Annotated in this window: 49 protein-coding genes and 3 pseudogenes (1 of these 52 running past the window's edge); 20 read left to right on the top strand and 32 right to left on the bottom strand. The window is 73.7% G+C overall.

Annotated elements, in window-relative coordinates:
- Positions 1-131: 131 nt before the first annotated feature.
- Both mptB and ACLZOT_RS16070 read left to right on the top strand, forming a co-directional pair.
- Entirely contained in the window at positions 132-1,550 is a 1,419-nt protein-coding gene (gene mptB / locus ACLZOT_RS16075; protein WP_416969575.1) for a polyprenol phosphomannose-dependent alpha 1,6 mannosyltransferase MptB, read from the top strand.
- Positions 1,551-1,579: 29 nt separating this feature from the next.
- Positions 1,580-2,917, top strand: coding sequence for a glycosyltransferase 87 family protein (locus ACLZOT_RS16070; RefSeq protein WP_416969574.1), 1,338 nt, complete (start codon positions 1,580-1,582; stop codon positions 2,915-2,917).
- Positions 2,918-3,000: 83 nt separating this feature from the next.
- Here the strand turns inward: ACLZOT_RS16070 and ACLZOT_RS16065 are convergent.
- The 3 genes and pseudogenes from ACLZOT_RS16065 to ACLZOT_RS16055 form a co-directional block, all read right to left on the bottom strand.
- Positions 3,001-3,855: pseudogene (locus ACLZOT_RS16065) on the bottom strand (D-alanyl-D-alanine carboxypeptidase); the annotation flags it as partial.
- 110 nt (positions 3,856-3,965) lie between these two features.
- The gene (rho, locus tag ACLZOT_RS16060; RefSeq protein ID WP_416969573.1) at positions 3,966-5,105 is read right to left on the bottom strand and encodes a transcription termination factor Rho; all 1,140 of its coding nucleotides are present in this window, start codon (positions 5,103-5,105) and stop codon (positions 3,966-3,968) included.
- A 282-nt stretch (positions 5,106-5,387) separates the two neighbouring features.
- Entirely contained in the window at positions 5,388-5,771 is a 384-nt protein-coding gene (locus ACLZOT_RS16055) for a nuclear transport factor 2 family protein (protein WP_416969572.1), read from the bottom strand.
- Positions 5,772-5,824: 53 nt separating this feature from the next.
- Between ACLZOT_RS16055 and ACLZOT_RS16050 the strand changes: the two genes are divergently transcribed.
- Positions 5,825-6,553 carry a class I SAM-dependent DNA methyltransferase gene (locus tag ACLZOT_RS16050; protein WP_416969571.1) on the top strand — a complete coding sequence of 243 codons (729 nt, stop codon included), beginning with the start codon at positions 5,825-5,827 and terminating at the stop codon, positions 6,551-6,553.
- On the opposite strand, the gene ACLZOT_RS16045 is transcribed toward ACLZOT_RS16050, so the two are convergent.
- A complete protein-coding gene (locus tag ACLZOT_RS16045) occupies positions 6,538-7,677 on the bottom strand; it encodes a serine hydrolase domain-containing protein (protein ID WP_416969570.1) in 1,140 nt (379 codons plus the stop codon). The genes ACLZOT_RS16050 and ACLZOT_RS16045 overlap by 16 nt on opposite strands.
- Positions 7,678-7,894: 217 nt before the next feature.
- On the opposite strand from ACLZOT_RS16045, the gene ACLZOT_RS16040 reads away from it, so the two are divergent.
- From ACLZOT_RS16040 to ACLZOT_RS16030, 3 genes are all read left to right on the top strand, one after another.
- A complete protein-coding gene (locus ACLZOT_RS16040; protein WP_416969569.1) occupies positions 7,895-11,461 on the top strand; it encodes a hypothetical protein in 3,567 nt (1,188 codons plus the stop codon).
- A 155-nt stretch (positions 11,462-11,616) separates the two neighbouring features.
- Positions 11,617-12,285 carry a hypothetical protein gene (locus ACLZOT_RS16035; RefSeq protein WP_416969568.1) on the top strand — a complete coding sequence of 223 codons (669 nt, stop codon included), beginning with the start codon at positions 11,617-11,619 and terminating at the stop codon, positions 12,283-12,285.
- A gap of 68 nt (positions 12,286-12,353) precedes the next feature.
- Positions 12,354-12,944, top strand: coding sequence for a hypothetical protein (locus tag ACLZOT_RS16030; RefSeq protein ID WP_416969567.1), 591 nt, complete (start codon positions 12,354-12,356; stop codon positions 12,942-12,944).
- Here ACLZOT_RS16030 and ACLZOT_RS16025 read toward each other — a convergent pair.
- The 3 genes from ACLZOT_RS16025 to ACLZOT_RS16015 all read right to left on the bottom strand — a co-directional run bounded on the left by ACLZOT_RS16025 (position 12,931) and on the right by ACLZOT_RS16015 (position 15,335).
- Entirely contained in the window at positions 12,931-13,905 is a 975-nt protein-coding gene (locus ACLZOT_RS16025; protein WP_416969566.1) for an acetylxylan esterase, read from the bottom strand. The two genes, ACLZOT_RS16030 and ACLZOT_RS16025, sit on opposite strands and share 14 nt — an antisense overlap.
- A 105-nt stretch (positions 13,906-14,010) precedes the next feature.
- Complete coding sequence (locus ACLZOT_RS16020) at positions 14,011-14,604, bottom strand: hypothetical protein (RefSeq protein ID WP_416969565.1); 594 nt, start codon at positions 14,602-14,604, stop codon at positions 14,011-14,013.
- A 59-nt stretch (positions 14,605-14,663) separates the two neighbouring features.
- Positions 14,664-15,335 (bottom strand): NUDIX domain-containing protein, encoded by a 672-nt coding sequence (locus ACLZOT_RS16015; RefSeq protein ID WP_416969564.1) that lies wholly within the window; start codon positions 15,333-15,335, stop codon positions 14,664-14,666.
- A gap of 49 nt (positions 15,336-15,384) precedes the next feature.
- Here ACLZOT_RS16015 and ACLZOT_RS16010 point away from each other — a divergent pair, with 49 nt between their 5' ends.
- Entirely contained in the window at positions 15,385-16,140 is a 756-nt protein-coding gene (locus ACLZOT_RS16010; RefSeq protein ID WP_416969563.1) for a DeoR/GlpR family DNA-binding transcription regulator, read from the top strand.
- A 3-nt stretch (positions 16,141-16,143) separates the two neighbouring features.
- Here ACLZOT_RS16010 and ACLZOT_RS16005 read toward each other — a convergent pair whose 3' ends face one another.
- Together ACLZOT_RS16005 and ACLZOT_RS16000 are read right to left on the bottom strand one after the other, a co-directional pair.
- The gene (locus ACLZOT_RS16005) at positions 16,144-17,040 is read right to left on the bottom strand and encodes a phytoene/squalene synthase family protein (RefSeq protein ID WP_416969562.1); all 897 of its coding nucleotides are present in this window, start codon (positions 17,038-17,040) and stop codon (positions 16,144-16,146) included.
- A 34-nt stretch (positions 17,041-17,074) separates the two neighbouring features.
- Positions 17,075-17,755: an SDR family NAD(P)-dependent oxidoreductase gene (locus ACLZOT_RS16000; RefSeq protein ID WP_416969561.1), complete on the bottom strand. Its 681-nt coding sequence runs from the start codon at positions 17,753-17,755 to the stop codon at positions 17,075-17,077.
- A gap of 108 nt (positions 17,756-17,863) precedes the next feature.
- Here ACLZOT_RS16000 and ACLZOT_RS15995 point away from each other — a divergent pair, with 108 nt between their 5' ends.
- Positions 17,864-18,544, top strand: coding sequence for a TetR/AcrR family transcriptional regulator (locus ACLZOT_RS15995; protein WP_416969560.1), 681 nt, complete (start codon positions 17,864-17,866; stop codon positions 18,542-18,544).
- A gap of 114 nt (positions 18,545-18,658) precedes the next feature.
- Here the strand turns inward: ACLZOT_RS15995 and ACLZOT_RS15990 are convergent, their stop codons facing one another.
- The 5 genes from ACLZOT_RS15990 to ACLZOT_RS15970 form a co-directional block, all read right to left on the bottom strand.
- A complete protein-coding gene (locus ACLZOT_RS15990; RefSeq protein WP_416969559.1) occupies positions 18,659-19,984 on the bottom strand; it encodes a Gfo/Idh/MocA family protein in 1,326 nt (441 codons plus the stop codon).
- A gap of 80 nt (positions 19,985-20,064) precedes the next feature.
- The gene (locus ACLZOT_RS15985) at positions 20,065-20,736 is read right to left on the bottom strand and encodes a response regulator transcription factor (RefSeq protein ID WP_416969558.1); all 672 of its coding nucleotides are present in this window, start codon (positions 20,734-20,736) and stop codon (positions 20,065-20,067) included.
- Between the two features lie 29 nt (positions 20,737-20,765).
- On the bottom strand, positions 20,766-21,158 hold the full coding sequence (locus tag ACLZOT_RS15980; RefSeq protein WP_416969557.1) for a barstar family protein: 393 nt from the start codon (positions 21,156-21,158) through the stop codon (positions 20,766-20,768).
- A 148-nt stretch (positions 21,159-21,306) separates the two neighbouring features.
- Positions 21,307-22,254, bottom strand: coding sequence for an alpha/beta fold hydrolase (locus ACLZOT_RS15975; protein ID WP_416969556.1), 948 nt, complete (start codon positions 22,252-22,254; stop codon positions 21,307-21,309).
- 10 nt (positions 22,255-22,264) lie between these two features.
- Positions 22,265-23,728: an MFS transporter gene (locus ACLZOT_RS15970; RefSeq protein ID WP_416969555.1), complete on the bottom strand. Its 1,464-nt coding sequence runs from the start codon at positions 23,726-23,728 to the stop codon at positions 22,265-22,267.
- Between the two features lie 149 nt (positions 23,729-23,877).
- Between ACLZOT_RS15970 and ACLZOT_RS15965 the strand changes: the two genes are divergently transcribed.
- Positions 23,878-24,324, top strand: a complete 447-nt coding sequence (locus ACLZOT_RS15965; RefSeq protein WP_416969554.1) for a MarR family winged helix-turn-helix transcriptional regulator — start codon at positions 23,878-23,880, stop codon at positions 24,322-24,324.
- Positions 24,325-24,390: 66 nt separating this feature from the next.
- Here the strand turns inward: ACLZOT_RS15965 and ACLZOT_RS15960 are convergent, their stop codons facing one another.
- From ACLZOT_RS15960 to ACLZOT_RS15945, 4 genes and pseudogenes are all read right to left on the bottom strand, one after another.
- Complete coding sequence (locus ACLZOT_RS15960) at positions 24,391-26,016, bottom strand: S53 family peptidase (protein WP_416969553.1); 1,626 nt, start codon at positions 26,014-26,016, stop codon at positions 24,391-24,393.
- Positions 26,017-26,134: 118 nt separating this feature from the next.
- Positions 26,135-28,900, bottom strand: coding sequence for an AAA family ATPase (locus ACLZOT_RS15955; protein WP_416969552.1), 2,766 nt, complete (start codon positions 28,898-28,900; stop codon positions 26,135-26,137).
- A 100-nt stretch (positions 28,901-29,000) separates the two neighbouring features.
- Positions 29,001-29,393, bottom strand: a complete 393-nt coding sequence (locus ACLZOT_RS15950) for a hypothetical protein (protein ID WP_416969551.1) — start codon at positions 29,391-29,393, stop codon at positions 29,001-29,003.
- 24 nt (positions 29,394-29,417) lie between these two features.
- A pseudogene (locus ACLZOT_RS15945) lies at positions 29,418-29,528 on the bottom strand (TetR family transcriptional regulator); the annotation flags it as partial.
- Between the two features lie 64 nt (positions 29,529-29,592).
- Between ACLZOT_RS15945 and ACLZOT_RS15940 the strand changes: the two are divergent.
- From ACLZOT_RS15940 to ACLZOT_RS15930, 3 genes and pseudogenes are all read left to right on the top strand, one after another.
- Positions 29,593-30,546 (top strand): annotated as a pseudogene (locus ACLZOT_RS15940) (MFS transporter).
- Between the two features lie 72 nt (positions 30,547-30,618).
- Positions 30,619-31,371: a GntR family transcriptional regulator gene (locus tag ACLZOT_RS15935; RefSeq protein WP_416969550.1), complete on the top strand. Its 753-nt coding sequence runs from the start codon at positions 30,619-30,621 to the stop codon at positions 31,369-31,371.
- A 223-nt stretch (positions 31,372-31,594) separates the two neighbouring features.
- Positions 31,595-33,517, top strand: a complete 1,923-nt coding sequence (locus ACLZOT_RS15930; protein ID WP_416969549.1) for an acetate--CoA ligase family protein — start codon at positions 31,595-31,597, stop codon at positions 33,515-33,517.
- 56 nt (positions 33,518-33,573) lie between these two features.
- Here ACLZOT_RS15930 and ACLZOT_RS15925 read toward each other — a convergent pair whose 3' ends face one another.
- From ACLZOT_RS15925 to ACLZOT_RS15905, 5 genes are read right to left on the bottom strand one after another with little or no spacing between them, the layout of a single operon-like run.
- Positions 33,574-35,097, bottom strand: a complete 1,524-nt coding sequence (locus ACLZOT_RS15925; protein WP_416969548.1) for a class I adenylate-forming enzyme family protein — start codon at positions 35,095-35,097, stop codon at positions 33,574-33,576.
- On the bottom strand, positions 35,094-35,996 hold the full coding sequence (locus ACLZOT_RS15920) for an HpcH/HpaI aldolase/citrate lyase family protein (RefSeq protein ID WP_416969547.1): 903 nt from the start codon (positions 35,994-35,996) through the stop codon (positions 35,094-35,096). The genes ACLZOT_RS15925 and ACLZOT_RS15920 overlap by 4 nt, the downstream gene beginning before the upstream one ends.
- The gene (locus ACLZOT_RS15915; protein WP_416969546.1) at positions 35,993-36,472 is read right to left on the bottom strand and encodes a MaoC family dehydratase; all 480 of its coding nucleotides are present in this window, start codon (positions 36,470-36,472) and stop codon (positions 35,993-35,995) included. Before ACLZOT_RS15915 ends, ACLZOT_RS15920 begins: the two co-directional genes overlap by 4 nt.
- Entirely contained in the window at positions 36,469-37,626 is a 1,158-nt protein-coding gene (locus ACLZOT_RS15910) for an acyl-CoA dehydrogenase family protein (protein WP_416969545.1), read from the bottom strand. Before ACLZOT_RS15910 ends, ACLZOT_RS15915 begins: the two co-directional genes overlap by 4 nt.
- Positions 37,623-38,126 (bottom strand): MaoC family dehydratase, encoded by a 504-nt coding sequence (locus ACLZOT_RS15905; RefSeq protein ID WP_416969544.1) that lies wholly within the window; start codon positions 38,124-38,126, stop codon positions 37,623-37,625. Before ACLZOT_RS15905 ends, ACLZOT_RS15910 begins: the two co-directional genes overlap by 4 nt.
- Positions 38,127-38,191: 65 nt before the next feature.
- Between ACLZOT_RS15905 and ACLZOT_RS15900 the strand changes: the two genes are divergently transcribed.
- Positions 38,192-38,806: a TetR/AcrR family transcriptional regulator gene (locus tag ACLZOT_RS15900; protein ID WP_416969543.1), complete on the top strand. Its 615-nt coding sequence runs from the start codon at positions 38,192-38,194 to the stop codon at positions 38,804-38,806.
- 20 nt (positions 38,807-38,826) lie between these two features.
- On the opposite strand, the gene ACLZOT_RS15895 is transcribed toward ACLZOT_RS15900, so the two are convergent.
- Positions 38,827-39,489, bottom strand: coding sequence for a histidine phosphatase family protein (locus ACLZOT_RS15895; RefSeq protein ID WP_416969542.1), 663 nt, complete (start codon positions 39,487-39,489; stop codon positions 38,827-38,829).
- Positions 39,490-39,642: 153 nt separating this feature from the next.
- Here ACLZOT_RS15895 and ACLZOT_RS15890 point away from each other — a divergent pair, with 153 nt between their 5' ends.
- Positions 39,643-42,096: a S8 family serine peptidase gene (locus tag ACLZOT_RS15890; RefSeq protein ID WP_416969541.1), complete on the top strand. Its 2,454-nt coding sequence runs from the start codon at positions 39,643-39,645 to the stop codon at positions 42,094-42,096.
- 6 nt (positions 42,097-42,102) lie between these two features.
- Here the strand turns inward: ACLZOT_RS15890 and ACLZOT_RS15885 are convergent, their stop codons facing one another.
- Together ACLZOT_RS15885 and ACLZOT_RS15880 are read right to left on the bottom strand one after the other, a co-directional pair.
- Positions 42,103-42,837, bottom strand: a complete 735-nt coding sequence (locus tag ACLZOT_RS15885) for a ferredoxin reductase (RefSeq protein ID WP_416969808.1) — start codon at positions 42,835-42,837, stop codon at positions 42,103-42,105.
- Between the two features lie 61 nt (positions 42,838-42,898).
- Positions 42,899-43,504 (bottom strand): sulfite oxidase-like oxidoreductase, encoded by a 606-nt coding sequence (locus ACLZOT_RS15880; protein ID WP_416969540.1) that lies wholly within the window; start codon positions 43,502-43,504, stop codon positions 42,899-42,901.
- A gap of 160 nt (positions 43,505-43,664) precedes the next feature.
- Between ACLZOT_RS15880 and ACLZOT_RS15875 the strand changes: the two genes are divergently transcribed.
- The 3 genes from ACLZOT_RS15875 (at position 43,665) to ACLZOT_RS15865 (ending at position 46,545) form a co-directional block, all read left to right on the top strand.
- Entirely contained in the window at positions 43,665-44,585 is a 921-nt protein-coding gene (locus ACLZOT_RS15875) for an NADP-dependent oxidoreductase (protein ID WP_416969539.1), read from the top strand.
- Positions 44,582-45,271, top strand: a complete 690-nt coding sequence (locus ACLZOT_RS15870; RefSeq protein ID WP_416969538.1) for a GNAT family N-acetyltransferase — start codon at positions 44,582-44,584, stop codon at positions 45,269-45,271. The genes ACLZOT_RS15875 and ACLZOT_RS15870 overlap by 4 nt, the downstream gene beginning before the upstream one ends.
- Before the next feature lie 80 nt (positions 45,272-45,351).
- The gene (locus ACLZOT_RS15865) at positions 45,352-46,545 is read left to right on the top strand and encodes a cytochrome P450 (RefSeq protein ID WP_416969537.1); all 1,194 of its coding nucleotides are present in this window, start codon (positions 45,352-45,354) and stop codon (positions 46,543-46,545) included.
- Here ACLZOT_RS15865 and ACLZOT_RS15860 read toward each other — a convergent pair.
- Positions 46,535-47,734 (bottom strand): FAD-dependent oxidoreductase, encoded by a 1,200-nt coding sequence (locus tag ACLZOT_RS15860; protein ID WP_416969536.1) that lies wholly within the window; start codon positions 47,732-47,734, stop codon positions 46,535-46,537. The two genes, ACLZOT_RS15865 and ACLZOT_RS15860, sit on opposite strands and share 11 nt — an antisense overlap.
- A 186-nt stretch (positions 47,735-47,920) precedes the next feature.
- On the opposite strand from ACLZOT_RS15860, the gene ACLZOT_RS15855 reads away from it, so the two are divergent.
- Entirely contained in the window at positions 47,921-48,955 is a 1,035-nt protein-coding gene (locus ACLZOT_RS15855) for a methyltransferase (RefSeq protein ID WP_416969535.1), read from the top strand.
- Positions 48,956-49,008: 53 nt separating this feature from the next.
- Here the strand turns inward: ACLZOT_RS15855 and ACLZOT_RS15850 are convergent, their stop codons facing one another.
- A complete protein-coding gene (locus tag ACLZOT_RS15850) occupies positions 49,009-49,749 on the bottom strand; it encodes a response regulator transcription factor (protein WP_416969534.1) in 741 nt (246 codons plus the stop codon).
- Positions 49,750-49,819: 70 nt separating this feature from the next.
- On the bottom strand, positions 49,820-50,419 hold the full coding sequence (locus tag ACLZOT_RS15845) for a TetR/AcrR family transcriptional regulator (RefSeq protein ID WP_416969533.1): 600 nt from the start codon (positions 50,417-50,419) through the stop codon (positions 49,820-49,822).
- A gap of 176 nt (positions 50,420-50,595) precedes the next feature.
- Between ACLZOT_RS15845 and ACLZOT_RS15840 the strand changes: the two genes are divergently transcribed.
- Together ACLZOT_RS15840 and ACLZOT_RS15835 are read left to right on the top strand one after the other, a co-directional pair.
- Positions 50,596-52,167, top strand: a complete 1,572-nt coding sequence (locus ACLZOT_RS15840; protein WP_416969532.1) for an alpha/beta hydrolase — start codon at positions 50,596-50,598, stop codon at positions 52,165-52,167.
- 56 nt (positions 52,168-52,223) lie between these two features.
- Positions 52,224-52,850, top strand: a complete 627-nt coding sequence (locus ACLZOT_RS15835) for a nucleoside/nucleotide kinase family protein (protein ID WP_416969531.1) — start codon at positions 52,224-52,226, stop codon at positions 52,848-52,850.
- 3 nt (positions 52,851-52,853) lie between these two features.
- Here the strand turns inward: ACLZOT_RS15835 and ACLZOT_RS15830 are convergent, their stop codons facing one another.
- The 3 genes from ACLZOT_RS15830 to ACLZOT_RS15820 form a co-directional block, all read right to left on the bottom strand.
- Positions 52,854-53,762 (bottom strand): UTP--glucose-1-phosphate uridylyltransferase, encoded by a 909-nt coding sequence (locus tag ACLZOT_RS15830; protein ID WP_416969530.1) that lies wholly within the window; start codon positions 53,760-53,762, stop codon positions 52,854-52,856.
- Between the two features lie 281 nt (positions 53,763-54,043).
- On the bottom strand, positions 54,044-54,805 hold the full coding sequence (locus ACLZOT_RS15825; protein ID WP_416969529.1) for an SDR family NAD(P)-dependent oxidoreductase: 762 nt from the start codon (positions 54,803-54,805) through the stop codon (positions 54,044-54,046).
- Between the two features lie 50 nt (positions 54,806-54,855).
- Positions 54,856-55,787, bottom strand: partial view of a cellulosome protein gene (locus tag ACLZOT_RS15820; protein ID WP_416969528.1) — the final stretch only. 1,531 nt of this gene lie beyond the right edge of the window; the window shows 932 of its 2,463 coding nt (coding positions 1,532-2,463); its start codon lies beyond the right edge, outside the window — the gene reads right to left on this strand; it ends in the stop codon at positions 54,856-54,858.

Genomic DNA, 55,787 nt, shown 5'->3' with positions numbered 1-55,787 from the left:
GCATGGGCGCCGCGAACCGCGGGTGAACGGCGCCCGGCCGCACCCCGCGAACACGCCCCGGTCATGCACAGACCACCGCCCCGCAGGCGGAACGTCGCCCACCGGCCACCCGGCGTCGCCACGCTGACAGGGTGCTGGCCAAGGCTTTCCCCGTCGCTCTCCGCCGCTGCCAGGTGCTCGGCCTGGCCGGCACCTCCTGCCTGGCGCTCGGCGGCGAGAGCGCCGGCGCCCTCCCCGCGCGCGAACTGCTCGCCCCCTCCTCCCCGCACGCCGTCCTCGGCCTCGTCGGCGTCTACTTCGGACTGGTGCTGCTCACCGCCGCCTGGGTGCTCCTCGGCCGCCGGGTACGCGGCGGCGAACCGCCCTCCCCGCGCGCGCTGGTGCTCGTCCTCGCGGTCTGGGCGGCGCCGCTGATCGTCGCCCCGCCCCTGTTCAGCCGGGACGTCTACAGCTACCTCGCGCAAGGCGCCATGGTCGACGCCCACATCGACGTCTACTCCTACGGCCCCGCCAGCCTCGGCGGCCCGCTCGCCGACGAGGTCGCCCCGCTGTGGCAGCACACCGGGGCGCCGTACGGACCGGCCTTCATGGGCCTCGCCGGGGCCCTCGCGGACCTCACGCGCGGGGAGCTGCCCGCCGGGCTGTACGGGATGCGCTGCGTGGCCCTCCTCGGCGTCGCCCTGATGGCCGCCGCCCTGCCCCGACTCGCCCGGCACTGCGGCGCCGACCCTGCGGTCGCCCTGTGGCTCGGGGTCCTCAACCCGCTGGTGCTGCTGCACCTCGTCGCGGGCGCCCACAACGACGCGATCATGCTGGGCCTGCTCGGCATCGGCCTGGTCGCCGCCCTCGGCGGACGCCTCACCCTCGGCGCCGTCCTGGTCACCCTCGCCGCCCTCGTCAAGGCACCGGCCGCGCTGGGGCTCGCGGTGATCGTGCTGCTCCAGCACAGGGGGCAGGGCCTCTACGGCGCCCTGCGCGCGGGCGCGAGGACCCTCGCCCCGGCCGCCGCGACGACCGTCGCCGTCACCGCCGCCACCGGCACCGGATACGGCTGGATCAGCGCCCTCAGCACCCCCGTCTCCCCCCAGAACTGGGCCCTCACGAGCCTGCTGGGCCGCGCCACCGGCGCCCTCCTCGAACACGCCGACAGCGATCTCGCACCGCTCGCCGTGCCCGCCTGGCACGCCCTGGGCCTCGCGGTCACCGCGGGACTCGTCGCCGCCATCTGGTGGCGGCTGCGCCCGCGCCCGGTGTACGCGCTCGGCCTCAGCCTCGCCGCCGTCGCCGCCTTCGGCCCCGCGATCCGCCCCTGGTACGCGCTGTGGGGCCTCTTCCTGATCGCCGCCGCCGCACCCGACACGTCGGTACGGCACCGTACCGCCGTCGCCGTCGCCGGGGTTCTCGCCCTCGCCGTCCTGCCCGACGGGGACCCCGCCGACGCCGGACAGGTCCTGCTCGCCGTCTCCGGCGGCGCTCTCGCCGTCGTCGTCCTGTGGCAGGCCCGCCTCGCCTCCCGCCCCACCGGCCTCCAGCACGGCCGCACGGCATGATCCCACGCACCCCACGAGCCCCGAGGACCATGAGACTCCCCGAGACCGACCGCGGCCGACTGACCCTGCTGATCGCGCTGGCCGCCGCCGTGACGGTGTTCACCGCGACCGTGCCGCTCCTGCGGGACTGGTTCGACCTGCGGGTCTACTGGGGCACGATCGACCACTGGGCCCACCACGGCGGCCGCGTCTACGACTACCGGGTCCCCGGCACCCCGTACGGCTTCACCTACCCGCCCTTCGCGGCCGTCGCGATGCTCCCCATGGCGCTGGTGGGCCTCCACACGGCGATCGCCGCCGCCCTCCTGCTCAACCTCGCCGCCCTCGCCCTGGTCCTGCGCCTGCTCGCGGGCCGGGACTGGAAGCGGCACGGCTGGTACGGCGTCGGCCTCACCCTGTGCGTACTGGCCCTCTTCGAACCCCTGCGGGACACCATCAGCTTCGGCCAGGTCAACATCCTGCTGCTCGCCCTCGTCCTGGCCGACGCGCACCTCCTGGCGACCGGACGCGACCGCCGGGCGGGCATCGGCATCGGCCTCGCGGCGGCCGTGAAGCTCACGCCCGCGCTGTTCATCGGGCTCCTTCTGGTGACCCGCCGGTGGCGCGCGGCCGGGGTCGCCACCGCCGTGGCCGTCGGCGCGACCGGCCTCGCCGCGCTGGCCGCCCCCGACGCGTCACGCTTCTACTGGACGACCGCCCTGTGGGACACCACGCGCGTGGGACACCTCGACTACGTCTCCAACCAGTCCCTCCAAGGGGTCCTCGCCCGCCTCGGCGTCGACAGCAAGGCCGTGTGGGCGGCCGTCGTCCTGGTCGTGCTCGCCGTGTGGGTGTGGCGGGTGCGGCGCGCGGGGGAGTGGCGAACGGCGTTCGCATTGACCGGATTGACGGCCTGTCTGGTCAGTCCCGTGACCTGGGTGCATCACTTGATCTGGTTGATTCCGTCGTTCGTCGTGTTGATCCGATCCGGTCATGTACGGATCGCGTCAACTCTGTACGCCGTCATGTGCACCAGTGTCGTATGGATCTGGTTCCATGACGCGTCCGGCCTCGACGGGTTCCTCGGCAGCAACCTGTACGTGTGGATCACCCTCGGCCTCCTCCTGTGGCTGCCGACCGGTCAGCGCCGCCGCCCCGCGCGCAGCACCAGCGACACCCCGCCCGCCCCCAGCGCAGCCGCCCCGGCGATCATCGCGGCCTCCGGCCAGCCGGGACCCCCGTCCCCCGTCGGCGCGGCCGCCGCGACCGCCGCGTCCACGCCGGGACCCGGCCGGGGCCGTACCCGCAGCGCGTCCAGCGACCCCACCGCATCCACCCGCCCCGCCGCCGCGAAACCCCAGTCGAGCAGCTCCCGCGCCTCCTCGTAGACCGCGAACCCGCCCCCCGCCTGCGGGTTCATCACCGTCACCACCAGCGTCCTGCCCCCCTTGCGGGCCGCCGCGACCAGCGTGTTCCCGGCGTTGGAGGTGTAACCGTTCTTCACCCCCACGAGCCCCGGATAGCGGGCGATCCCGTCCTCCCCGGTCAGCAGCCGGTTCGTGTTCTCGATCTCGTACGACCAGCCGCCGCCCCCGGGGAACCGGGCCCGCGCGAGCCCGCAGTACCGCGCGAAGTCCGCGTTGCGCAGCCCCGCGCGCCCGAACACGGCCAGGTCGTACGCCGACGACACCTGGCCCGGAGTGTCGTACCCGTCCGGGGACAGCACGTGCGTGTCCAGCGCGCCCAGTGACCGTGCCTTGGCCTGCATGCGCCGTGCCGTCGTCTCCCAGCCGCCGTTCAGCGCGGCCAGGACGTGCACGGCGTCGTTGCCCGAGTTCAGGAACACGCCGCGCCACAGGTCGGCGACCGTGTACGTACGGCCCTCCGCGACGCCGACCATGCTGCTGCCCGCGCCGATGCCCTCCAGCTCCCGGGGGCTCACCCGGTGCCGGATGCCGGCGGGGAGGACCGGCAGGACGGTCAGCGCGAACAGGGTCTTCAGGGTGCTCGCCGGGGGCAGCTTGCGGTGCGCGTCGGACGCGGCGAGGACGGCCCCGCTGTCCGCGTCGGCGACGACCCAGGACAGGGCGGAGACACCGGGGAGCGCGGGGGCACCGGGGCGGGGGTGGACGTGGGTGCCGGGCCGGTGCAGCAGGGCGGGGGAGGGGGCGCCGGGGGTCCTCGGGCGATCGGGGGACGACGTCCGGTGCGGATCGGGGGTGCCCGGCCCGGCCGACGCGAACGCCGACGGCCCCGCCGTCAGGGAGACCAGGGCACACAGCGCGCAGGCCGACACGGCGGCGCGGGAGGAGAATCCGATCGTCATACGGTCAACGTAGAAACGATCTTGCGGATCGGCGTGCTGCCCGTGCCGATCGGGGGGTGGCGAGCACTCGGATGCCGTAGGGGGACGCGAGCGGCGGGGGTGCGCGGTGGCTACGCGCCCGGCAGCGTCGGCTGCACCTGCCGCAGGAACGTCGCGTTGTCCGGCGTCTTGCGCATCCGCTCCAGGAGCGTCTCCAGGCCCGTGCTGGTGTCGCGGGAGGCCAGGGCCCGGCGCAGGCCCCGGGTGGCCGTCAACTCGGCCGGGGTGAGGAGGAGTTCCTCGCGGCGGGTGCCGGAGGCGTACAGGTCGACGGCCGGGAACAGGCGGCGGGACGCGGGCTCGCGGTCCAGGCGCAGTTCCATGTTGCCGGTGCTCTTCAGCTCCTCGAAGTAGTAGTCGTCGGCCCGCGAACCCGTCTCGACCAGCGCGGTCGCCAGGATCGTGAGGGAGCCGCCCTCCTCCAGGGCGCGCGCGGCGCCGAAGAAGCGCTTCGGGCCGAGCAGGGCGGCCGCGTCGACGCCGCCGCTGAGCGTACGGCCGTTGCTCGGGGCCGCGTTGTTGTGGGCGCGGCACAGCCGGGTCAGGGAGTCCAGGAGGATCACGACGTCCTCGCCGGCCTCGACGAGGCGCTTCGCGCGCTCCACGACCAGCTCGGCGAGCGCCGTGTGCTGGCGGGCCGCCCGGTCGAACGTCGAGGCGTACACCTCGCCGCGCACCGAGCGGCGCATGTCGGTGACCTCCTCGGGGCGTTCGTCGAGCAGGAGGACCATCAGGCGGGCCTCGGGGTGGTTGCCCGCGACGGCCGCGGCGAGCTGCTGGAGCAGGACCGTCTTGCCGGTCTTCGGCGGGGCGACGAGCAGTCCGCGCTGGCCCTTGCCGACGGGCGCGAACAGGTCGGTGACCCGTCCGGCGAGCCCGGCGGCGGGGTGCTCCAGGCGCAGCCGCTCACGCGGGTGCAGCGGCGTCAGCTCGGCGAACTTGCGGCGCCGGGGCGCCTGTTCGGGCGTACGGCCCTCCACGGCGGTGACCTCGGTCAGGCCGCGCCGGTCGCGCAGGCCCTCCACGAGGTCGCCCTTGCGCAGGCCGTGGCGCCGGATCAGCGCGGCCGGGACCTGCGGGTCGTCCGCCTCGGGCAGGAGCCCGGGGCCCCGCAGGTGCCCCTTCCCGCCGCCGTCGACATCGAGGACGCCGGCCACGAGCCGGGTCGGGGGCTGCTGCTGGATCGGGGGGTGTTCGAGAGTGGTGGTCATGAAGGTCGGTCCTTTCGCGGACGGACGGGGCATGTGGCATGCGATGGGGAAGGAGATCGCCGCGAAGATGTCGAGAGGCGACACGCGCTCCCGGCGGCGGAGAGACACCCCGGTTCACGGGGCGGAGAAGGAAGGGAAACCGCACCGGCGCCCACGATGGGGCGTACACAAGTGCTTCCCGCAATGTAACACTGGGGGTACCCGGGTCTGTCAACCCCGAATCAGCTCCGGAAATTCCCCGGGCCCCGTCACCTCTGGTCTCGCTGTGCGCAGCGAAGGCGCTTACCGTGCCGCGTCCGCCGCGATCTCCGTGAAGCGGGCCTCCATCGCGACCTGGAGAGCCTGGGCCGCCGACAACGGGCGGACCATCACCATGAGTTCGTCGATCTGGCCCGTCTCGTCGACGTGGATGAAGTCGCAGCCGGTCAGGTCGCGGTCACCGACACGGGCCGTGAAGATGAGGGCGTGGTCGGGGCCGGTGGTCAGCTCGCGTTGGTAGTGGAGGTCCTGGAAGACCTGGGCGACGGCCCGGAGGATCGCGGCGGTGATGGGCTTGCCCCGGTAGGGCTTGTGGACGACCGGGCTGGTGAAGACGACGTCCTCCGACAGGAGGGCGATGGCGGCCTCGATGTCGCCGGACTCGACTGCCTCACGAAACGCGCGCACGAGCATCCCCTCGGCTCAGGACAAGGACCGCCAGGATAGCTAGGCTGACCCGGATGTTCAGTCCCGAGGGCCCCCGTCTGCGTGAACTCGCCGTCCAGGCGCTGTCGTCCGTCGAGCACGGCTACGACCTGCTCGCCCCGAAGTTCGACCACACCCCGTTCCGTACGCCCGACTCCGTGCTCGACGCGACCGCGAACGCGCTGAGGGGGATGGGCCCGTACGGCGACGGGCTCGACCTGTGCTGCGGTACGGGCGCGGGGCTGGGCGTGCTCGGCGAGGTCTGCGGGAGCGTGACCGGCGTCGACTTCAGCGCGGGCATGCTGGAGCGGGCGAAGGAGCACGGCGCGCGGCTCGTGCGGGCCGACGCGAGGGCGCTGCCGTTCACCGCCGCGTTCGATCTCGTCGTCAGTTTGGGCGCGTTCGGGCATTTCCTGCCCGAGGAGCTGCCGGTCCTGTTCCGCCAGGTGCACACCGCGCTGCGGCCCGGCGGAACGTTCGCGTTCCCCGTCGGCGCCCCGCCCAGGGCGTCAACTCCCGCCTACTGGGCGCTCCTCGGCTTCGACGGCGTCATGCGGGTCCGAAACGCCCTGTGGCGCCCTCCGTTCGTGATGTACTACCGGACCTTCCGACTCGGCGACGTACGACGGGAGTTGGAGAGCGCCGGGTTCGGTGTGAGCCTGCGCGCGCTGCCGGAGTTCGGGACGCGGGACGACGGGAGCCCGAGGGCGCGGCTGGTCGTCGGTCACAAAGCGGCGGGACCGACCTCTCACAGAGCCGAGTAGACCGCTTCCACCAACGCCGACTTCCGCGGATCGTCGGCGATATGGGGCCCCATCCGGTTCATCACGTACCCCACCGACACCCCCGCCTCAGGGTCCGCGAGCCCGCACGACCCCCCGAACCCGTCGTGCCCGAACGCCCGCGGGTTCGGCCCGTACGCCCCGTGCGCCCCGCTGAGCCACAGCCCGAGCCCGATCTCCGTGTCCCGCCCGAGCTGCGCCCCGAGGACGAGGTCGCGGCAGGCGCCCTGCCCCTCGCGGACCCGCTCGACGGACGAGGCCGACAGCAGCCCCCGGTCGCCGGCGAGGAGCCCGTACAGCTCGGCGACGGCTCGCGCGGTGCCGTGGCCCCCGGCCGCCGGGATCTCGGCGGCACGCCAGGCGGCGGAGTTGGCGGCGGGTGCCCCGACCGGGGGGTTGGCGAGCGCGGCGAGGGCGACGGGGGTGAACGAGGCGAGCAGCGCGGACTGCTGGGTGCTCGTCAGGGCGGGCGGCGCGACCAGGTCGGCGGCTCGTCCGGCCTCCTTCTCGGGCAGCCCGATGGTGAAGTCGACGCCGAGGGGACCGGTGATCTCCTGTTCCAGGAAGGCACTTGGCATCAGCCCGGTGACCCGCCGGATCACCTCGCCGATCAAGTGGCCGAACAGCAGGGCGTGATACCCGGAGACGGTGCCCGGCTCCCACAGCGGCGCGGCCTCGGCGAGCCGGGAGACGGTCAGCTCCCAGTCGTACAACTCCTCGGTGCTGTGCGGCACTTGGAGGCCCGCGAGGCCCGAGCGGTGGGACAGCAGATGCCGTACGAGGACGCCCTCCTTGCCGTTCGCCGCGAACTCGGGCCAGTAGCGGGCGACTTCGGCGTCCAGGTCGAGGAGTCCGCGGTCGGCGAGGAGGTGGGCGCACAGGGAGGTGACGCCCTTGGTGGTGGACCAGACGTTGACGACGGTGTCCCGCTCCCAGGGGCGGGTGCGGGCGGCGTCGGCCCAGCCGCCCCAGAGGTCGGCCACCGGCTGCCCGGCCACGAACACCGCGACGGCGGCGCCGAGTTCGTCCCGCTCCCGGAAGTTCTCCTCGAACGCCGCGCGCACCGCGGCGAACCGGTCGTCGCAGTGGCCGTGCACCTCGGTCATGTGTCCTCCGCAAGGGGTCGGGAAGCCGGGCACCCAGAACGTACCGACCGGTCGGACGGAGGGGAAGGGGTGGCGAGGAAGGTGCGGTTCCGGAAAGGCCCCGCCGGCCGATCGTGTCGCCCAGATGTCATCCGCCCGTCACCCGACGGCCGCGCGCCGCCTCGTATCGTCATCGCACCCGATGTCGCTTTCGTCAGGTGTATGGAGGTATGGGTGCATGGGTCGTCCCGAGAGCCCGCTGGACCCGCAGGACGGCCCCGTCCAGCGGCTCGCGCACGAGCTGCGGGAGCTGCGCCGGGCGGCGGGCGGTCCGTCGTACCGGACGATGGGGAAGGCGGCGGGCTTGTCGGCGAGCACGTTGTCGCAGGCGGCGGCGGGGGAACGGCTGCCGACGCTCGCCGTCCTGCGCGGCTATGTGCTGGCCTGCGGCGGTGACCTGGCCGAGTGGGAGCCGCGCTGGAAGGAGGCCGAGGAGGAGACCGGCCGGGCGCCCGAGGCGGCGTGGGCGCCGTACCGGGGCCTCGCCCGGTTCGAGCCGGACGACGAGCACCTGTTCTTCGGCCGGGACCGGGTGGCCGACGAGCTGATGGAACTGGTCCGGGAGAACCGCCTGGCGGTGCTGTGCGGCCCCTCCGGGAGCGGCAAGTCGTCCCTGCTGAGGGCGGGGCTGATCCCCAGGCTGCGGACGGAGCGCCGGGCGAGCGTACAGATCCTGACTCCTGGAGCGACTCCGGCCACGACGTACGGCCACCTGTTCGAGGGCCCCGAGAGGGAACAGCGGCTGATCGTCGACCAGTTCGAGGAACTCTTCACCCTCTGCCGGGACCCTCGGGAACGTTCCGCCTTCATCGCCCTTCTGCGAACGGCCCGCGTCCTCATATCCGTCCGCGCCGACTTCACCGCCCGCTGCGCCGAACACCCCGCCCTCGCCACCGCCCTGCGCACCGCGAGCCTCGCCCTGGACCCGATGACACCCGAGGAACTCCGCGAGGCCGTGGTCGGCCCCGCCCAGCGCGCCGGTCTCATCGTCGAGCGCGCGCTCACCGCCCGCCTGCTGGCGGAGGTCCAGGGCGAACCCGGCGGACTCCCCGCGCTCTCGCACGCCCTCCTGGAGACCTGGCGCCGCCGCAGGGGCCGCATGCTGACCCTCGCCGGGCACGAGGCGGCCGGCGGGGTGGGCGGCGCCCTGGTCGCCACCGCCGAGGAGGTGTACGGCTCCCTGTCCCCGGCGCAGGCCCGCGCCGCCCGCCACCTGCTCCAGCGGATGGTCGTCCCGGGCGAGGGCGCCCCGGACACCCGCCGCCCCCTCACCCGCGCCGAACTCGCCCAGTGGGCCTGTCCCCACGTACCCGTCGTGCTGGAACGCCTCACCCGCGCGCGCCTGCTGACCGCCGACGAGGACGGGGTGCACCTCGCGCACGAGGCGTTGATCAGCGGCTGGCCGCGCCTGCACGGCTGGATCGAGGGCGACCGTGAGCGCCTGCTCCAGCACCGCGCGCTCGCCGAGGCGGCCCGCACCTGGCGCGAGCACGACCACGACCCCGGCGTCCTGTACCGGGGCACCCGGCTGGCCCGCGCCGAGGAACTCTTCCCGGACCACCGGGCCGACCCCGCGCTCACCGCCCCCGAGCGGGCCTTCCTGACCGCCGCCCTCGACGCCCGCGCGGCCGAGCGACGGGCCGCCGCCGGAGCCGTACGGCGGCACCGCGTCCTGACGGTGTCGCTGGCGGCCGTGCTCGCGGTCGCGGTGATGACGGGCGTCCTGGTGTGCCGGGCGAGGGACGAGAACGCGCTCCAGCGGACCCGGGACGCGGCCCGCCGGGTCGCCGCCGTGGCCGACGCGCTGCGCACCACCGACCCGCGCACCGCGCTCCTGCTCGGCGCCGCCGCCTGGCGCATCGCCCGGCTCCCGGAGACCCGCCGTGCCCTGCTCGGCTCCCTCGACCAGACGGAGACGGACACCTTCACCGACCCGGACCCCGGCGACAGCCGCGGCCGCGCCCTCCTCGACGACGGCCGCACCCTGCTGAGCGCGGCCGGCCGCACCTGGCGCACCTGGGACGTCACCGGCCACCGGCCCACCGGCTCGGGCCGCGTCCCGCCGGGCACGGTGACCGCCGCGGGGCCACTGCTCGCCGTCACCGGCGACGACCGGCGCGTACGCCTGTGGAACCCGGCCACCGGCCACTGGGCGGGCGGCCCCCTGACGGACGTCTCCGACCTGCGCTTCCCCCGCGACGGCGGCACCGTCCTCGTCACCGAGGGCGACCGGGTACGGCTGCGGTCGGCGGCCGACGGGCGCGTGCTGTTCCAGAGCGGGACCGTGGAGACGCCGCTCAGCGCGCTGAGCGCGGACGGGCGGCGCGCGGCCGTCTGCCCGTCCGGCGGGACCCCCCAGGTGTGGGACACCGCCACCGGGCACGCCCTGCCCGGCGCCTGGCGGCAGGACCACGTCTGCGACGGGGACCTCCTCGCCGTCGACGGCGACCGGCTGGCCGCCGCCACCGACGGCGGCATCCGCGTCTGGGACACGCGGACCGGCCGCCGGATCGCCGACGCCGACGACCCGGGCGTGCGGTACGCCGCCTTCAGCCCCGACGGCACCTTCCTCGCCACCGCCGACGCCGCCGAACTGCGCGTCTGGAGCCTCACCGACCCCACCGCCCCCGTCTTCCGCCACCCCCTCGACAACCAGCACCTCTACGGCGGCCTCGCCTGGGACGGCGCGAACCTGCGCTACCTGGAGGGCGGCACCGTCCACACCCTCGACCTCGCGGCGGCCGTCACCACCGTCCGGCACCCGGCGGCCGACACCCGCCTGAGCCCCGACGGCCGCACCTACGCCATCGCCCGCCGCACCGGCGACCACGAGACCTTCGCCCTGTACGCCACCTCCGACGGCCGCCTCCTGCACACCCTCCCGCCCCTCCCCGCCCCGCCGGACACCCTCCCCCTGCTCGCGTTCGCCCCCGACGGCACCCGCTTCGCGTACGGCGTCTCCGCGCCCGGACACGAGGCCACGGCCCAGCCCCTGAACATCTGGGACGTCCGTCTCGAACACCCCCTCACCACCCTCGACCTCCCCGGCGACCCGGTGCTCCGGATCGCCCTGGGCCCCGGCCTGTACGCCGCCAGGTCCGCGCCCAGCGGCGCCGTACGCGACGAGGTGTGGGACCTCGCGCGCGGGCGCCGTACCGGGGTGCTGGCCGGGGTGACCGCGAGCCACCTCGGGGCGCGGCCCGACGGTGGGCTGCTCGTCGGCGACGGCCGGCTGGCGGAGCTGCCCTCGGGCCGGACGGCCGCCCGCGACCTCGTGCAGGGCGACGAGGTCGGCGCGTTCGGCTTCACCGCCGACGGCACGCTGCTCGCCGTCGGCGACCAGACGGGCCGGGTCGACCTGTGGGACGGGGACGCGCGCCGCCGCGAGGGCATCCTGCGCGACCTCGGCTCCCAGGGCGTGACCGCCCTCGCGTTCAGCCCCGACGGCCGCACCCTCGCCGTCGCCGGGGACGCGGGCGGACTCCAACTGTGGGACGTGGCCACCCAGCAGCCCCTGGGCGGCCCGGTCACCACCCCCGGCGAGGAGATCGACTCCGTCGCCTTCTCCACCGACGGCACCACCCTGTACGCGAGCAGCGCCCACGTCCCCCTCCAGCGGTACGACGTCGACCCGGCGCGGGCGCTGGAGCGGGTGTGCGAGCGCGCCGGGGGCGTCGGCCTGACGCCGGCCCAGTGGCGGACGTACGTACCGGACGCGCCGTACCGGCGGATCTGCGGACGCTGAGGTGGCCCGCGCGTTAATGATCACAAAAGCGCAGGTCAAATAGTTGATCGGGGCAGGGGGACGGCTTTCCCAACAACTCCTTTGGCGGCGAGCGTCGCTGTCGGACACCGAGCCGGGTGACCGACAGATCCGACGACGCAAGAGGAGAACCCAGGGTGAAGACCGATCGCAGGAAGCGGCTGGCCGGCCTGCTGGCGCTGGGCCTGGCCCCGCTGGTGGTGCTGGCCACCCCCGAGATCGCTTCGGCCAACAGCCAGGAGTGCCTGGGCAACCACTACACCGAGCCGAACGCCGACATCGCCGGGAACTGGTCGACGAAGTACCAGACACGGACCGTGGCCGTGCAGCAGGCCCGCAACACCTGGCAGGACTGGGTGTGGCGGGGCGACAAGGAGCACCTCACCTACCGCTGCCCGACCAACGTGCCCAGCTGCACCTACGCCTGGTCGAAGTCGAAGACCACCGGCTGGAAGTACTCGGTCGGCATCAGCCTCAAGGTCCCCAAGGTCTTCAGCAAGACGCTCAGCGAGCTGGCCTCCATCACCCCGAACTACGAGCGCAACGGCTCCACCACCACCTCGTTCACCTGGCAGATCACCATGAAGCCGGGCCAGTACGCCGCGCCGATCCAGGTCGTCGAGCGCCGCTGGACGCAGGGCGTGTACGTCGGGATCTACCACTCGACCGGCAGGTCCTGCCTGCCGAGCCCGGGCGACGTCACGGCCAAGCCGCACTTCTACACCTGGTCCCCGAACGAACGCTGGGGCTCCTGGACCAGCAACATCGCCGTCCAGGACTACGGGACGTACCACGTCTGGTCCTGACCGGCCCGCCCCGAGGCACCCCGCCGCCCCCTCTGGCGGGGTGCCCACTCCCACCCAGGAACCGAACCATGCCCCTCTTCCCCCGTGCCGCCGCCGCGCTCGCCCTGTCGGCCTGCGCGCTGCTGAGCGCCTGCGACTCCCCGGCGTCCCCCGAGGCGTCCCCGGCCGTCGCACCCCCCTCACCGACGCCGTCGACGAAGACGCTGCCGCCGTCCCGCCTCTGCGCGGTCCTGACCGCCGACGCCGCCCGGCGCCTGGTCCCCGGCGCCCGCCTCACCGCCCAGGTCGCCCCCGACCAGGGCACCGCGCCGGACGTCTGCGCCTACACCTCCCCCGACGGCGACGCGACCGTCTCCCTCACCCCCGCCACCCGCGCCTACGCCGCCGAACTGGCCGCCGCCCACTCCCTGCGCGCCGACCCGGCGCCGGCCCAGATGAGCGGCGTACGGGTCGACGCGGTGAGCGGACTCGGGAAACAGGCGTTCCGGGAGACCGCCTTCCAGACGCAGACCCGGCAGCGGGTCACCTTCACCGTGTGGGACGCCGGTACGCGGGCCTGGGTGCTGACGTACGCGGTCGCCGCCGGCACCCCCGGGACACCGGGCGCCGTCGGCGACGACCCGGTGGTCCGCGTCGCGAAGTCGCTCAGCGTGCGATGAGCGTCCGCAGCCAGCGGAGCTTGACCTCTTCCTGGTACGGGCCGCCGCCCTCGTGGTCGTTGAAGTCGTACACCTCGATCTGCTTGTCCTCGTGCGCCCACGCGTTGAACGCCGCGAACACCGTCGACGGCGGGCACGTCTGGTCCTCCAGGGCCGCCGAGAACAGGGCGGGCGCGGTGGCGCGGGCGGCGAAGTGGACGCCGTCGAAGTAGGCCAGGGTGCGCTGGACGTCGGCGGCGCGGCCCCGGTGCGTCTTGAGGAACAGGCCGATCTCGCGGTACGGGTGCCGGTCCGTCAGGATCGCGGCGCGCGGGAAGTCGCACAGGAACGGCACGTCGGGCGCGGCCCCCGCGAGGTCCGGGACGAGGCCGGCGACGGCGATGCTGATGCCGCCGCCCTGGCTGCCGCCGAGGACCGCCGTGCGGGACGCGTCGGCCAGCGGGTGCGAGCGGGCCGCCTCCACCGCGCGCACGCCGTCCGTGAACACCCGCCGGTAGTAGTAGTTCTCGGGCGCGTCGATCCCGCGCGTCATGAACCCCGGGTACGCGGGCGCGGCGCCCACCGGGTCCGGGGTGCCGCCCCCGCCGCCCCAGGCGCTGCCCTGGCCCCGGGTGTCCATGATCAGGTGGGCGTGGCCCGCCGAGGCCCACAGGAGGTGCTCGTGGGGCAGGCCCCGGCCGCCGCCGTAGCCGACGAACTCCACGACCAGGGGCAGGGGTTCGGTGGTTCCGGCCGGGACGGTGAACCACGCCTTCACCGGGTGGCCGCCGAAGCCGGCGAACGTCACGTCGTACACGTCGACCGTCTTCAGGCCCGTGTCGAGCGGTACGAAACGGGCGTCCAGGTCGTGGTCCCGCGCGTCCTGGAGGGTCTTCGTCCAGAAGGCGTCGAAGTCCTGCGGAGCCACCGAGTCGCTGCGGTACTCCTGGAGTTCTTCGAGGGACAGGTCGAACAGGGGCATCGGGAAACCGCCTTCGGGGAAGTGGCCGGACGGGCTCACGGTACGTGGCGTGGGGGAGGGCCACCAGAGGCCGAAAGTTTTCGGTTCCCGCAGGTCATGCGGGGTTCAGGCCCGGCGGCGCGTCCAGCGGGGCTCCGTCAGGGTCCAGTCCCGTTCCCACTCCGCGAGCCGGTGCTTCAGCGCCGTACGCCGGAAGACCACGTACCCGACGACGAGGACCCCGGCCGTGCCGCCCGCCGCGCAGAAGGCGACCGAGAGGGACTGCTGCCACACCATCGCGTCGCTCGGCGGCGGGCGGACCCCGCGGCCCCGGGAGTCGAGCCAGACGTCGACCCGGTCGCCGGTGCGGGTGCCCGCCGGGACCGGGGCCGTCACCGTACGGGGCTGCCCGCCCGGCGGGGTCCAGCGGACCGCCACCCGGTACGACTGCTCGCGCCCGCTCGCCGAGGACGGGGTGTCCGGGACGCGGCCGACGACCTCGGCGTGGACCTCGTGGCGTTCGGAGCGCAGCCGGTCGGCGACGGACCGGCCCTCGCGCTGCGCCCACACCCCCGCCAGGGCGCCCGCCAGCGGCGCGGCCACCAGCAGCAGTACCGCCAGCGCCAGCACCGTCCACCCCTCGACGACGTCCGACGGGCGGCGCAGCGGGTTGCTCCGCCAGCGCCAGCCGCGCACCCGGGTCCGTGTACGAGCGCCCATACTCCTGTCGTACCCCGTTCGGAGGCCCTTCCCGCACGAAACGGGCTGTATGGCGCGAATCAACCGCCGAAAGGCCCGTCGAGGGCGGCCCACTGGAGCAGCATGATCGTCTTCCCGTCGGCGATCCGCCCGTCCCGGACCATGGCGAGGGCCTCGGTGAAGGGGAGTTCCAGGACGTCGATGTCCTCGCCGTCCTCCTCCAGGCCGCCGCCGGCGCCCGTGCGGTCGGCGGGGGTGTAGGGGGCGGCGTAGAAGTGGAGGCGTTCCGTGACCGAGCCGGGGCTCATGTAGGCGTCGAAGACGTGGGTGAGGGGGCCCAGGGTGACGCCGAGTTCCTCGGCGGCCTCGCGGCGGATCGCGGTCAGCGGGGTGTCGTCGTCCAGGAGCCCGGCGGCGGCCTCGACGAGCATGCCGTCGGGGTGGCCGTTGACGTAGGCGGGGTAGCGGAACTGGCGGACCAGCAGGACGCGTCCGCGCTCGGGGTCGTAGGGCAGGACGGCGGCGCCGTTGCCCCGGTCGTACGTCTCGCGCTGCTGGGTGACCCAGCGGCCGTCCCGGCGCCGGTAGTCGAAGGTGGTGCGGCGCAGGACGTGCCAGCCCTGGGAGGTCAGCTCCACGTCGCGGACCCGGACACCCGGGTTGCGGTCCAGGTCGCGGCCCGCGCGGTCGAGGCGGGTGCGGCCGCGGTGGTCGGGGGTGTCGACGCCGGGTCGGGGGAGTTCGGGGGTCATGGCGCGCTACAGTACACGCAGAAACGTGCAAGAACAGGAGACAACGTGCATGCTGGCTGCTGAACGGCGCGACCATCTGCTGGCCCTGCTCGCCCGTGACGGCAAGGTCGTCGCCAAGGACGTGGCCGCCGGGCTCGGCATCTCCGAGGACAGCGTCCGCCGCGACCTGCGCGACCTCGCGGCCGAAGGGCTGTGCCAGCGGGTGTACGGGGGCGCGCTGCCCGTCTCCCCGGCCCTCGCCGACTACACGGCACGCCAGAGCGTCACCCCCGACGGCAAGCGGAGGGTCGCGGCCGTGGCCGCCGCCCTCGTGCGGCCCGGCGCCGCCGTGATCCTGGACGGCGGCACCACCGCCCTCGCCGTCGCCCGCGCCCTCCCGCCGGCTCTGGACTGCACGGTCATCACCCACAGCCCGACCGTCGCCGCCGCGCTCCTGGAGCACCCGTCGGCCGAGGTGTTCCTCCTCGGCGGCCGGATCTTCAAGCACTCGGCGGTGGCCTGCGGGGCCGCCGCCGTCGAGGCCGCGCAGAACGTCTCCGCCGACCTGTGCCTCCTCGGCGTCACCGGCGTCCACCCCGAGGCGGGCCTCACCACAGGGGACGCGGAGGAGGCCGCGATGAAACGCGCCCTCGCGGCGCGGGCCGCCGACACCTACGTCCTCGCGTCCTCCGAGAAGATCGGCGCCGCGTCCCGGTTCCGGGTCCTGCCCTGGGAGGACGTCGACGGCGTCATCACCGACGCCGACCCCCGCCACCCCGTCCTCGAACAGCTCGGCGCGCTCGGGGTGGAGGTGCTGGCGGGCTGAGCTTCAGGAGCGGCTGCGGGCCCTGGCGAGCACCCGCAGCGCCTTGAGCGGCGACGGGTTCGCCGAACCCCGCAGGAGGCCGGCTCCCTGGGCGAGGGCCGCGTCGGCGGTGAGGAGCTCGATGTCGATCAGAGCCAGGAGGAGAGGGCGGTAGGGCGCGGGGGCGAGGTGGGGGAGCCGGGCCGCGTCGCGCAGGTCGGCCCGTGCCCGGGTGACCTCGTGGGTCACCAACTCCCGTACGGCGTCCGTCTCCTGGCCCGCCCTCAGCTCGTCCTCCGTCAGCGAGAACCGTTTCAGGGTCTCGGCCGGGATACCGTGCCGCCCCTCGCGCAGGTCCTCCGCGAGGTCGTTGACGAAGTCGAGGCGCTGGCTGCCGTCGATGAACGTCCGGCAGGCGGCACGGAACGCCCGGTCGTCGCCCTCGGGCCCGACGAGGGTCGCGATCAGCAGGAACGCGGGCAGGACATAGGCGTCGACGTACGCCTGGTAGTCGGCCTCGGTGGCGAAGCCGGTGAAGTCGAGTTCGGCGGGGGCGGCGGCGAGGAACGCCTCCAGGACGTCCCGCAGCCGGGGCCGGGCGCCGACGGTGTGCAGCAGCGCGCGCAGGAGCGGGTCGTCGCTGGTGCCGCTGTGCAGGGCCGCCCGCACCCGGCGCTCCCAGTCGGCCCAGGCGGCGCCGCGCCGGTCGCGGGGGCCGGTGTCGAGGAGGCCGTCGCTGTGGTGCATGAACGCGGTGGCCGCCATGACGTGCGGCAGGACCGGCGCGGGCAGCAGCAGCCGTGCGGCCAGGTACGAGGCCCGGCGGTACCGGGCCACCGTGCGCCGCTGCTCGTCGTAGTCCCGCCGCAACCCGGGCTCCCGTACGCCTGCCGCGTCCAGGCTCCGCTTCCACGTGCTCACGCGGTGATCGTAGACCGGCCCCGGGCGGAGTGGTTCAGCCGGTGAAGACGGCTTCCGGCCGGTCGCGCTTCTCGTGCAACTCCCAGTACAGGGGCGCGATCTGCTCGGGGGTGGCCGAGGGGAAGCCCGCGGGGCCGTTCTCGCCGATCCAGGTGGCGATCGCGACGTGCGCGGCGAAGATCCCGGTGTCCGCCAGCTCGTTGTGCAGGTTGATCACCCAGTTCCGCAGCGCCCCGCCCGCCGCGTTGACGTTGCCGAACATCGGCACCGGGTCGATCGAGCCGCCGCCGCTGGTGAACAGCAGCGTCCCGGCGCCGGCCTCGCGCATCGCGGGCAGGACCGCGCGGGTCGCGGCGACGGCGCCGTAGAAGGTGTACTCGATCTGCGGCTGGAGGTTGTCGACCGTGACCTCGCTGGGCGCGGCCGTGGTGAAGCCGGGGACGGGGGAGTGGGGGGCCGGCGAGTACTCCAGGACGTCGATCGAGCCGAAGCGGGCGCGGGCGGCGTCGAGGGCGGCGGTCAGGGAGTCGCGGTCCAGGACGTCGGCGGGGAACGCGGCGGCGGTGACGCCGTCCTTCTCCAGCTCGGCGACGAGGCCGTCCAGTTTCTCGGGGGTGCGGGCGAGGAGGGCGACGTCGTGGCCGCGGGTGCCGAAGGTGCGGGCGATGGCCAGGCCCATACCGGGGCCGGCGCCGACGATGGCGAGCGTGGGCATGATCAGGACTCTTTCCGGACGGAGAATAAGTGGAACGGGTGGCCCGTTTCCTGTCGTCAGCGTAACACCGTAAGTGGGCCGCCTGTTCCACTTCGCTAGGATGGGGGCATGACACCGACCGCAGAACCCGGCGAAGGCCCCGGGGACGGCACCGGGCTGCGCGCCGACGCCGAGCGCAACCGCGACCGCGTCCTCGCCGCCGCCCGCCGCCTGTACGCCACCGAGGGGCTCCGGGTCTCCATGGCCGCCGTCGCCCGCGAGGCCGGCGTCGGCAAGGCCACCCTCGCCCGCCGCTTCGCCACCCGCGAGGACCTCATCACCGCCGTCTTCGCCGACCGCATGGACGCCTACGCCGCCGCCGTCCGCACCTCCCTCGCCGACCCCGACCCCTGGCGCGGCTTCACCGGCTACGTCGAGGCCGTCTGCGCCATGCAGGCCGCCGACCGGGGCTTCGCCGACGTCCTCACCATGACCTTCCCCGCCGCCAAAGCCCTGGAGGCCGCCCGCGCCGAGGCGTACGACGGCTTCGTCACCCTCATCGCCCGCGCGCAGGCCGCGGGGAGGCTGCGCGCCGACTTCGTCCCCGAGGACCTCGTCCTGCTCCTCATGGCCAACGCGGGCGTCGTCGCCGCGACCGCCGACGCCGCCCCCGACGCCTGGCGCCGCCTCGTCGGCCACCTGATCCGCTCCTACGCCGCCCCCGACGCGCCCCTCGCCCCGCTGCCCGAGAGCCCGACACCCACCGCCCTCTACCGGGCCACGATCCTGCTCGGCCGGCCGCACACGTGACCAGGGTGGCGGCCCTGGTTCCCTCGCGTCAGCCGCCGGTCCGCGTCACCGAGTCCAGCAGCCACCGCACGCGGCGGGCGGCCCTCAGCCTGCTGCCCAGGGTCGCGCTCGCCGTCACAGCTCCAGGACGTCCCGGGTCCGCACCGCGGCGCCCGTCTCCATCGAGCGGTTCGCGGCCAGCCCCGTGACCAGGGAGCGGGCCCCGGCGACCGCGTCCGCCGCGCGGTGCAGGGGGTCGGGGAGGGGCTCGCCGAAGAGGTCCGCGAGCATCCGGACGTCGCCGCCGCCGTGTCCGCCCTCACCCGACGGCACCTCGACCTCCCGGGGCTCCGCCCAGAACGGCCGCAGCAGGAGCCGCGTACGGCCCGCCGTGTCCTCGGCCTCGGTGCCGTGCGGGACGCCGGCGGAGCCCCGGGCGGGACGCCGGGTCCAGGTGGACTCCTCCACCAGCAGTTCCAGCCGCCCGGCGCTGCCGTTGAAGGCGACCCGGTACCCCTCCCAGGGGGAGTACGCGGTCAGGTGGTATGTCAGGGAGGCGCCGGTGGCGTAGCGGACGAGGACGGCCATGTCGTCCTCGATCGTGACACCGGGCGCGAACACGTTCCGGTCGCGGTGGTAGCCGTCCTCCGCCTCCGCGTCCAGGTACAGCGCGCGCAGGAGCGGGGAGTCGGCGAGGTGCACCGCGAACGGGTCGCCCTCGGCCTCCGGCGAGCCGTGCGCACGGTCGTATCCCCGCGAGAGCCCCCGCCGCCCGCCCGCCTCGTCGCCGTAGAAGAACAGGCCGCCCTGCGCGTACACCGTCTCCGGGTGCGTGCCCAGCCACCAGTTGACCAGGTCGAAGTGGTGGGTCGACTTGTGCACCAGCAGGCCGCCCGAGTTGGCCTTCTCCCGGTGCCAGCGGCGGAAGTAGTCGGCGCCGTGCCGCAGGTCGAGCAGCCACTCGAAGTGCACCGACCCGACCTCCCCGACCGCGCCGCCCGCCAGCAGCTCCCGTACGGCCGAATGGACCGGGTTGTAGCGGTAGTTGAAGGCGACGCGCACCTCCCGCCCGGACCGCTCGCGCGCCGCGAGGATCCGGCGGGCCCGGTCCGCGTCCGTCGTCATCGGCTTCTCCGTGACGACGTCGCACCCGGCCTCCAGTGCCCGCACGATGTACTCGTCATGCGTCCGGTCCACGCTGCACACCACGACCAGATCGACCCGCTCGCGCCGCAGCATCGCGTCGAACTCCGCGGCCGGGTACGCCGGTACGGGAGCGCGGCCGGGGTGCTCCTCGGCGAGCCACGCGTTGTGGACCGCCATCCGGCGGGAGTTGACGTCGCAGAAGCCGACCAGCTCGTACCGGTCGGCGTACGGGCCGGCCAGCGCCCGGGTGAACAGCCGGGCGCGGGAGCCGAGTCCGACCACGGCGGCTCGGCGGCGTGCGGTCCGGGACGGCATGCGGTTCTCCGTTCTGCGCCGCTTCTCGCACGGTGACCCGCACATCCCGAGATTTTCACCCCGTCCGGCCTTGGTCAACATCAGCTCCCTGCCACGGACGTCCGGAAACCCACCCCTCGTACCGACTCGATGCGCACCGCCCCGTCGAGCTTGCGGCGCAGGACGGACACGTGGGCGTCCAGGGTCCGGGTCGAGCCGTACCAGTTGCTGTCCCAGACCTCGGACATGATGGTCTCGCGGGTGATGAGTTCGTCCAGCCGGGTCGTGAGGAAGGCGAGGAGGGTGAACTCCTTGGGGCGCAGGGGGACTTCGGTGCCGTCGAGGTGGACGCGGCGGGCGGGCCGGTGGATGGTGAGGCGGCCGTAGGTGTCGGGAGCGGTGGTGGTGCGGGGCGGGTGCGGGGGGTGGCGGCGGCGGTGGACCGCCCGCATGCGGGCGACGAGTTCGCGGATCCGGAACGGCTTCACGACGTAGTCGTCCGCGCCGAGTTCGAGGCCCACGACCTTCTCGGTCTCGGTGTCGCGCCCGCTGACGATGACGATCGGCACGTCGCCGCGCGCCCGCAGCTCCTGGCAGACGTCGAGTCCGTCGATGTCGGGCAGGCCGAGGTCCAGCAGGACGATGTCGGGTTCGGCGGCGGTCAGGGCGGCGTGCCCGGTGGGGGCCCAGGTGACGTGGTAGCCCTGCCGGGCCAGGCCGCGCCGTACGGCGTCGGCGGTGTCCTGGTCGTCCTCGACGAGCAGTACGTGCACGGGGTTCTCCTCAAGCTGCGTCGGCGAGGTCACGGGGTGTTGAAGCCCGCCTTTGTCATCCGGTACGCCAGCTCGCGCAGCGCGTCCGGGGAGTCGTCGAGCAGGAGCAGCCCGAACGAGCCGGTGCCGAGCACGTCGAGGAGGTTGCGGAGCTGTCCCGGTTCCTCGTCCGTGAGGAGGAGCGCGGCGTCGCGCAGCACGAGGGTCACGGGGTCGGCCGGCGTGTCCAGGCACTCCTCGAACGAGCCCCAGGTGAAGGCGAAGTCCGCCGGGAAGCCGAGGACGTCGCCCCACTCGCCGAAGAGGCCGATCGTGGTCCGGCAGCGGGTGCCCCTGACCTCCAGCGCCGGCGACGGCACGGTGTCCAGCGCGGGCAGTGGGCGCAGCCAGGAGGTCAGGGGGCGGTTCGTCGCGGAAGGCACGGTGGTTCCTCGGGGTCGTCGCGCAGGCCGGCGCGGACCGGACGCCCGCGCCCACCCGAGGACATCAACCGAGTGTGTCGGCGGTCCGGCGATGACGTCACAGGTTGCCGAAGGAAACGACATACGGCCGGACAGCGGGGCGCACCCCTCAGCCGAGCGGGTCCACGAACTCCAGCAGCAGGTCCGTGACCTCCTCGGGCCGCTCCTGCTGGAGCCAGTGCCCGGCCCCCGCCACGTACCGCTTGGGCAGCGGCAGTGACGCGATGGCCTCAGCCATCCCCGGCAGCGCCCGCGCGGGGTCGCGGTCGCCGACGGCGTAGAGGGCGGGGGTGCGGACGGTCGCCCCCGCCCAGGCGGCGGTGAGTTCCCAGGTCAGGTCGAGGGCCCGGTACCAGTTGAGGGGCCCGGTGAAGCCCGAGGTCTCGAAGGCGGCCGTGAAGACGTCGAGGTCGGCCTCGGTCAGCCAGGGGGAGGGGGCGGGCGGGTCGGGGAGGCGGTCCACCAGGTCCGTGCCGGGCGGGATCATCATCGGCTTGGGCGCCGTACGGTTCGCCGGGTTGTCGCCGGAGAGGTTGTGGAACATGCGGCGCAGGGTCGTGCGGGGATCGCGCCCGTACTGGGCGTCGGCGACGCCGGGTGCCTCGAAGTGGTTCCAGTAGTAGTGGCCCGCGTACCGCTCGCGCGTCGTACGCAACGGCGGTGTCCCGCCCCGGTAGTCGGGCGGCACACTGAGGCCGGCGACGCCGCGCACGACGTCGGGGCGCAGCAGGGCGGTCTGCCAGGCGACCAGGGCGCCGAAGTCGTGGCCGACGAGGACCGCTTCGCGCTCCCCGAGGGCGTGGAGAAGACCGACGACGTCGCCGACGAGGTGGAGCATCGTGTAGTCGCCGACGGACGCGGGGCGGTCGCTGTCGCCGTACCCGCGCTGGTCGGGGGCGACGACGCGGTACCCGGCGGCGACGAGGGCGGGGATCTGGTGGCGCCAGGAGTACCAGCACTCGGGGAAGCCGTGCAGGAGCAGGACCAGCGGCCCTTCGCCGGCTTCCGCGACCTGGAGGCGGACGCCGTTCGTTTCGATGAACCTGTGCGTGATCATGGGTTCGTCCTCACTTGGCGGAACACGTCTCGGCCGGAGCCGGCTTGCTCGGGGCCCCGGCGGCTCCGGCGGCCTCGTGCCGGGCGAGCCCGATGGTCCGCAGACCGAACCAGGCGACCGGCGCGATCAGCGCGAGTCCGGCGGCGCCCAGCCCGAAGCTGAGCGTGAACTGCGAGGCGGCCGGCAGCCCCGGCGCCTTCGGCAGGCTCCGGGACGCGAGGACCGTCGTCACCACCGCGCTGCCGATCGCGCCCCCGGCCGAGCGGGCGATGGAGTTGATGCCGTTGGCGATGCCCGTCTGGTGGCGGGGCACGCTGGCGACGGTGATCGCGGGCATGGCGGCGTAGCCGAGGCTCCCGGCGGCACCCATGAGGACGCTGCCGAGGACGACGGACACGGTGTGCCGGTGGTCGAGGGTGATCCACCCGAAGCCGGCCGTGCCGAGCAGCGAGGCCAGCAGGAGCACCGCGCGCGGGCCGTGCCGGGTGACGAGCCGGCCTCCGACCGGGGCGAGCAGCAGGGCGATCAGAGACACGGGCAGCAGATAGACGACGGAGGCCCGCAGCACGCTCGCCCCGAAGCCGTATCCGGCGACCTCGGCAGGGATCTGCGCCAGGGCGGACACGGCGACGAACAGCGCGAACATCCCGAACCCGACCAGCAGTCCGACGATGTTGGAGAGCAGGACCGGCGGGTGCGCGAACATTCGCATGTCGACCAGCGGTTCGGACACCCTCAGTTCGATCAGCACCCATACGGCGCCCACCACGACCGCCCCGGCGAAGCAGCCGACCGTCCGCGCGGAGGCCCACCCCCACTCGTGCCCCTGCGTGATGGGCAGCAGGAGCAGCACCAGGGTCCCGGCGAGGGCGAGTGTGCCGGGGACGTCGGTGCGGCCCTCGGCGCGGTGGCGGGTGGCCGGGACCAGGGCGACGACGGCGACCAGGGTGAGCACGGACAGCGCGGTCGTCAGCCAGAACACGTCCCGGTAGTCGGGGTCCGTCCCGGAGGTCATCAGCCCCGCCGCGACCAGCGCGATACCGCTGCCGAAGGCGAACGCGCCGCTGACCGCCGCCATCGCGCCGTGCAGCCGCTCGGGCGGGATCTCGTCGCGCAGGATCGACAGCGCCAGCGGGAAGATCGCTGTCGCCGCGCCCTGGAGCGCCCGTGCCGTGATCAGCCAGGGCAGGGAGTGCGTGGTGGCGGCCAGCACGGTGCCGGCGATCAGGACGGCCAGGACGGCGACGAGGGTGGACTTCTTGCCGTGCTGGTCGCCGAAGCGGCCCAGGACGGGGGTGAAGACGGCGGCCGACAGCAGGGTCACGGTGGTGACCCAGCCGGCGCCCGCCGAGGTGGTGTGCAGGCTGCTCTGGATCAGACCGAGGATCGGTACGACGAGGGTCTGCATCATCGACACGAGCAGGGAGGCCAGGCCCAGTGTGAGGACGACGGTTCTTTCGGTGGACTTGCCCATGGGGGTGGGCTCCTTCGGCAGGTCACGGGGGATGCTTGAGAACGTCGATGGATGAGGTCCTCAAGTAAATGTGTCGCCGACAGTAGGCAGGGATGCTTGAAGTCGTCAAGCATCGACCTCTTCAAGCAGTTCCGGTAGGCTCTGGCCCCATGACTGCCTCCGTGTCCGCCCCCTCCAAGGTCGAGCTGCTGGAACTCCTCTCCTCGGTGGGCGGCGCGGTCTGCCAGGACTTCGCCGCCGCCGCCTCCCCCCACGGCCTCACCCACATGCAGGTCAGGGTCCTCACCCACGTCCACCGCGACCCGGCCTCGATGCGAGGGATCGCCGAGGCCCTCGCCTGCGACGCCTCCAACATCACCGGCATCGTCGACCGCCTCGAAGCCGCCGGCCACGTACGCCGCGAGGTGAGCCCCACCGACCGCCGCGTGAAGAACGTCATCGCCACCGACGCCGGCCGCGCCGTCCTGCGCGCGATCCGGGGCACGATGCAGGCCCACGTCGCCGTCGACACCCTCTCGGCGGAGGAACGCGCCCTGCTGCACGGCCTGTTGGAGCGGATGCGCCCGGCGCTGAGCGGTGCGGCGGCGAAAAGCTGACGGCACGGCGAAAGGGGTGGGCACCGGGACGCGTCCCGGTGCCCACCCCCGCGTACGGACCGGTCGTCAGCCGAGCAGCTTCGCCGCCAGCGTGCCCGCGTTGTACGAGCCCCAGCCGGTCGTGAAGTCCCAGCCGGACGCCGCCGAGTAGGCGCCGTTGCTGCCGCTGGTGACGTCGTGGAAGCCGGTGCCGTTCGCCGCGTACAGGGACGGGTTGGCGAAGCCGAGGTTCGCCTTGCCCGCCGCCGACGCCTGCTGGTTGTACAGGGCCGCGAAGGCCGCCCACTCCGGGGCCGCCGCGCTGGTGCCGCCGACCGAGGACCAGGAGCCCTGCGAGTAGATCGAGACACCCGGCGTCGGGTTGGCGTGCGCCGCGACGTCCGGGACCTGCCGGAAGCCGCCGCCCGCGCTCTTCTGGACGGACGTCTGCCAGCTCGGGATCTTGAAGACGGACGACTTGCCGCCACCGCCGCCGGACCAGGCCACCTCCTTGCTGAAGGCGTTCGCCGAGGTCACGGTCAGCCGCGTGCCGCCGACCCCGGTGACGTACGGGTCGCTCGCCGGGAAGTCCACGGACGTACCCCCGTCGCCCGCGTCGTCCGAACCGTCGTCACCGGACGCGGCGTAGAAGCCGAGCCCCTGCGCCGCGCCCGCCTTGAACACGGCGTCGACGGCGTTGATGTTGGACGTGGTGCGCGCCGACTCCGCCGCGCCCCAGCTGATGGACGTGGTCGGGATGCCGCTGTCGACGATCGCCTGGTACGTGTCGACCTCCCCGGCGTCCGAGTTGGGCCCCTCGAAGACCGTCACGTTCGCCTTGGGCGCGATGGCGTGCAGGACCTCGATGTCGAGTTCGACCTCGACCTGCCCGTCACCGAGCGCCCCGGAACCGCCGTCCACCTTCTGCACGGTCGGCGCCGGCGAACCCAGGCCGTAGTTCGTGTCGTACTTCGTGATGTTGGACTGCTGGAACCCGTCGAACTCCAGCAGCGCGATCTTCTGCCCGCTGCCGGTGTACGTGCCGGACACGTTGTAACCGCCCTTGAGCTGCGCCGGCGTGTAGCCGCCGCCGGGACCGTCCTTCGGGGAGACCGTGCGCGAGATCGCCTGGTGGTGGAGCTGGGTACGGTTGTTGAGGCCCGCGACGTCGCTCACCAGGGAGGCGATGGCCGAAGGCAGCGTCGGCGCCGAGGAGTTGGCGTAGAAGGTGCGGCCGGTCGCCGCGTCCTTGTACGTCGCCAGCTGGGTGCCGAACGCCTTCTGGAGCTGGGCGGCCGTGCCGCTCGCGTCGACCAGGAGGTTGCCCGCGTGCACCTTGTCCACGGTCAGGCCCTGCGAGCGCAGGTAGTCCCTGACCTGCTTCACCTCGGCGTCGGTGCGCCCGAAGCGGGCCGCGAACTGAGCCTTCGTCAGGTAGTGGCCGTACGCGCTCGACTTCGGGTCGCTGACCTTCGCGACGAACGTGTCCAGCGCGCTGCCGCCTCTCGGCGTCAGGCTCACCGCGACGGATATCCGCTTGCCGGAGGCCACCTGGCCCGTGCGGGCCGCGTCGTGGCCGAGGCCCTGGAGGACGTCACCGGTGATCGCGGCACGGGCCGTGTGCGGGGCGTCCGCCGCGTACGCGGCGGGGATCGCGGCGGTGAGGAGAGCCGGGACGGCGACCAGACCGAGCAGTTTCAGACGTGACTTCACCGAGTCCTCCGGGGAGTGGGGGATGTTCCGGAAGCGGAACGGCTTCACCGTAGGAAGACCCGGCCACCCCTCATAAGCGGGGGAACCCTTGCGTCACGTGTTAACGGCTGATGTCACGTCAACGCCTTGTACCGAAACGCCGGTTGTGGGTACGGCTCGGCTGACTCAGCGTCACCGGGGGCACGACCCGCTCGTCGTCGGGGGCGTCCACCGCCGCGCCCGACGCCAGCACGGCGACCGCCATCGCGTGCGCCAGCGCCGTCCGCGACCGCACCCCGACCTTGCGGTACACCCGCGACAGCGTCCCCTCCACGGTCTTCACGCTGATGAACAGCTTCGCGGCGACCTCCCGGTTGGTGGCCCCGCCCCCGACCAGCTCCGCGATCCGCGCCTCCGTCGGGGTCAACGCCGGCCCCTCACCGCGCTCCCCGGCATCCAGCCTGGCCAGCTCCTCCCCGGCCCGCACCGCCAGCGGCGCCGCCCCGATCCGCTCCGCCGTCTCCAGCGCCTCCCCGAGCACGGCCCGCGCCGCACTCCGATGCCGGGCCCGCCGCTCGACCGTCCCGAGCGCGATCAACGTACGCACGAGGTCCACCGGCAACGACAGCCGCCGCAACCGCTCGACGGCGACACGGAGTCGGACGACACCGTCGCCCGCCCGCCCGAGCCCGGCGGCGCGCAGCCCCTCGGCGCGTTCCAGGGCGGCGAGGGCGCTGCCCGGCCCCTTCCCCGGCACCCGCGCCCGAGCCTCCTCCAACACCACCCCCGCCTCCTCGCTCTCCCCGAGCACCACCAACGCCTCCGCCAGGTCCGCGTACCAGTGCAGCAGCGGCGGGTCGGCGGCTCCCATCGCCGTGCCGAGTTCCCGTACCCGCTGGAGCGCCTCGACGGCCGCCGCAGCGCCGCTCGGGTCGCCGGTGAGGAGGCCGGCCTGGCCGAGGACCGCGAGGGCCCGGACCAGGAACAGCCGGTCGCCGTCGGCCTGCGAGGCGTGCACCGCCTCTCCGGCGAGGCGGCGGGCCTCGTCGGCGGTGCCGCCCGCGGTCGCCGCGAGGGCGCGGGCGTACAGGACGGGGGCGGTTTCCGCGCTCACCTCGCAGCGGGCGGCGGTGGCCAGGGCCTCGCGGCACTCCCCGGACCGCACCTGGATGCGGGTCAGCGCGACCAGGGTCGCCGTCACCTCCTCCACCCCGGCGACCTCGCCGATCGTCGAGAGGAGACCGGCGACCTGAGTGCGGGCCTCGCCGACCCGGTCGGAGTCCAGGGCGAGGATCGCCCGCATCCGGATCAGGCCCCAGCTGTCGGGACCGCTGCCGTGGCCGCCGGTCAGCGTGAGCGCCTCGTCGATCGCCTCGCCGGCCGCGAGCGGCTCACCGGCCAGGGACAGCACCCGGGCGAGCGTGGCGAGCGCTCCGACGCGGGTGTCCGTGTCGCCGAGCGCGGCGGCCCGGCGCGCGTGCCGGGCGGCCTCGGTCAACTCCCCGCACAGCAGGCCCCGTACGGCGGCCCAGTGGTGCAGCCACCCTTCGGCCTCCGCGTCCCCGGCCGCGTCCCGCAAGCCGTCCTCGATCAGGTCGTGGGCGCCCTCCAGGGCCTGGCCGGCGTTGCGCAGCAGCACCACGCGCGCCCGCGCCCGCTGCCGTGCGTCCCCGGACCCGGTGAGCACCTCCTCGGCGGCCTCGCCCGCTTCCGTCTGCCGTCCGGCGTCGCAGGCGTATCCGGCGGCGGCCAGCAGCCGTTCGGCGCGCTCGGCGGCGCGCGCGTGCGGGGTGCGGTGCGCGGCGAGGCGGGCCAGTTCGAACGCCGCGTCGGGCTCCCCGCGCCCGCGCGCGTGCTCCGCCGCCGACTCCAGGGTGCGGGCGGGGTCCTCGTCCTCGTACGGGCGCGCGTGCGCGAGGTGCCGGGCGCGCTCCACGGGGTCGGTGACCGCGCCCGCCAACAGGGCGTGCGCCTCCCGCCGTTCGGACGCGGACGCGTCGGCGTAGACGGCCGCCCGTACGACGGGGTGCGCGAACCGTACGACCCCGTCGGCACCGGCCGCTGCGAGCCCGGTCGCCGGGTCGTCGAGCCCGGCGGCCCGCAGCACGGTGAGACTGGGCCGCTCGGCGGCGCTCGCGACGAGCAGGGTCCGCCGCACGCCCTCCGGCACCCCTGCCAGCAGCCGGGCGCGCAGCCCCCGGGGGACGTCCAGGACCGGCCCGAGCGGCACGGAGTCCCGTAACTCCAGCGCGTACGACGGATTCCCGGCGGCGGTCTCCTGGACCGCCCGCAGCACGTCCGGCGCGGGCCCGTCCCCCACGACCCGGGCCACCTCCCCGTACGACAGCGGCCCCACCCGCAGCACGGCCGTACCCGGCGGACAGCACCCCGGCCGCCGGGGCCGCTCCCCGTCCGCGACCCGCTCGGCGGCCACCACCCGCAGCCCGAGCCCGCCCACCCGGCGCACCACGAACGCCAGCACCCCGGCGCTCTGCGCGTCGAGCCACTGCACCCCGTCGACGCCCAGCAGCACGGGCCCCTCGGCGGCCAGCACCCGCAGCACGTCGAGCACGGCGACCCGTACGGCCAGCCGGCCCCGCCCGTCCTGCGGCGTCTCGCTCCGCAGGAGCGCGCCCCGCAGCGCCTCCCGCAGCGGCGGCGCGAGGGAGTCCAGGCGGCTGTCCGGCACCCGCGCGAACAGGTCGACGAGTCCGGCGAACGGGAGCGCGGTGTCGTCCTCGGCGGGGGAGCAGCGCAGGACCGTCGCGGCCGGATGGGTCGTCAGGAGCGCGTCCACCAGCGTGGACTTGCCGATGCCGGCGGGGCCGTGGAACAACACGCCGGAGGCGGTGGCCAGTTCGGCCCGTGCGGTGTCGAGCAGCTCCCGGCGGCCGGTCAGGAGCACCGGGGGCGGCGGCCGTTCGCGCCGGGTCTGCGGTCGGAGTCGATCATGTGTTCATGACAACCCCGGGGGTTCGGCTTGTCAATGACCGTTCACGGCATCGTCACGTGGCCCGCGTGAGCGGCGGCAGGGGCCGGGCGCCGGTGGGGGAGAGGAAGTCGAGCAGGAGGGCGATGTAGCGGCGCCAGTCCTCCGTGTCGGGGTCCATGTTCCACAGGACGCTCAGGAGCATGGCGACGAGCCGGGGGATGTCGTCGGGGACGATGTCGGCGCGCAGGGTGCCGGCCTGCTGGCCCCGGCGGACCAGGCTCATCAGGGCGTCGAAGTAGGCGCCGCCGACCTCGGCGCCGAGGGCGCCGGAGTTCTTGGCGGCGGCGAGGACGTCGCGCTCGCGGGAGGCCATCGCGAGGGTCGTCTCCAGGAGCGCGGCCAGTCCGCGCACGGGGTCCTCGTCGGCGAGCGCCCGCTCCATGGCGGGGGCCGGCTGCTCCGCCATGCCCTGCTGGAGGGTGGCTCTGACCAGCGCCTCCTTGTTCGGGAAGCGGCGGTACAGCGTGGCGATGCCGACGCCGGCGCGCTGGGCGGCGTCGGAGCGCCGCTGTTCGCTCCGGCGTAAGTGATGGCCGGGTATCGGTCATGGCCGGTACGAAACAGTTTCGTACCCTCCTTCGTCATGCCCGAACGGGAGTACACCCATGGCCCAGAGCCTCACCTCGCCCGACCCGGCGTCGGCCGAGAAACAGCCCGCCGAAGCGCCCCGTCACCGCTGGTGGGTCCTCGCGATGATCGGCATGGCCCAGCTGATGGTCACGCTGGACGCGACGATCGTGAACATCGCGATGCCCTCCGCCCAGGCCGACCTGGGCTTCTCCGACGGCGACCGCACCTGGATCGTCACCGCCTACTCCCTCGCCTTCGGCAGCCTCCTGCTGCTCGGCGGCCGGATCGCCGACCTCTTCGGCCGCAAGGTCGCCTTCCTGACCGGCGTCGGCGGCCTCCGCGCTGGCCGGCGCCGCTCCCACCTTCGAGATCCTGGTGACGGGCCGCGCCCTCCAGGGCGTCTTCGGCGCGCTGCTGGGCGGCGCCCTCACCGAGTACCTGGACTGGCGCTGGACCCTCTACATCAACGTCGCCCTCGCCATAGCGCCCCTCGTCGGCGGCTGGATCCTGCTCAGGAGCACCGGCCGCGAGGCGGGCGCCCGGCTCGACATCCCCGGCACCGTCCTGGTCGCCGCCGGTCTCTTCTCGATCGTGTACGGCTTCTCCAACGCCGAGACCCACGACTGGAGTTCACCCCTGTCCTGGGGCTTCCTGACCGCCGGAGCCGTCCTGCTGGGCGCGTTCACCCGGTGGCAGACCGGGGCGGCGCCGCCGACGACGCCGGGATCGCCTCCGCCGCCGTCAACACCATGCAGCAGATCGGCGGTTCCGTCGGCACCGCCCTGCTCGACACCCTCGCCGCGAGCGCCGCTGCCGGCTGCCTCCACGGCAGGGACGCCACCAGCGAGGCCGTCCGGGCGCAGGCCACGCTGGAGTCGTACGCCACCGCCTACTGGTGGTCCGCCGGCATCTACGCGGCCGGCGCCCTCCTCGCCCTCTACCGGCGCGGCGTCCCCCGGGGCGACGGCGCCGTCGTCGTCCACATGTGAGCGGCATGTGGACCCCCTCGCCCGTCCGTGGGGCCCGGGCCCGGGCGTTGTACGGCTGGGTAGACTCCCGGCGTGGACAGGAGCAGTGGCACCGCACCCGAGGTGAGCCCCGCCGGTGACGCCGCTTCCGGGCGCCGGCTGGCGCTGGACGTGCACGAGCGGCTCCGGGCGATGATCCTCAACGGCGAGCTGGCACCCGGCTCGGTGGTGCCGCAGGCGGAGATGGCGCGCAGGCTCGGGGTCAGCCGTACACCGATGCGGGAAGCGTTCCGGCTGCTCCAGGAAGAGGGACTGATCTCCTCGCGGCCGGATCAGCGGGCCCGGGTGCGGACCGTGGACGCGGAGGACGTCGACGAGCTCTTCGGCGCCCGCATCATGCTGGAGACCCTCGCCGTCAAGGTGACCACCTCGACCCTGACCACCGAGGACCTCGACCGGATGGAAGCGGCCCTCCAGCGGATGCGGGCCCTGTCGGGCGGCGAGGACGTGGACGCCTGGCACGCCGCGCACAAGGAGTTCCACCGCATCCCCACCCAGGCGGTCGGGGAGCACCTGGAGCGGATGCTCGCCTCGCTGGCCGAGCAGAGCGAACGCTATGTGCGGCTGGGACAGCTCGGCCTCCCCGGCTCGTGCAGCCGCAGCGACGAGGGGCACGAGGCCCTGCTCGCGGCGCTGCGCGCGAAGGACCCGGCTCTGGCGGCGCGCGTCCTGGCCGGCCACTTCGCGCGCGGGGCGCTGGGCCTGCTGGCGGACATCGCCCCGGAGTACGAACCCCGGGCCACGCGCACCGGGCTCGCGACCGTCGTCGGCGGCCTGGGCGTCTGACGGTTCTTCCACCCGGCGCCGGACCACGTGTCCGGCGGTTTCGGCATGCCCTCGGTGAAAGTGCGTGCATTTTTGGGTAAAGCCGCACGCCTGTGCCGTGATCGCGTCCAGGCTCCCCTGACATACAGAGCCTGAAGTGTGCACACTTGGCGGGTAAGCTTGCCGGAGGTTCAGGCTCCGGCGCCCCCGTTCCTCCCCCCTCACTCCAGAGGAAGCCCTCCCCATGGACCCCCTTGCCCCCCTGTTCGCGCCCCGGGCCATCGCCGTGCTCGGCGGTTACACGGTGGCCACCGCCGCCTTCCCCGGCCCGATCCTGAAGGTCGACGCCGACCGCCCCGACCCCACGCGGCGCGTGCACCCGACCGTCGCCGGCGCCGCGAAGGCCCACGACACCGTGCCCGACCTGGTGGTGTGCGCCGCCGGCGCCTCGACCGCCGACGTCCTGCGCGAGGCGGCCGGCGCCGGAGCCCGCGCCGCCCTCGTACACGGGGACGCGGACGCGGCCGACCCGCGGGAACTGGCCGAGGTCGCCCGGGAGACCGGCCTGCGCGTCCTCGGCCCCGGCACCTCCGGGTTCGTCGTCCCGCACCGCTGGCTCGTCGCCGGCTCCGTCCCCGGCCTCGCCGGCATCGAGGCCGGCCCCGTCGCCCTGGTGGCCGCCGACGACGGCGTCCTGCACACCCTCGCCCACACCCTCGCGGAGACCGGCGTGGGCCTGCGGCTCGGCGTCGCCGTGGGCAACGGCCCCGACGTCACCCAGGCCGACGTCCTGCGCCACCTCGCCGAGGACGACGGCACCCGGGCCGTCGCCCTGCACGTGACGGACCCCGAGGACGGCCGCGGCCTCGCCGACGCCGTACGCGCTCTCGTCGTACGGACCCCCGTCGTGGCCCTGGTCGTGCGGGCCCGGGGGAGGGGCGGGGGTGCCGTGGCCTGGCGGGTCGCCCGGGCGGCCCTGCGGCAGGCGGGGGCCGTGCTCGTCGACGACGAGCGCGATCTCGTCGACGCGGTGACCGCCCTCGGGCGGATACGGCTGCCCGCGCAGGCGCGTGCGGGCGTCGGCCTCGTCACCGTGCGGACCGGGGACCTGCTCACCGGGAGCCTGCGCGCGCGGGACGTGTCCGTGCCCCCGCTGGTGCCGTGCACCGTGGGACGGCTCGACGCGCTGCTGCCCGCCGCCACCGGCCGGTCCAACCCCGTCGACGCCGGCAGCGCGGGCCCCGCGCTCGGCGAGGTCGTCGAACGCGTCTCCGAGGACCCGGGCATCCACCTCACCGCCGTCCACGGACTCCTCGGACCCGCCGGGACGGACCTGACGACGACCCTGTGCGAGGTCCGCGCCGCCACCCCGCTGGTCGCCGTGCTGGGCGGGCCGCCCCTGCGGGTACGGCAGGCCCGGGGCGCGCTCGCGTGGGCCGGCATCCCCTGCGCCACCACCCCGGCGGCGGGCGTGACCATGGTCCGGGCCCTGGCTCAGGACGCGGAGGCCCGCGCCAGGCTGACGGCCGCCGACACCGCCCCGCCCCGCTTCCCTCCGCTGCCCCTCACCGGCGACGTCGACGAGCACACCGTCAAACGCGTCCTCGCCCAGTTGGGGGTGCGCACCCCGCAGGGCCGCGTGTGCGCCGGACCCGCCGAGGCACACCGGGCCCTCGACGAACTCGACGGCCCGCTCGTCCTGAAGAGCCTCGACGCGCCGTACACGGCCGGGGCGCAGATCCGTACGCACGACGCGCTCGACGCCGCTCTCGCCGGACGGCCCGCCGGATCGGCCCTGTTCCTGGAGCGCGCCGTCCCCGCCGGACCCGAACTCGTCGTCGCCGTACGCCGAGACCCCTCCTTCGGGCCCGTCATCGCCCTCGGCGCGGGCGACCCGGCCGCCGAGGCGCTCGGCGACGCCTCCCTGCGCCTCGCACCCCTGTCCGTCATGGACACCCACACGATGCTGGACGAACTCCTCACCCTCGACGTGATCCTCGGCGCGTACCGCGTCGCGGCCGTCGACCGCACCCAGATGTGCCACGTCCTGCTGGCGCTGTCCTGTCTCGCCGCCGACGAACGCGTGGCCGAGTGCGAGATCGACCTGCGGATCCTGCCCGACGGCGGGGTCGTCGCCGTCGACGCGACCCTGCTGATGACCGACTAGGCATGCCGCGGCCCGCCCCCTCCTCCTGCGCGAAGGGGCGGGCCGTGCGGTGGTGGTCAGTGCTGTTCGTACAGTTCGCGGATCGTGCGCTTGAGGACCTTGCCCGTGGCGTTGCGGGGGAGCCATGGCCAGATCTCGACGCGTTTGGGGGCTTTGACCGAGCCGAGGGCGGACTTGGTGTGGGCGATGATCCGCTGTTCGTCGACGGTCTCGCCCGCGCGGGCCACCACGATCGCGGTGACGGCCTCGCCCCAGCGGGCATCGGGGACGCCGATGACCGCGACGTCCGCCACGCCGGGGACCTCGGCGATCACCCGCTCGACCTCGGCGGGGTAGACGTTGAAGCCGCCGCTGATGATGAGGTCCTTCTTGCGGTCGACGAGGTGGAGGTAGCCCTCGTCGTCGAAGTAGCCGACGTCGCCGGTGTGCAGCCGGCCACCGCGCAGCACGTCGGCCGTGCCCTCGGGGTCCTTGTAGTAGCCGACCATGACGAAGTCGCCGCGCACACAGATCTCCCCGATCTCGCCGGGCGGCAGCTCCTCGCCCCGGTCGTCGAGGATCGTCACCGACGCCACCTCGGTGGGCCGCCCGACGCTCGCCAGCCGCTCGTCGGGCGCGGGCCGGCCGTCGACCAGGTGCTCGTCGGCGCCGAGGGCCGTGATCAGCATCGGCGCCTCGGTCTGACCGTACCCCTGGCGCAGCACGGGCCCGAAGAGCGCGAGGGCCTGCTTCAGCTTCGCCACCCGGATCGGGGCCGCGCCGTAGCTGATCCGCCGCAGGGCGGGGAAGCGGCGCCGCTCCACGCCGGGCAGGTCGACGAGCGCGTACAGGACCGTCGGCGGCAGCATCGTCGAGGTGACCGCGTGCTCCTCCATGGTGTCGAGGAGCGTCTCCAGGCCGGGGCGGTGCAGGATCACCACCGTCCCGGCGTGGTGCATCGCCGCCAGCGCGATCCGGCCCGAGACATGGGTGAGCGGGGCGGCGGCCAGGAACACCGGCCGCTCGTCACCGGCCTTCGCCGCCTCGTCGGCCAGCGCGCCGAGGAAGAACGCGAAACGCCGGTTGTCGTGCATCACGCCCCGGGGCAGGCCGGTCGTCCCGCTCGTCGGATAGATCGCGGCGAGCGCGTCGGGGTCACCGGCCCCGGTGACGTCCTCGGGCGGCGCGTCGCCGAGCCAGCCGTCCAGCTCGGCGTCGTAGACGACCACCTCCCGGATCCGGGGCGCCGCCGCCCGCAGGACCGGGAGGTGCTCGCGGTAGTCGGGGTGCACGAACAGCACGTCCACGTCGAGCCGTTCGAGGAGCCGCCCGATCTGCGGTACGGCGTCGTAGGGGTTCAGCGGCACCCAGGTCACCCCGGCCCGCATCAGGCCCAGCGCGCACACGAAGCCGGTGATGTCGTTGGGGGCCAGGACGCCGCCGTGGGTGCCGGGGGTGAAGCCGTGCGCGTGCAGGGCGCGGGCGATCCGGCAGGAGCGGTCGTACAGCTCCCGGTAGGTGACCTGTTCGGCGCCGCAGACCAGTGCCGTGCGGTCCGGGTGGGCGCGGGCCGCGCGGTCGAGGGCGTCGGTCGGCCTCATGAGACGCGCTCCGAGATCAGGTCGGCGCGGTGCAGGACGGCGCCGAAGAGGCGGGCGGTGGCGGCGTCGACCAGGGAGCCCTGGGCGGCGGCCGAGCCGGCGCTGTGCTCGTAGGCGTCGCACATGTTCCGGGCCGTCTCGATCTCCTGCGCGGTGGGGGAGAAGACCTCGTTCGCGGGCGCGATCTGGCTCGGGTGGACCGCCCACTTGCCGGTCGCGCCGAGGGTGCTCGCCCAGACCGCCTGGAGGTGGTAGCCGTCGGTGTCGCCGATGAAGGGGTAGGGGCCGTCGATCGCCTCCAGGCCGTGCGCCCGGGCGGCCGCGACGAGACGGGCGCGGGCGTGGTGCCAGGGGTCGCCGGGATAGGCGTGCGCGGGATCCTCGACGTGCCCGTGGCGGAAACCGAGGCTCGCGGCGAGGTCCCCGAAGCCGAGGATCAGGGCCTCCAGACGGGGCGAGCAGGCGGCCAGCTCCTCGACGCGGCCCAGCGCCTCCGCCTCCTCGACCAGGACCTCGAAGCCGATGCCGAACCCCCGCCCGAGCTTGGCCTCCAGCTGCGCGAGGAGCGTCTCGAAGAACCACACGTCCCGCGGCGCCTTCACCTTCGGCAGGATCAGCACGTCCAGGTTGTGCCCGGCGCGGGTGACGACCTCGATCACGTCGTCGTGCGCCCACGGGCTCAGCGCGTCGTTGACCCGCACGGCGCGCACCTTCCGGCCCCAGTCCAGCTCGTTCAGGAAACGGATCGCCTGCTCGCGGGCGTCCCGTTTGCCGGGCGGGGCGACGGCGTCCTCCAGGTCGAGGAAGACGAGGTCGGCGTCGCTCGCGGCGGCCTTGCGGATCATCTTCTCGCTCGACGCCGGGACGGCGAGCTCCGAACGGCGCAGACGGGCGGTCATCGGGACTCCCTCGGGTGGTGGCTCGCACGGGGATGGTGGCTGGCGCGCTTGAGGAGGACGGTGCGCTCGCCCTCGAAGACGACCGAGCCGTCGGGCTTGAACCCCCAGTGCCTGAAGCGCACCAGGCCGGCGTCCTCGCGGTCCGGGGCCGGTCCGGTCGCCAGGACCTCGGTGGCCGCGTACAGGGTGTCGCCGTTGACGACGGGGGCACGGAAGCGCAGCTTGTCGAGGGCGACCTCCGCGACCGCGTCCTCGGCGGTGTCCTGCGTCGCGAGCCCGATCGTCAGGGACGCGCTGAGCAGCCCGAACACGATCCGCTGCCCGAACGGTGTGCCCGCCATGGCGTCGTCGTTGAAATGCGCCTGCGCCGAGTTCATCACCAGCTTCGCCAGCTGCTGGCCCTCGACGTCCGTCACCGTGCAGCCCCGGGCGTGCCGCATCCGGTCACCGGGCGCGAAGTCCTCGAACCGGGTCATCGCCGCCTCCCCAGCAACTCGTCGGCGATCAGCGTGCGCTGGATCTCGGAGGTCCCCTCGAAGATCGTCGTCAGCCGCGCGTCCCGCCAGTACCGCTCCACCCGCCGCTCGGTCGTGTAGCCGTTCCCGCCGTGCAACTGCATCGCCCGGTTCGTGACCCGTACGGCCGTCTCCGTCGCGATCAGCTTGCACATCGACGGCAGCGTGGCCGTCGTGTCCCCGCTGTCCAGCGCGTGCGCCGCCTGGTGGGTGAGCGCACGGGCCGCCTCGACCTCCGCCGCCATGTCCGCGAGGGCGAAGCGCAGCGCCTGGAAACCCGCCAGCGGCCGGTCGAACTGCCGTCGCTCCAGCAGATACGCCCGCGAGTCCTCCAGCGCGCCCCGCGCCAGACCCACCGCCCGCGCCGCCGTGTGCACCCGCGCCACGTTCAGCCCCTGGACGACCTCCGCGAACGCGTCGCCCTCCGTACTCGCCGCGAGCGGCACCCGGACGCCGTCCAGCCGCAGGTGGTACGTCGTGATGCCGTGATAGCCGACCTTGTCGATCGGGGTCGCGGTCATCCCCTCGGGCAGCGTGCCCGGCTCCTTCTCGACCACCATCGCGATCAGGCCCGTCGCCCGGTGCTCGCCCGGCTCCGGATCCCGCTCGCGGGCCACCAGGACGATGAAGTCCGCCCGGACCGCGTTGCCGGTCCAGCGCTTCTCCCCGTCGAGCACCCAGTGGTCACCGTCCCGGACGGCCCGGCAGGCCACCCCGGCCAGGTCGGAGCCCGCGCCCGGCTCGGAGGCCGCGAACGCGCCGATCCACTGGCCCCGGGCGCTGCGCCGCAGCAGCTCCGCACGGCGTACGGGGTCCTCCACCTGGCAGCCGAACCCGTTCGCGCGGGCCATGAGACTCGGTACGCTCATCCACGCCCGCGCCAACTCCTCGGTGACCAGGGCGTATTCGAAGACGCCGAGCCCCAGACCGCCGTACTCGGCGGGCACCCGGATCCCGAAGTAGCCCTCCGCCGCGAGCCGTTCGATGAGCGTGTCGGGGATGTCCGCGCCGCGGGGGTCCAGCTCGTCGGCGACGGGAAGGACCTCCTTCGCCGCGAACTCGCGGGCCCGTGCCTGGAGTTCGAGCCGTTCGGGGGTGAGGTGGAGGTTCGTCATCGCTGCGCCTCCCGCATCACGACGAGGTTGGCGCGGGTGAAGGCGACGACGAGGTCGCCTCGCTGGTCACGGCCCTCGGTGCGCCAGGTGACGACGCCGAAACCCGGCTGCGTGCCCGAGGGGCGCTTCGCCAGGACCGTGCTGGCCGAGGAGAGCGTGTCGCCGGGGTGGACGGGCCGGTGGAACACCAGGTCGTCGATGCCGAGGAAGGGGCCGCCGGCCTCGGAGAGGTCCTCGACGCTCAGGCCGACGACCGTGCACAGCGCGAGCAGCGGGGGCACCACCAGGTCGGGGTGACCCTCGGCGCGGGCGTGCTCGGCGTTGAAGTAGAGGGGGTTGTGGGCGAGCGTCGCGGTCGCGAACAGTGTCGCGTCACCCGCGGTCAGCGTGCGCCCCCAGTGGTGGTCCAGGCGCTGTCCCACCTGGAAGTCCTCGTACTGGCGGCCACGGGCCCGTACCGGGAACGCCGCCGGCTCCAGCACCTGTTCGTGGGAGTTCATGACGGCAACGTAACACGAAAATGTGGTTGGTTAACCACATTATTTTGTGAGGTAATCTTGCTCCCATGGCCAACCCCTACTCGCCCCCCAGTCCCAAGCAGTCACGCTCGGAGCTGTCCACGACCCGCCTGCTCGACGCCGCGGCGGAGCTGATCGCCGAAGGCGGGTACGAGCGGATGACGCTCGCGGCGATCGGCAAACGCGCCGGCTACAGCCCCGCGCTGGTCACCGCCCGCTTCGGCTCCAAGGAGGGGCTCCTCGCGACGCTCCTCGACCGCATCACCGTCGTCTGGGCCGACGAGACCCTCGCACCCGCGGTGGGGCGGCACACGGGGGCCGCCGCGCTGCACCGGTTCGTCGAGGAACTCCGGGTGAGCTGGGCGCGCGACCCGCACCAGATGTCCGCGCTGTACGTGCTGATGTTCGAGGCGGTGCTGCCGACGCCGTTCCTGCGGGAGCGGATGGCCGCGCTCCACCGTGACCTGCGGGCCTCGGTGGAGCGGCGGGTGGTGGAGGCGGTGCCCGAGGCGGACGCGGCCTCGGTCGCGATGCTGATCGTCAGCGGGCTGCGGGGGGCCGTGTACCAGTCGCTGCTGGATCCGGGGGCGGTGCCCATCGAGGCCGCGTTGCGGGCGTTGGACCAGCTGATCGACGCGCTGCTTGTGCCGTCGGGGGGCTGAAAGGGGGGCGGACGTGCCGGTCAGGCCGCCGGGACCGGCCCGCCCGTCGCGTCGACCGCGTCGGCTTCCGGATCGGGCGGGCCGAGGGGCGTGTCCTCCCAGCGCAGCACCCGCCACCCCTCCGCGGGCGACCCCGTCAGGACGACGACGCCCGTGTTGGCCAGGGGATGCCGTGCCGCGTACTCCGCGTCCACGTTCCGTGCGCGAGCCGCCACCCACATCCGGATCGCGGCGCCGTGACCGACCAGGGCGACCGTGTCCGCCCCTGACCCGGCCGCCTCCAGGACGACGGCGTCGAAACGCGCGAGCGCCTCGACGCCGTTCTCGCCGCCCGGCATCCGGCGTGCGGTGTCCCCCGAGGACCAGGCGAACGCGGTCGCCAGGTAGGCGGCGACGGCCTCGCCGTCCCCGCGCATCTCCAGGTCCCCGGCGCTCAACTCCCGTATGCCGTCCCGGACCTGGACGTCGAGGCCCGTCGCGGCGGCGAGCGGTGCGGCGGTGAGCCGCGTGCGGTGGAGCGTGGACGCGTAGAGGGCGCCGATGCGCTCGCCCGCCAGCGTGGCCGGCAGTGCCTCGGCCTGCTTCTGCCCCAAGGGGGTCAGTCCTGGTCCGGGCTCGGTGGTGTCCAGGAGGTGGGTGAGGTTCGACGGGGTCTGGCCGTGGCGGATCAGTAGGAGGCGCATACCGAAAGAGTATGCACTTGGGGACCAATGGGGGGAGTTCTGGGGTGATTTGAGCCCCTCAAGGTAAAGAGATTTCTTTACAGAGCAACTCACTAGTGCATACAGTTACTTGAAACCTCACGCGTATCTCGCGTTCGGAAGGACCCCCCACAAGTGACCAATGCTTCCTGGACGTTCAGAGCGGTGGCGACCGGCTTCGCCCTCGCCGCCGTCATGGCGACGTCTCTGACCTCCGCCGCGGCTCGGCCGGCCGAGCCCACCCCGACATCTCCCGAGCGGCGCACCTACGTCGTGAAACTCGCCGACGCCCCCGTGGCCGCCTACGAAGGCGGCCTGCCCGGCCTGCGGCGGACCATGCCCGCCCCCGGCGAACGCCTCGACACGGCCTCGGCCGCGACCGCGGAGTACCTGCGCCACCTCGACCGCCGCCGGGACGCCGTCCTCGAAACCGTCCCGGGTGCCGAGGAGTTGTACGCCTACGACTACACGTTCAACGGATTCGCCGCGCGCCTCACGGCAGTTCAGGCCGAGAAGCTCGCCGGGACGCGGGGAGTGGTCTCGGTGAAGCTGTCGAAGGCCAGACCGCCGCAGGACCGGCAGCCCGCACAGGGGGACACGGCGAAGCCCGCCCCTGCGACCCCGCTGACCGCCGGGACCCCGCGCGCCGCCGGCACCCAGCCCGTTCCCGCCGCCCTCCCCGACATCCCCCGCCTCCTCGGCCTCTCCGGCGAGCACGGCCTCTGGTCGAAGCTCGGCGGCCCCCAGCGCGCCGGGGAAGGGATGATCGTCGGCGTCATCGACGCCTTCGACCCGGGCAACCCCAGCCTCGCCCCGCTCCCCGAACCCCGCCCCGACGCCGACGTCATCGCCCGTAAATGGCGCGGCGGTTGCGACACGGGCGAGGACAGCGCCGGACAGTACAAGGTCACCTGCAACAACAAGGTCATCGGCGCCGCCTGGTTCCGCGAGGGCGTCGCGGACCCCCAGCCGATCGACGTCCCCTCGCCGATGGACATGCACAGCCGTGGCACGCACATCGGCACGACCATCGCCGGCGCGTACGACGTACCCGCCGTCATCCCGGAGACGAACGCCCGGGGGCGGATCAGCGGGCTCGCCCCGGCCGCCCGGCTGGCGTTCTACAAGACCTGCTGGAGCACCGGCTGCGCCGACGCGGACGACACCGCCGCGATCGACCGGGCCGTGGCCGACGGCGTCGACATCATCAGCTACTCCATCGCCGGCGCCCTGACCGACTCGTCGTCCGTGGAGTCGATGTTCAACGCGGCCAAGGCGGGAGTGTTCGTGGCCGCCGACGCGAGCGGCGGCGGTGTGGGCTCCGTCGCGAACACCGCGCCCTGGATCACGACCGTCGCCAGCCAGACCCACGACACCGTGTACGAGGCGACGCTCGTCCTCGGCGACGGGCAGCGCGTCACGGCCCCCGCGCACTCCACCGGAATCCCGAAGGCGCCGCTGGTCAACGCCGTGGACGTGAGCAGGGCGGGCGCCGAGAACGCCACGTTCTGCCCGCCCGGCACCCTGGACCCCGCGAAGACGAGGGGGAAGATCGTCGTCTGCGACCGGGGCGGACCGGACACCTTCACCTTCTCCGACCGCGTCGACGAGGTGCGCTCCGCCGGAGCGGTCGCGCTGGTCCTCACCAACACGCCGACCAGCGCCCAGGACCCCACCATGGACTGGGAGTTCCCGCTGCTCACGCTGGACGCCCGGGACCGCGACACGGTCAAGGCGTACGCGGCAGGACCGGACGCCACCGCCGAGATCACCCCCAGCGCCGGCCGGCACGTCCGGGAACGCGCCGTCGCCAGGTTCTCCGCCGCGGGCCCCGACGCGTTCAGCGGCGGCGACCTGCTCAAGCCCGACATCGCCGCCCCCGGCGTCCTGGTCCCGGGCGGCACGGTCCCGCACGCCTACGCCGGCTACCAGGGCGAGTACGGCTTCATGGACGGCACCTCCACCCCGCACATCACCGGGCTCGCCGTCCTGCTGAAGCAACTGCGCCCCGACTGGTCGCCGATGGAGATCAAGTCGGCGCTGATGACCACGGCCACCTCCACCGACGACACGGGCCGCCCGATCCAGAAGCTGAACTGGCGGGGCCCCGAGACCGACAGCACCCCCCTCGACCGTGGCTCCGGCTCACCGCGCGTCACCCGCGCCGTCGACCCCGGCCTGGTCTACGACTCCACCCCGGCCGACTGGACGGCGTACCTGTGCGCGATCGGCACCCCGCCGGCGCCGGGTGCCTGTGCCACGGTCCCCCGGACCGACCCGAGCGACCTCAACTACCCGTCCGTCTCCGTCGGCGACCTCGACGGGGCGCAGACCGTGACCCGCACGGTCACGAACGTCGGCCGCGGGAAGGCCACGTACCGGGCCGCCCTGCGGACGCCGCCCGGCTACGAGGCCCGGGTCACCCCGCAGACCCTCACACTGGCGCCGGGCGAGTCGGCGTCGTACCGGGTGGAGCTGGTGCGGGGCAGCGCCCCGGTGGGGGAGTGGGCCTTCGGGTCGCTCACCTGGAGCGACGGCTACGGAGGGCACCGGGTCACCAGCCCGGTCGCCGTACGGGCCGCCAGCTGACCGGGCTCAGCCGTACCGTTCGATCCTGATCCGGTCGACCGGCTGGCCCGCGTCGACCAGCAGCCGGGAGGCGTGCTCGGCGAAGGCGTTGGAGCCGCAGACGTACGCCTCCCAGGGGGTGCCGGCGGTGAAGAGGGGTTCCAGGTGGGAGGCGTCGAGGCGTCCCACCGGGAGCCCCTCGGGCGCGCTGCGGGTGAACACCGGCGTCGTCTCCGGACCGTACTCGCGCGCGTAGATCAGCTCCTCGGGGCCGCGCGCGGAGACCAACAGGCGCAGGGGTACGTCGAGTTGACGCGCCCGGTGGTGGCGGATCATCGACATCAGCGGGACGACCCCGGAGCCCGCGCCGATCAGCAGCGCGGGGCGGTCGCCGGGCCAGGCGAAGAAGCCGGAGAGGGGGCCGCGCACCTCGACCCGGTCGCCGGGTTTCGCGACGGTGTGGAACCAGCCGGAGACCTCGCCGCCCGGGACGTGGTCGAGGGTCAGCTCGATGTGGCCGGAGGCGTCCGGCGCGGAGGCGAGCGAGTAGTGGCGCTGCGCGGTGTAGCCGTCCTCGGCGGTGAGGCGGAGCATCAGGTGCTGGCCGGGGAGATGGCCCGCCCAGGCGGGCACCGCGAACCGGAACGTCGCCGCGTGCGGGGTCTCGCGGCGGACCTCGGTCAGCGTCGCGGTCTGCCAGACGGCCGCCGCGCGGTTGGACACGGCGATCCGGCCGGGCACGGCGAACCGGGTCTCGAACACCTCCGCCGAACTCCCGCCACCCGCACCGGAGTCGACGCCCCCTGCCAGGCCTACTGTCGTCTCAGTCACCGGAGTACCTCTGCTCCTCCCACGGATTCCCCCGCGCGTGGTACCCGTTCTGCTCCCAGAACCCCGGCTCGTCGTGGTCGAGGAGCCGGATCCCGGCGACCCACTTCGCGCTCTTCCAGAAGTACAGGTGCGGCACCAGCAGCCGCGCCGGCCCGCCGTGCTCGGGCGCGAGCGGGCGGCCGTCGTAGCTGACCGCGATCCACGCCTTGCCGCCGGTCAGGTCCGCGAGCGGCAGGTTCGTCGTGTAGCCGGTGTGCGAGTACGCGACCGCGTGCGTGGCGGTCGCGTCCGGGCGTACGGCGGCCAGGAACGTGTCCAGCGAGACCCCGCCGAAGCGGACGCCGAACTTGGACCAGCTCGTCACGCAGTGGATGTCGCCCCGGTACTCCGAGCCGGGCAGCGCCCGCACGTCCTCCCAGGTCCAGGTGCGGTCCTCGGCCACCAGGCCGTCGACACGGAACGTCCAGTCGGCGGGCGCGAGGTCCGGGGTGACCTCGGCGGACAGGACGGGCCAGTCGTCGCCCGCGTCGTACTGGCCGGGCGGCAGCCCCGGGTTGTGGACGCGGGGGCGTCCGGCGAAGCCTCGGGTGACGTTCATGGGTGCCTGTCTCGGAGAAACGTTCGTGCGGCCCCCACGATACGCGGCGCGCGCAGCGGCCGATCATTACGTCCGTATGAACGCTCACCGGACCCGGGAATACCTTCCCACCTGGGGTTCTTGGTGACAGATGACACAGACGAGCCGTAGAGAGGGAGCCATGTCCAAGGCGTACGTCTTCACCCGCCACGGAGGCCCGGAGACCCAGGCCCTCATCGACCTCGACCGCCCCGCCCCGGGCCCCGGCGAACTCCTGATCGCCGTCCGCGCGGCCGGCGTCAACCCCGTCGACTGGAAACTCCGTACGGGCCTGCGCCGCCCCGGCGACACCGGCGAGCGCGTCTTCCCCGCGGTCCTCGGCAGCGAGGCGGCCGGCGTGGTGACCGCGCTCGGCGCGGGCGTGACCGGGTTCGCCGTCGGCGACGAGGTCTTCGGCTCGACCCTGGCCGGCGGCTACGCCGAGGAGACGGTCCTCCCGGTGACCCTCGCCGCCCACAAGCCCGCCGCCCTGTCCTTCGCCGACGCCGCGACCCTCCCCGTCGCCGCCGCGACCGCCTACGACGGTGTCCACCAGCTCGCCCTGCCCGCCGGCGCCACCCTCCTGATCACCGGCGCGGGCGGCGGCGTCGGCGTGGCCGCCGTCCAGATCGCCCGCGCCCTCGGCCTCAAGGTCGTCGGCGTCGCGAGCACCGCGAAGAAGGAGTTCCTCGAATCGCTGGGCGCGCTCCACGTGCCGTCCGGCCCCGACTGGGCCTCGCGGGTCCCGGGAACCGTCGACGCGGTGTACGACCTCGTCGGCGGCGAGGTCCTGGAACAGGCGGCCGGGCTGGTGAGCGGGCCGGGCCGGCTGATCACGGCCGGCGCCCCCGAGGAGACCGTCGCCGCACTGGGCGGGGCGCGGGTCACGCGGGCCCGCAGCACGGCCGTACTGGAGGCCGTGGCCCAGCTCGTCGTGCGGGGCGACCTCGATCCGTACGTCACCGCGCGGTTCTCCCTCGACGACGCCGGGGAAGCGCTGCGCAGCGTCGAAGAGGGGCACGCCCGGGGCAAGGTCGTCATCGAGATCGGGGGAGCGGCGTGAGCCACGTCCTGGACCATCCCGCGCTGCACTCCCTCACCGGGCCGCACGCGCGGTTCGCCGAACGCAGAGGGCGGGTGCTGCGGTACCCCGTCGACGTCTCGCCGTGGCTCGCGCTGCCGGAGGAGCCCGACGCGCGGGACTGGGCCGACCTCGCCGCGCTCGCCGGACCCGGCGCCGAGGTGCCGCTGCCCGGCTACCGGGGCGACCTGCCCGCCGGGTGGGAGATCACCTTCCAGGTCGAGGGCGTCCAGCTCGTGGACGACGGCCTCGACGCGGCGCCGGACGACGAGGCCGTACGGCTCGGCGCCGCCGACGTCCCCGAGATCCTCGACCTGGTCGCCCGCACCCAGCCAGGACCGTTCCTGCCGCGCACCATCGAACTCGGCACCTACCTCGGCATCCGGCGCGAGGGCGCGCTCGTCGCGCTGGCCGGGGAGCGGCTGCACCCGCCGGGGTACACGGAGATCAGCGCCGTGTGCACCGACCCGGCGTACCGGGGGCAGGGCCTGGCCACCCGGCTCGTCCTCGCGGTCGCGCACGGCATCCGGGAGCGCGGCGAAGTGCCGTTCCTGCACACCGGGGCGGGCAACACGAACGCGATCCGCCTCTACGAGTCCCTCGGCTTCACCCTGCGGCGGCGTACGGCGTTCCTCGCCGCGCGGCCCCTGGAGGGCGTACCGGTCTGACCGGCGCGGCTTGAGCGGGCCTCTAGGCGGGCCTGGCACACTTCCTCGTCACGTCGTGCCGACGAGGGAGGCCCCTGGTCATGGAGGCGATCAGGCCGTATCCGCTGGGCGAGCCGCACCGCCTCGACCCGGACCCCGCCTACCGGGAGCTGCTCGGCCGCGACGCGCTCACCCGCGTACGGCTGCCGCACGGGGGGCCCGCCTGGCTCGCCGTGCGCCACGACCACGTACGGGAGGTCCTCGCGAGCCCCGTGATCAGCCGGGGCCTGGCGGCCGGGAACCCGGAGCTGCCGCGCCTGATGCCCGAGCCGCCGCCGGCGGGGACGATCATGACGCTGGACGGCGCCGCCCACACGCGGGTGCGCAGGCTGGCCGCGAAGGCGTTCACCGCGCGCCGGATCGAGGGGATGCGCGGCGAGATCCAGCGGTTCGTCGACGAGCTGGTCGACGCCATGGACGCGGCCGGCCCGCCCGCCGACCTGGTGTCCCGGGTGGCCGTGCCGCTGCCGCTGCGGGTGATCTGCACGCTGCTGGGCGTCCCGCTGGCGGACCGGACGCGCTTCCGGTCCTTCACCGAGAAGGTCATGGGGACCACCGCGTTCGGCTCCGACGAGGTCCGCACGGCGATGGCCGACTTCTTCGGCTACCTCGCGGGACTCGTCGCCGAGCGCCGCGCGACCCCCGCCGACGACCTCCTGGGCGCGCTGGTCCTCGCCCGGGACGAGGAGGACCGGCTCGGCGAGCAGGAGCTGATCTGGCTGGGGGTGGCGCTGCTGATCGGCGGCCACGAGACGACCCTCAACCAGATCTCCAACTTCGTGTACGTCCTCCTCGGCCACCCCGACCAGCTCGCCGATCTGCGGGCGCATCCGGAGATCGCGCCCAGGGCGGTCGAGGAGCTGCTGCGGTTCGTCCCGACGGGCGCCGGGTCGGCGCACGCCGTGATCGCCACCGAGGACGTGGAGCTGGGCGGCGTCACCGTCCGCAGGGGCGAGGGGATCGTCGTGGACCTCGGGGCCGCGGGCTACGACCCGAGGGTCTTCCCCGACCCGTACCGCCTCGACCTGCGCCGCGAACCCAACCACCACCTCGCCCTCGGGCACTCCGCCCATTTCTGCCTCGGGGCCCAACTGGCGCGCGTGGAACTGGAACTCGCCCTCACCACGCTGCTGCGCCGGCTGCCAGGACTGCGGCTCGCGGTGCCCGCCGGTGAACTGGAGTGGAACACCGGCGGGTTGATCCGGGGTCTGAGGCGGCTGCCCGTCACCTGGTAGCGGACGGCACCTTCACGGGCTCGTCCCAGACCACGCGGTACCGGTAGATCTGCTCGGTGGACTTGACGCCGAGCCGCAGGAAGAACGGCAGCACCAGGTCCCGCAGGCCACGGGTGAGCACGTTGGTGGGGGCCTTCTGGTTCCCGGTGCGCCGGGCCTCCTTGACGATCTTCTCCACGCGGTCGCGGCGCAGGTCCTCGAAGACCGCGAACGCCCGCACCGGGTCGGGGACGTCCCGCAGGCACTTCGCCAGCCAGACCGCGTCCTCCATCGCCAGCGAGGCGCCCTGGCCGACGTGCGGCGACGAGGCGTGGGCGGCGTCCCCGACGAGGCACACCCGGCCCTTGTGCCACCGCTCCAGGGAGGGCAGGTCGTAGATGGGCCAGCGGTCGATCGGGCCCTGCGTGGAGCGGATGATGTCGAGGACGTGCTTCTGGTCGTCGCCGTGCCGCCGCACCAGCCGCTCGCGCCACTCCGCCGAGGGGATCGCGTCGAGCTTCGCCCGGTCCGGCTCGTCCTTGGTGGTGTGGTTCTCGAACCAGAACACCTCGCCGGAGGGGACGCGCTGGTAGCCGAAGAAGCCCTTGACGCCGAACGTCATCCGCATGACCCCGTCGGACAGCGGCACGGCGTCGGACCGGGTGAACGCCCCGCAGTCGACGATCCCCGTGTACTCGGGCTCCCTGGCCTGTGGGAAGAGCGACCTGCGGGTCGCCGAGTGGATGCCGTCGCAGCCCACGAGGAGGTCGCCGGTCACCTCGGAGCCGTCCTCGAAGTACGCCGTGACCGCCGTCGCCGAGGTCTCCACCCGCCGCAGCCGCCTGCCGAACTCCACGGTGATCCCGCGCGCCAGCGCCGCTTCGCGCAGCGCGCGGTTGAGGAGGCCCCGCTTGATCGTCGTGACCGTCTCGGGGTTGTTCCCCAGCACTTTGCCGACGTGGTTCTCGAAGACGATGCTCGTCGTCGGGGTGCCCGCGGCGCGCACCTCCTCGTCGAGGCCGAGCAGCCCGAGGACGGCGAGCCCGTTCGGCGCGAGGCCGAGGAAGGCGCCCGCCTCGTCGTTCGGCTCGGACCGGGACTCGTAGATCACCGGTGTCATCCCGATGCGCTGGAGGAACATGGCCACCAGCGGGCCGGCGATGCCGCCCCCGATGACCAGAACCTTCCGGGTGCCCACGTGGTCAGCCATGATCTTCGCTCTCCCGACTTTCCGGACCTTTGTACGCCCTTTTAGCTTGAACGTCGAGATGCTTGATTGTCAAGCGAAACTCCAGGGGTGCCGCGGTACGGCCCGGCCGGCTCAAGGGGTCCTCGACCCCGTTCTGCCACCCTGTCGCCGACCCGTCCGACCCGCAGACGACATGAGGCCGCACCCGTGAGCGAAGCCGACCAGACCTCTGCCCGTGAGACCCTGCTGACCCTCCTCACCGGACACCTGGCACCGCACGTCATCCACACCGCCACCCAGCTCGCCCTCCCGGACCTGCTGGCCTCCGGCGTGCACACCACCGAGGACCTCGCCGAGCGCACCGGCACCCACGCCCCCTCGCTCGCCCGCCTCCTGCGCGCCATGGCCTGCGTCGGCCTGGTGACCGAACCCGCGCCGGGCCGCTACGAGTCGACCCCCATGGGCGCCCTCCTGCGCCGCGACCACGCCGACTCGCTCAACGCCACCGTCCTGCTGAACTTCCGGGAAGAGGCCAGGCGTTCGTGGGGTGAACTGCTGCACAGCGTGCGGACGGGCGAACCGTCCTTCGAACACCTCTACCAAACCTCGGCGTTCGCCTACTTCGCCGGGAAACCCGAGGTGGGCGAGGTCTTCAACCGCGCGATGGCGGACCACACCCGCCAGGCCGCCCGGGACATCGTCGCCGGCCACGACTTCGGCGGCTACGGCACCGTCGTCGACGTCGGCGGCAACGACGGCACCCTCCTGTCCGCCGTCCTCGCCGCCAGCCCGGAGACACGGGGCGTCCTCTTCGACAGCGCCGAAGGGACCGCGCGGGCGCCCGAGACACTGCGGCGTGCCGGGGTCGACAAGCGGTGCGAGATCGTCGCCGGGGACTTCTTCGAGGCGGTCCCGGAGGGCGGCGACGCCTATCTGCTCAAGTCCGTCATCCACGACTGGGACGACGAGCGCAGCACCGCCGTCCTCGGCTCCTGCCGCCGCGCCATGACGGACGGCGCCGTCCTGCTGATCGTCGAACCCGTCATGCCGGACCGCGCCGACGAGACCCTCACCGTGCCCATGGTGGTCAGCGACATCAACATGCTCGTCTACACGGGCGGACGCGAGCGCACCCACAGCGAGTTCGAGGCGCTGCTCACCGGCGCCGGGTTCGCGCTGACGGGCGTGAGCGCGCCGCTGCGGACGACCGACTACCGGGTGGTCGAGGCCAGGCCCGTGTGAGGGCCGTTCAGGACGTGGGCGGGCGTGGGTTCAGGACGTGGGCGGGCGTGCGTTCAGGATGCCGGCTGGCGCGCGGGGGCCCCGGGCTTCACCGCCAGCCGGAAACCGACGCCCCGCACCGCCTCTATGCACACCGCGTCCCCCAGCTTGTGGCGCAGGCCGTACACGTGCGTGTCCAGGGTCTTCGTCGGGCCGAACCAGTTGCTGTCCCAGACCGCCGCCATGATGTCCTCGCGGGTCGCGAGGGTGTCGAGGCGGTCGGCGAGGTAGACGAGGAGGGCGTACTCCTTGGGGCTGAGGGGGATCTCCCTGTCGTCGAGGTACGTGCGGTGGGCGAGCCGGTCGATGGAGAGGCGGCCGTAGCGGTCGCGGGAGCGGCGGGGCAGGCCGATGACGACGCCGGGCGGCGTGGGGGGAACCGCGGGCGCGGCCGGCGGCGGGGCCAGGCGCCGGCGCTGCACCGCGCGCATCCGGGCGATCAGCTCCCGTACGGTGAACGGCTTCACGACGTAGTCGTCCGCGCCCAGCTCCAGGCCCACGACCTTGTCGGTCTCCGAGCCCCGCGCGCTGATCATGATGAGGGAGACCTCGCTGCGGGCGCGCAGCCGGCGGCACACGTCGAGACCGTCCATGTCCGGCAGACCGAGGTCCAGGAGGACCATCTCCGGGTCGTCCCCGGCGAGCAGCGCGTCCTGCCCGGTGACGACCCAGCGGACCTCGTGGCCGTAGCGGGCGAGGCCCCGGGCGAGAGGGCCGGCGATGTCGGGGTCGTCCTCGACGAGGAGTACATGCATGGGTTCTTCTCCTGGTGACTCCCGGAGGGGTGCTCTCCGCGAGGGTGTGGGGGGTGACGTCGGGGGAGTCTCAGGGGACGGTCGAGGCGGGCCGCAGGCCCAGCGCCGGGAACACCAGCGCGTCCAGATGCCGCCGCATCACGGCGACGGTCAGCGGCTCCTCGCCGAGCAGCGGACGGGCGAGGACGACGCTGCACAGCATCCCGGGGACGAGGTCGAGCGCGGGGCAGTCCTCGGGGACCTCACCGCGCCGCACCGCCCGGCGCAGGAGGAGGGAGAGGTCCCGCATGGCCGGTTCGAGCATCGCCTGCCGCAGGGTGCGCCGCAGTTGGGGGTGGTCGCGGATGGCGCTGCCCACCCCCAGGTGCAGGGTGGGACCCCGCTGGAGCGCCTCGTCGCCGACGCTCTCCACCAGCGCGTACAGGTCGCCGCGCAGCGAACCCGTGTCGATCTGGGTGATCCGCAGCGGCTCGCGCCGGCCGAGGGCCGCGACGACCAGATCGGGCTTGCTGCCCCACTGCCGGTACAGCGTGGCCTTCCCGGCGCGGACCCGGGCGGCGACCGCCTCCATCGTGAGCGCCTCGTACCCGACCTCGCGCAGCAGGGCGAGGACTGCCTCGTACACCTGGGCGGCGCGCAAGGGAGTGATCCGGGTGCGGCGGACGGCCATGGGCACCCCTCCTCGGGCGTGAACGGCCTCAGGCTAGCCGCGCCGCTAACGGAACGGGCGCGTCTCGCTTGTGGCGTCAGTCACTTCCGGGGCCGGGGAGGTTTCCCGGGGATTTTCTCAACTCCCGTGTCGCAAAAGCCCTGTTGTGACGATGCCGCGCGCCGACAATGACCGGCATGAGCACACAGCACCGGCACAGTCACCGCACAAGAAGCCGCCACCTCCTCGCGGCCGGCGCCCTCGCCGCCACGCTGCTCGGCCAGCTCCTCACCGGCACCACGGCCACCGCCGCCCCCGAGAAACCGGGGCGGATCTCCTGGAAGCCCTGTACCGCGCCCGACGGCACCGCCGGATTCGAGTGCGCCACCCTCAAGGTCCCCGTGGACCACGCGAAGCCGAAGGGCGCGACGATCGCCCTCGCCCTCAACCGGCACCGCGCCACCGACCCCGCCCGCCGCATAGGCCCCCTCCTGGTCAACCCCGGCGGCCCCGGCGGCTCCGGCGTCGACTTCGCCTTCGGCGCCCCCTCCTCCCTCTCGCCCGCCCTCCTCGCCCGCTTCGACATCATCGGCTTCGACCCGCGCGGCGTCTCCCGCAGCCACCCCGTGATGTGCGACTGGGACCTCGTCGTACGGCAGGACCCGCTCCTGTACCCCGGCAGCGCCCGCGACTTCACCGCCCTGCGCGCCGCCAACCGGGCCCTCGGCAAGGACTGCCGCGCCCGCAGCGGCCCCCTCTTCGAGCACATGGACACCGGCCAGGTCGTCCAGGACATGGACGCGATCCGCGCCGCCCTCGGCGAGCGGAGGATCAGCTACTACGGCGTCTCCTACGGCACGGCCATCGGCCAGCAGTACGCCGCCCGCTACCCCCAGCGCGTCCGCGCCCTCGCCCTCGACTCCAACATGGACCACAGCCTCGACCGCTCGGCGTTCCAGCGCACCGAGGCCGTCGCGATGGAGGAGGTCTACGGCCAGTTCGCCGACTGGTGCGCCCGCACCCCCGCCTGCGAGCTGTACGGCCGCGACGCCCGCGCCCTGTTCGACTCCCTGTACCGGCGCGCGGAGGCCGGTGAGCTGGAACTCCCGGGCGGCATCGAACTCAAGCCGCAGGACGTCCAGTTGACCGTCTTCGGATTCCTGTACGACCCGGTGTCCTGGTTCCAGCTCGCCGACCTCCTCAGCGACATCGACGACCCCGGCGAGGACACGGCCCGCCGCCTCGCCGCGTTCGGGGAGCCGGCGCCGTACCCGTTCCCGGCGGTCATGTGCCAGGACTACGCCTTCGGCGTCCCCGCCTACAACACGCTCGTCCGGGAGAAGAAGGCCCTCGCCCGCTACGCCCCCGTCACCCGGCTCAGCCCGCTCGGCTGGACCGCGATGACCGGCTGCCAGAACTGGCCCGCGAAGGTCACCAACCCGCCGCGCCCCCTCAAGGTCGACGGCACCCCGCCGATCCTCCTCACCAACAGCCGCTTCGACCCGGCCACTCCGCACGACTGGGCCGCCAACGCCGCCCGGCAGATCGGCCGGGAGGCCGTGCTGCTGACGTACGACGGTGCGGGGCACGGGGATTACTGGCTCAGCCCGTGTGCGCGGAGCGCCATCGACACCTACCTGCTGACGCTGAAGACGCCGCGTCCCGGCACGCACTGCCCGGCCCTCTGGCCCACCGAACCCGCGCCCGAAGAACGCAAGGGCGCGCTCGTCAACCCGCTGCCCGACCTGATCGGCACACCGAGGTACTGATGGCAAGAGGGCCGGTTCCGGACGGATCCGGGACCGGCCCCCGGGACACTGGTCCCATGACTTTCGACGATCTGCTGCGCCGGGCCGCCGCCCTCGTCCGCCCCGACCGCCGGGCGGTCCTCGGCATCGCGGGGAGCCCGGGGGCCGGGAAGACCACGCTCGCCGAGCGCCTGGTGCGGGAACTCGGGCCGGTCGCCGCACACGTCCCCATGGACGGATTCCACCTCGCCGACGTCGAGTTGGACCGGCTCGGGCTGCGCGACCGCAAGGGGGCACCGGAGACGTTCGACGCGGCGGGGTACGCGGCGCTGCTGAACCGGCTCCGGTCTTCCGGGGAGTTGGTGTACGCGCCCGGGTTCGAACGGGTTCTGGAGCAGCCGATCGCCGGTGCCGTCCCGGTGCCGCCGAGCGCGCGGCTCGTCGTCACGGAGGGCAACTACCTTCTGCTGGGCACCGGTTCATGGGTACGGGTGCGGGCCGAACTCGACGAGGTGTGGTTCTGCGCGCCGGACGAGCAGGAGCGGGTGCGCCGACTCGTCGCCCGGCACGAGGAGTTCGGGAAGTCCCACGAGGCCGCCGTGGCCTGGGTGTCGCGGAGCGATGAGCGCAACGCCGAACTGGTGGCGCGGACGCGGGAGCGGGCGGATCTGGTGCTGACGTCCGCCCAACTCCCGGTGCCGTGACGGCTATTCGCCCTGGGTGCCGTCGAGGGTGCGGACCAGGTTGCGCAGGACCGGGCCGTACTCCGGGTGCGCGAGCGCGTGGGCCATCTGGGCGACCAGGTAGTCCGCCGGGTTGCCGGTGTCGTACCACTCGCCCTGGATGACCTGGCCGTACACCGCGCGGGTCGCGGCGTACGCGTTGATCGCGTCCGTCAAGTAGATCTCGCCCGTGCGGTGTTCGTGCCAGCGGCGGGTCTGCTCGCGCAGCTCGTCGACGATGCCCGGGGTGATGACGTAGCCGCCGATCGCCGCGTACGACGAGGGGGCGTCCTTCGGCTTCGGCTTCTCCACCAGGCCCGTGATGCGGAGCTGGCCCTCGCCGAGGTCCTCCTTGACGATCGGGACGCCGTAGCGCTGCGAGTCCTTCGGGTCCATCGGGAGGAGGGCCAGGACCGGGCAGCCCGTCTGCTCGTACGCCCGGATGAGCTGCTGGGCGCGCGGGACCTCGGCCACGAACACGTCGTCCGGCCACAGGACGAGGACCGGCTCGTCGTTGAAGGAACGCGCCGCGTTCAGGACGGGCGTGCCGTTGCCGTACGGGCCGCGCTGGTCCAGATAGGTGATGTGGCCGCGCCGGGCCAGCTCGGCGACCTCCTCCACCGCGTCCGCGTACGCCGTCTTGCCGTCCGCCCGCAACTGGTCCACCAGCGCCGGGTTCGGCCGGAAGTGGTCCTGGATCAGGGACTTGCCGCCCGACACGACGATCGTGATGTCCGTGATGCCGGAGTCCACCAGCTCACGGACCGTGTGCTCGACGACCGGCTTGTCACCGACCGGCAGCATCTCCTTCGGGATCGCCTTGGTCAGGGGCAGCAGGCGCGAACCGAGCCCGGCGGCGGGGATGACGGCCCTGCGGATCGTGGGGGAGGACATCTGCTCTCTCTCGTACGTGCGGCTGCGTCGCTTCTTCGACGTGAGGCTGACGCTACCAACGCGGGCTGGGGCCTGTGCGGCGGATCAGGCTGCACGAGAGTGGCGGTTCCGTATGGGTGCCGGTGAGCGGGGTCTGGTGCGTGCAGCTGCAAGGCGGAGGAGGGCGGCGACGCGGTGGGGGCACCTCCCGGCCGAAGGCTGGGGGACGTCGGCAACCGACGACAACGCGGCAGATGAGCGTGCCAGACCCCGCGACCGCAGCCTGATCCGCCGCACAGGCCCTAGCCCCTGAGCGCGTCCGAGATCGACTTCACGCCGCCGTGGGACGTCAGGCCGCCGTCCACCGGGATCTCCGTGCCCGTGATGAACGCCGACTCGTCGGAGAGGAGGAACACGACCAGCGGGGCGATGTCGTCGACCGTGCCGGCCCGGCCGAGCGGGGTCTCGCCGATCGTCGCGTCGCGGAACGCCTGCGAGGCGGCGGCCGTCATCTCCGTCTCGATGTAGCCGGGCAGCACGGAGTTGACGCGGATCCCCTTCGGGCCCAGCTCGGTCGCGGCGATCTTCGAGACCGCGCGCAGCGCCCACTTGCTGGCCGTGTAGGCGACGGGGTAGTAGCCGGTCAGCGCGGTCGCCGAACCGATGTTCACGATCGACGAGCCCGGCGGCATCAGCGGCGACAGCTTCTGGATGCCGAGCAGCGGCCCGGTCGTGTTCACGGCGTGCACCCGCGCCATGTCCTCGGGCCGTACGGAGTCGAGGCGGTGGCGCTCGATGATCCCCGCGTTGTTGACCAGCCCGTGGACCTGGCCGTACGACTCCTTCAGCCCGGCGGCCAGCGCGTCCCAGTCGGCCTCGCAGCTGATGTCGAGCTTCAGGCACCCGTCGTCCGCGGGGCGCGCGTCGGTGGCGACGACGGTCGCCCCGGCCCGGGTCAGGGCGTGCGCCTCGGCCAGCCCCTGCCCGCGCGCCGCGCCCGTGACGACGATGACCTTGCCTGCGAGACGGCCCGCGGGCTGCCCGTTCTCCGTGATCGTGCTCATGCCGGACAAGTTACCGTCCCGGCCGCGGGCTGCCCGCGGCCGGGCATGGGTCAGTGCTTGCCGTTGATCCGGCCCACCTCGATCCCCGCGATGTCGGGGGCCGCGGCGCTCGCGTTGCCGAACGTCACCGCGTTGGCGCCCTTGCGCAGTTCGACCGGGACACCGACCGTCCAGTAGTCGTCGGTGCTCCACGTGTTCTTGAACGTGACCTTCTGCGTCGTACCCGAACCGACCTTGATGTCCGCCGTGCGGGACATGATGTCGGTGTTGTAGGCGTGCCCGTTGTCCCGCCGGTCGTTGTGCGCGTAGGTCACGACCAGCAGATACCGCCCTGCTTTCGGCGCGTTCACCCTGAACTCGGCCGTGCTGTCAGGGCTGTTGCCGAGATTGCCGATGTACGCCCCGCCCGGCGCGTACCCGGAGTCGACGAGCTTGGCGCCACCGGCGAGGACGGCGTCGGCGGCGCCGTACGTGAGGACACCTGTACCGGACCCGTCCCCCGACACGTCGAGCGACCGCAGCGACGCGTGCCCGGACGTCACCGCGACCCGGTTGTTCCCGGCGACCAGGTACAGCCGCAGCGCACGGTTCGGAACGGCGGCCAACTTCTCGCCGTGCAGCGTGAGGTGAACCGGCCCCGCCCCCTTCGGTACGACCGTGTAGTAGCCGTCGCGCGGCGCGTACACGTCGAACACCGCCTTGTCGCCGCCCCGCAGCACGAGCGAACCCGTGCCGGTGCCGGCCGACGAGGAGTAGTCGAACGCCGGACGCCCGCTGACGTCCGCGAGTGTCGCCTCGTACGACGCTGTTGTCCGGGTGCGGCGGGTCAGGTCGATCCGGTCGAGCGTGACCTCGGCGTCGCCCTTGGCGAGGCTCAACACGTGCGTACCGGCAGCCAGTTGGAGGCTGACGTGCTGCTTGGCGCGGTAGGTCCAGTTCTGGGTGGACGGGTACGTCACGGTGACCGGAGCGGCGCCGTCGA

Origin of the sequence: Streptomyces sp. 4F14 (assembly GCF_048159485.1) — a bacterium.
In the GTDB taxonomy this organism is placed as follows: Bacteria; Actinomycetota; Actinomycetes; order Streptomycetales; family Streptomycetaceae; genus Streptomyces.
This window is presented reverse-complemented; position numbering and strand designations above follow the sequence as displayed.

Bases quoted from the DNA above. Each gene is read 5' to 3' on its own strand.
- rho (WP_416969573.1), bottom strand. From the start codon at position 5,105: ATGACCACCACTCTCGAACACCCCCCGATCCAGCAGCAGCCCCCGACC.
- ACLZOT_RS15975 (WP_416969556.1), bottom strand. From the start codon at position 22,254: ATGATCACGCACAGGTTCATCGAAACGAACGGCGTCCGCCTCCAGGTC.
- ACLZOT_RS15900 (WP_416969543.1), top strand. From the start codon at position 38,192: ATGGCCAACCCCTACTCGCCCCCCAGTCCCAAGCAGTCACGCTCGGAG.
- ACLZOT_RS16070 (WP_416969574.1), top strand. From the start codon at position 1,580: ATGAGACTCCCCGAGACCGACCGCGGCCGACTGACCCTGCTGATCGCG.
- ACLZOT_RS16045 (WP_416969570.1), bottom strand. From the start codon at position 7,677: ATGACCGAGGTGCACGGCCACTGCGACGACCGGTTCGCCGCGGTGCGC.
- ACLZOT_RS15905 (WP_416969544.1), bottom strand. From the start codon at position 38,126: ATGAACTCCCACGAACAGGTGCTGGAGCCGGCGGCGTTCCCGGTACGG.
- ACLZOT_RS16000 (WP_416969561.1), bottom strand. From the start codon at position 17,755: ATGCCCACGCTCGCCATCGTCGGCGCCGGCCCCGGTATGGGCCTGGCC.
- ACLZOT_RS16010 (WP_416969563.1), top strand. From the start codon at position 15,385: ATGCTGGCTGCTGAACGGCGCGACCATCTGCTGGCCCTGCTCGCCCGT.
- ACLZOT_RS15860 (WP_416969536.1), bottom strand. From the start codon at position 47,734: ATGGCTGACCACGTGGGCACCCGGAAGGTTCTGGTCATCGGGGGCGGC.
- ACLZOT_RS16030 (WP_416969567.1), top strand. From the start codon at position 12,354: ATGCCCCTCTTCCCCCGTGCCGCCGCCGCGCTCGCCCTGTCGGCCTGC.
- ACLZOT_RS15915 (WP_416969546.1), bottom strand. From the start codon at position 36,472: ATGACCCGGTTCGAGGACTTCGCGCCCGGTGACCGGATGCGGCACGCC.
- ACLZOT_RS15840 (WP_416969532.1), top strand. From the start codon at position 50,596: ATGAGCACACAGCACCGGCACAGTCACCGCACAAGAAGCCGCCACCTC.
- ACLZOT_RS15965 (WP_416969554.1), top strand. From the start codon at position 23,878: ATGACTGCCTCCGTGTCCGCCCCCTCCAAGGTCGAGCTGCTGGAACTC.
- ACLZOT_RS16040 (WP_416969569.1), top strand. From the start codon at position 7,895: ATGGGTCGTCCCGAGAGCCCGCTGGACCCGCAGGACGGCCCCGTCCAG.
- ACLZOT_RS15895 (WP_416969542.1), bottom strand. From the start codon at position 39,489: ATGCGCCTCCTACTGATCCGCCACGGCCAGACCCCGTCGAACCTCACC.
- ACLZOT_RS16050 (WP_416969571.1), top strand. From the start codon at position 5,825: ATGTTCAGTCCCGAGGGCCCCCGTCTGCGTGAACTCGCCGTCCAGGCG.
- ACLZOT_RS15850 (WP_416969534.1), bottom strand. From the start codon at position 49,749: ATGCATGTACTCCTCGTCGAGGACGACCCCGACATCGCCGGCCCTCTC.
- ACLZOT_RS15925 (WP_416969548.1), bottom strand. From the start codon at position 35,097: ATGAGGCCGACCGACGCCCTCGACCGCGCGGCCCGCGCCCACCCGGAC.
- ACLZOT_RS16025 (WP_416969566.1), bottom strand. From the start codon at position 13,905: ATGCCCCTGTTCGACCTGTCCCTCGAAGAACTCCAGGAGTACCGCAGC.
- ACLZOT_RS15910 (WP_416969545.1), bottom strand. From the start codon at position 37,626: ATGACGAACCTCCACCTCACCCCCGAACGGCTCGAACTCCAGGCACGG.
- ACLZOT_RS15930 (WP_416969549.1), top strand. From the start codon at position 31,595: ATGGACCCCCTTGCCCCCCTGTTCGCGCCCCGGGCCATCGCCGTGCTC.
- ACLZOT_RS15865 (WP_416969537.1), top strand. From the start codon at position 45,352: ATGGAGGCGATCAGGCCGTATCCGCTGGGCGAGCCGCACCGCCTCGAC.
- ACLZOT_RS15970 (WP_416969555.1), bottom strand. From the start codon at position 23,728: ATGGGCAAGTCCACCGAAAGAACCGTCGTCCTCACACTGGGCCTGGCC.
- ACLZOT_RS15880 (WP_416969540.1), bottom strand. From the start codon at position 43,504: ATGAACGTCACCCGAGGCTTCGCCGGACGCCCCCGCGTCCACAACCCG.
- ACLZOT_RS15950 (WP_416969551.1), bottom strand. From the start codon at position 29,393: ATGGCGGAGCAGCCGGCCCCCGCCATGGAGCGGGCGCTCGCCGACGAG.
- ACLZOT_RS16015 (WP_416969564.1), bottom strand. From the start codon at position 15,335: ATGACCCCCGAACTCCCCCGACCCGGCGTCGACACCCCCGACCACCGC.
- ACLZOT_RS15825 (WP_416969529.1), bottom strand. From the start codon at position 54,805: ATGAGCACGATCACGGAGAACGGGCAGCCCGCGGGCCGTCTCGCAGGC.
- ACLZOT_RS15830 (WP_416969530.1), bottom strand. From the start codon at position 53,762: ATGTCCTCCCCCACGATCCGCAGGGCCGTCATCCCCGCCGCCGGGCTC.
- ACLZOT_RS15920 (WP_416969547.1), bottom strand. From the start codon at position 35,996: ATGACCGCCCGTCTGCGCCGTTCGGAGCTCGCCGTCCCGGCGTCGAGC.
- ACLZOT_RS15835 (WP_416969531.1), top strand. From the start codon at position 52,224: ATGACTTTCGACGATCTGCTGCGCCGGGCCGCCGCCCTCGTCCGCCCC.
- ACLZOT_RS15875 (WP_416969539.1), top strand. From the start codon at position 43,665: ATGTCCAAGGCGTACGTCTTCACCCGCCACGGAGGCCCGGAGACCCAG.
- ACLZOT_RS15995 (WP_416969560.1), top strand. From the start codon at position 17,864: ATGACACCGACCGCAGAACCCGGCGAAGGCCCCGGGGACGGCACCGGG.
- ACLZOT_RS15845 (WP_416969533.1), bottom strand. From the start codon at position 50,419: ATGGCCGTCCGCCGCACCCGGATCACTCCCTTGCGCGCCGCCCAGGTG.
- ACLZOT_RS16020 (WP_416969565.1), bottom strand. From the start codon at position 14,604: ATGGGCGCTCGTACACGGACCCGGGTGCGCGGCTGGCGCTGGCGGAGC.
- ACLZOT_RS15990 (WP_416969559.1), bottom strand. From the start codon at position 19,984: ATGCCGTCCCGGACCGCACGCCGCCGAGCCGCCGTGGTCGGACTCGGC.